Below are 56,710 nucleotides of genomic sequence, written 5' to 3'. Positions count from 1 at the left end.
CGCCTTGGCTACCCTGCTCGACCTGCCGCTGGTCTCGGAGTCCGTGACCGCCGAGGTGTTGGGCGATGGCCGCCGCAGCACCTGGTCCGCCGAGCCGCTGGGAGTTGTTCTGCGGCAATTGTTCTCGTTGCCGCCGCAGGCGGGCGAGCTGGTGCTGCATGACGACCTGAAGGTGCGCCTGCACGGCGCGGTCGAGACCACCGCCTCGGTGCCATGGTGGCGCGAGGGCACCACGGTGCATTTCCGGGTGCCGTAGTAGTCGGCGAATTCGACTGTGCCGCAGCGATAGCCGTTAAGCCGCGTACTCGGCGATCATCTGGCTGAGCAGATCGAGCTGTGAGCGCACGCTCTCGCTGTCGTTGTCCACCAGCCAGCGCAGCACTACTCCGTCGATCACATTGAGGGTGAATCGGCTCAGCGACGGCAGCGGGACCGACCACTGGTTTCCGGTCGCGTCGCGCGCGTGTTCCAAGATGTCGGCGACGGTGGAGTCATTGAAGTTGTACTGCTCGCGGGCGATCGCGAGTTTCGCCGGAGTTTGCTCACCCTCGCGCAGTGCGTAAGTCGTGGTTTCGTAAGTGAGCAGTTGACGTTCCGGAGTGGCTTCAATGTTGAGCCACATGAGTTCGAGCCCCGCGCGGATCAATTTTTGAAGTGCTTCTTTTCCACTTCCGACGTCTTGCCATACTGTTTCATTGGCATCGACAGAATCACGCAATTCCATCGACAACGCCTTGACCAGCTCGGTCATCAGCGCGTCCTTGTTTTCGAAACAGTAATGCACCACACCAAGCGAGACGCCCGCCGCTTGGGCGACATCGCGCGTGGTCACGCCCGCAACGCCCTTCTTTTCGGCAAGGCCGATAGCGGCCTCGATAAGGTGGGCCCGTCTTTCTTCGACGCTCAATCGGGAGGACACCCCAGGGAGTTAAGCGCCCGGGGAGCGTGCAGTCAATTCGCCGGTAGAAAAATCTCGACTGGACGAGTGACCAGTTGTGTGGTTTCCTGCCATCAGGATCGTAAGGAGACGCGTATGCCGCTGTCGCGCAGAACCGTTCTTGCCCGAACCGTTGTCGGTTCGGCGACGCTCGCCGCCGCGGCGGCGGTGCCCGTCATGTCCGGCGCGCTCGGCGCGACGGCGGCGGCCGCTCCTGGCTCCGGCGGCTACGAGATCGGTGTCGGACTTTCCGACATCACCGGCCCCGCCGCGGAATGCGGAATGATGGGCTATTCGCAGCTCGAACAGCAGACCGCCGGCATCCACCTGCGCCCACGGGCCAGGGCGTTCATCATCGGCGCCGCCGGGCGTCGCCTGGTGTTCGTCGTCGCCGAGAACGGCATGATTTTCCAGTCCGTGCACCGTGGCGTCATCGCCGAGCTGGCCCGCCGGTTCGGCGATCGGTACACCGAGCAGAACGTGCTGCTCACCTCGACGCACTCGCACGCGACCTGCGGCGGTTCCAGCAACGACTATGCATACAACCTGTCCATCTTGGGATTTCAGCAGCAGGTGTACGACGCGGAGGTCAACGGCATCGTCGAGGCCATCGCGGCCGCCGACGCCGATCTCGGCCCCGGCTCGCTCGCCCTTGGTCGCGGCGAACTGCACGACGCAAGCGTCAACCGGTCTCGGGTGGCCTGGGAGCTCAATCCCATTGCCGACAAACAGCACTTTCCGGAGGCGATCGACCCGGCGGTGACCGTCCTCTCGCTTGTCAAGGGTGGTCGGCAGGTCGGCGCGATCACCTGGTTCGCCACCCACTGCACCTCGATGACCAACGAGAACCGGCTGATCAGCGCGGACAACAAGGGTTACGCGTCGTTCTCCTACGAACACATCGAGCACGGCGTCCGCTACCTCGACGGCGCACCGGATTTCGTCGCCGCCTTCGCGCAGACCAACGCGGGCGATATGTCCCCGAACCTGAACCTGCGCCCCGGCTCCGGGCCCACCGAGGACGAGTTCGAGAACACCCGCATCATCGGCGAGCGCCAGTATCAGGCGTCGAAAGCCGCGCTGGCTCGAGCGCAATCGATGAGCGGACCGATCGACTCGATGCTGTGTTACATCGACCTCGCCGATATCGCCGTCGACGGCCGGTTCACCCCGGACGGGCAGGCGAGGCACACCGCGACCGCGGCGGCGGGCGTCTCGCTCGCCGCGGGCAGCGTCGAGGACGGGCCGGGCTTTCCCGGCGCGCCCATCCCGGAGGGCGTGCGCAATCCGTTCCTGGAGGCGCTCGGCGGCCCCAATGCCCCGGCGCCGGCCTGGCTCGCGGATGCGCAGGCGCCCAAGGCCATTGCCGCGCCGCTCGGCCTGATGCCGCCGGTGGCGTGGGTGCCGAATGTGCTGCCGATTCAGATCGTTCGGCTCGGCGAGCTCTACTTGGCCGCCGCCGGTGGGGAATTCACCATCACCTCGGGGCTGCGGGTGCGCCGTGCCGTCGCGGACGCGCTCGGCGTGCCGCTGGAGCAGGTGCTCATGCAGGGCTACGCGAACGCCTACCACGAATATGTCACCACCCCTGAGGAATACGATTCGCAGCAGTACGAGGGCGCCTCGACCATGTTCGGCCGCTACACACTCTGCGCATACCAGCAGGAATTCACCCGTCTGGCAACGGCATTCGCGGCAAGCCAGGTCGTCGCGCGCGGCCCGGCCCCGCGCGATGTGTCCAACCTGCAGCCGAACTTCCAGCCGGGCGCGGGCCCGGACACCACCCCGCCCGGCCGCGGCTTCGGCGACGTATTGACCCAGCCCGCCCCGGCTTACGCCGTCGGTACCCAGGCCGCCGCCGAATTCGTCTCCGCCCACCCGAAACACAACACCCGCCGCAACAGCACCTTCCTGGAAGTGCAGCGGCAGAACGCGTCAGGCGACTGGGTGCGGGTGGCCAACGAGGGCGAATGGGCGGTGAAGTACTTCTGGAGCAAGCGCGGAATGGCCGAATCCGTGGCGCGGTTCACCTGGGACATCCCCGCCGACGCCACGCCGGGCCGATATCGCTTCCAGCACTACGCCGACAGCCTGAGTCCCGACGGCACGCTGCACCCGTTCACCGGAACCACCAACGACTTCGAGGTCGGCTGACGCCGGTACGTGTCTCACAGGCCCGTCTGCGCACCCTTATCACCCCGGCGTGCTCCGCGCCGCTGGAACAGGAAGATGCCGAGCGCGAGCACGCCGACCACCATCCCCATCAGACAGACCGGCAGCACCGAAGCCCAGCGATCCCCGGTCGCCAACACCACCACGGTGGCGAGCAACCACAGCGCGCTACCGACCGCGAGCACCGGGCGCGGATCGGTCAGTCGCGGCGGGATCTGCGGAACTTTCTGAGTCACGGCACCAGCGTAGCGGCGAGAACGCGCGTCCGACGCGCACCGGTCCCGTATCGTTCACCTCTGTGACAACGCCATCCGATGTTCGAGCCCTCGCTGGTGAGCTCTCACTGGCGGTGGTTCGACTGACGCGTCATCTGCGTGGCCGCCGCGCCGACTCCCAGATTTCGCTGACCCAGCTCTCCGCCCTCGCGACCCTGGCTCGCGACGGCGAGATGACCCCAGGGGCGCTTGCCGCGAAGGAGCGCGTCCAGCCGCCGTCGATGACGCGGGTGATCGCCTCGCTAACCGACCTTGGCATGGTCGAACGCAAGCCGCACCCCACCGACGGCCGCCAGATCATCGTCTCGCTGTCCGAGGCGGGCAGCGCCCTCATCGCCGACGAAACGCACGCCCGCGAAGCCTGGATGACCGAACAACTCTCCAGCCTCACCGAGGAACAGGTCGTCGTGCTCACCCGTGCCGTCGGCATCATGAAGCAGATCGTCAACGAATCCGAGTAGTTCACCCCACCCCGTCGGCTTCGCCTCCTACCATCCCCTAGCGCGCCCCGAACGGCTGGTCGCTGTCGACGATCTCGCGCCCGAGCGGGAACAGCGACAGCGGGATGAGCTTCAAATTGGCCCAGCCGAACGGGATTCCGATGATCGAGACGAACAGCGGAATGCTGGTCAGCAGGTGGCCGAGGGCGAGCCACCAGCCGGCGACGATCACCCAGATGACGTTGCCGACCAGCGATCCCGCGCCGGCGCCCGGCTTCTCCACCGTGGTCCGGCCGAACGGCCACAGCGCGTACGCGGCGATCCGGAACGACGCGATGCCCCACGGAATGGTGACGATCAGGACGCAGCAGATGATCCCGGCCAGGATGTAGCCGAGCGCCATCCACACCCCGACGAACACGAGCCACAGGACGTTGAGGGTCAAACGAATCGGCGCCATATGCCTAGGATGCCAGCCGGACCGAGCACAGGGCATCAGGGTTTCCCCCGAACTCGAGCCACCGCGGGCCGGCCAGTCGGGACGGTAGGCCGCGAACGCCCAGCTGGCGGTCGCGGCCTAGTCGGCCTACATGCGTGCGTCGAACCGTTGACCCATGAGGTCCGTCACAAGCGGACCTCGGCAGGGCGTTCCGTCCAGCTCGTAGAACATCGCACTCGCCGAACCGAGGAACTCGTCGTCGCGCACGGTCAACTCGAACCGCACAACTCCCCGGCGTACCGATTCCGGAGTCGAGCGGTCGACGGTGAACTCGACGAACGCTCCAGACACCGCCGTGCCATCCGCATGCCAGGTACCCATGCCATTGCTGTCGCTGGTGACGCGGTTACCGTGATCCGGATTCGACTGGAGCATGGTGCCATCCGCGTGGAACGTCATGACGTGGTACGCGAACGGGGCATCGTCGGCCCGCACCTCCCACACGCCGACGATACTCATCGCGCCGCACACAGATCGGCGAGTACCGTTATGCCACGGTCGATCTCGGAGCTCGGCACGTTCGCGAAACTCAGCCGGATGCCGTTGCGCGGCGGGTCCTGCGCGGCATAGAACATGGTGCCGGGCAGGAAGGCGATGCCGGCGTCCAGTGCCGGACCGATCAACTTCTCGGCGTCGAAATCCGCCGGGCCCTCGACCCACACGAACATGCCGCCCTCGGGCTCGGTCCACGAGAATCCGGACGGCATGTGCCGGTGCAACGCCGCGGTGAGCGCGGCCAGCTTCGCCCCGTATTTCTCGATTGCTCGTGCCACATGCGCGGCACCTTCCGCGCTGCGCAGGAAGGCCGCGGCGATCGCCTGGTTGAAGGTCGAGGTCTGCATATCGATGCCCTGCTTCAACGCGAGCACATGCTCCAGCAGGTTCTCCGGAAGCACCGCGATACCGGTGCGCAACGCTGGCGCAACGGTTTTCGACAATGACGTGATGTAGACGGTGTTGTGCGGCGCGAAGGACCAGAAGGCGGGCAGCGGGTTGCCCTGATACCTGAGGTCGACGTAGACGTCGTCCTCCACCACCGTCGCACCATGGCGCACGATGATTTCGGCGATCTGCTTGCGGCGCGCGGTCGGCATGGTTCGCCCGGTCGGGTTCTGGAAGGTCGGCAGCAGATAGACCATTGCCACCTGCTGAGCTGCCAGTGCGGCATCCAGCGCCGCCGGCAGGATGCCGTCCATATCCGACTCGACGCCGCGGACGACGGCCCCGTGACTGCGGAACACCTTCACCGCGGGCCCATAGGTCGGTATCTCCACCAGAACCACCGCGCCCGGATCCAGCAGCGCCATACATACGCTGTGCAGGGCGCCGGAGCCACCCGTCGCGATATGCGTCAGACCCGCCGGGCCGGTGATCCCGCGCTCCCGCAGCAGAATCTGCGCCTGGTCGAGCAGCGGCGGAAAGCCGCGGGTCGACCCGTACTGCAGGGCCGAAGTCCCATACTGGGCAACGACATCGGCGGCCAGCGAGGCCACCAACTCGCCAGGCAGCAGGGCGGGATCCGGCGCGCCGACGGCGAACGAGATCACCTCCGGACGTCGGGCCAGCGTCGTGAAGATATCGTCGATCGGCCCGCTGCGTACCGCTGCGGCACCGCGACTGACTACCGCTGTCACAGACCCACGCCCACTGTCGTGAGATCACGGCGCAGCCGGGCGACCGCGTCCACGACAGCACTGTCGTAGTCAGGGGTCAGCACCACATCGTCATTGAACATCGGGTCGGTGCGCATCTCCACTGCAACGAGATCCTCTGTCTCGCTGAGGTTTACCCCGACATGCACCACCCCCTCGGGGATGTACACGAATTCCCCCGGTCCATGCACGTAGGGCGTCAAATTCGGGCCGACCAACGTCGCCGCGTGGCCACGCAGGCAGACGACGATGATCTCGCTGTGCGCGTGGTAGTGCGCCCGGGACACCTTCCCGGGCGGCATATTCACCATTCCGGCCGAAATCCCCTGGCTCCCAGCCGTTTCCCGGGTGATACACGGGACGAGTTGCTGGCCTTGACTGCCGATCTCCTTCGCGACATCCCCTGCGGCGACTACTCTTACGGCTCTCGGAGCGTTAAACATCAGCTACCCCATACTGTTCGGTCGGATGTAGCTGAACTTAAGGGATTGGTACCGATGGGAACTAATCAGGCGACCAAGTTCATCTGGCATTCTCCAGCGCGTATCCGCCCGTCGATCTACCCGCCACCGTTGGCCTCGGGCCGGCGCTAGAAAAACCAGCCGAGGACGGCGTCGCGGTCGGTGGCGAAGGCCTCATCGATGGCGCGCGCCTTGGCGGAATCCTTGGCCTGCAGACGATTTGCCGTCGCGAAGGCGCGCGCGGGGTAGGCGCCGAGGTACATGCTGGCGAGCACGTCGATGCCGAGTTCGATATCGGCCTGGCTGGTGGTCGGCGTGCATTCGGCGATGCCGTCGCGGATGGTGAGGGCGAAGCTGCCGCCCGCGTCGCGGAACGGATCGGTCACCGCGAGTACGACATCCAGGTCGCGCTGATAGGTGCGCGCGGTCAGCGCGGCGGGAATGTCCATGAGCCGCAACCACAGTGCGTCGTAGCGCGCGGTGGTCCGGACCAGCCGGAGGTCGGTGAGCAGGTAGGGCAGCGGGTCGTTGTCGCTGAGCACCGCGTCGACCCGCTGCACGAGTTCGAGCCCGAGCAGTGCCCGCCACAGCGCGGCATGCGCGTCGGGGGTCACCGCCCGCATCTCGACCAGCTCGGCGGTGTTGACGTTGTCGGAGCGGCGGTAGCGGTACAGCGCGTAGCCGTCCGGATGCAGCAGCGTGAAGAGATCGGTGCCGCCGCCGCGCACCTCCGCCGGCTCGGCGAACAGCAGCGCCCAGCGGGCCGCTGGACGCGCCTGTGCGCCGGGCACGATCCGGCGCCATCGGTCGTAGATCGCCCGCACCTGATCGGTCACCTCGGCGAGCGTCGCGAGCTCGACCCCGCCCGGATCCGGCGCCGACGGCCGGAATTCGGCGAACCGCCGATCGATGCTCACCGCGTTCTCCCGCACCGTCGGCCCGTAGCCGAAGCGCCCGTAGATGGTGCCCTGACTCACCGTGAAGATGGTCAGCGCCAACCCGTCCGCCTCGGTACGCCGATGCTGCTCGGTGTACATCGCCCGCAGGATGCCGCGCCGCCGATGGGTCGGCGCGACACAGACTCCCGCGATGCCGCACGCCTCGACGGCGCGTTCACCCGGCACCGTCAGCGTCATCCGCGCGGCCTTCGTCGCCCCGACGACCCGACCACCGTCGACCGCGACCAGCGCATCCTCGATGGCGAAGACCCTGGCCGCCGGTGCCTGCGTCCTGGACGGCGAGCGCATGCCGAAGGCGGTATCGGCGAGCCGGGCCATGGCGGCGTCGTCGTCCGCGGTGGCCGACCGAATGGTGATTCCGTTTGGCAGCGTCATGGCACGACAATCCCACGCGCCCGTGCGACGGCGCATTCGATTAACGGCCGGGCGACTCGACCCGAACCGGTGGCGGCGCGGCGCGGCTTCTCCGGGCAGGATGTAGCCGTGGCCGAAGTGATCGATATCGACGACCCCGCTGACCCGCGGGTCGATGACTTCCGCGACCTCAAGTCCGCCGATCGCCGACCCGATCTGCCAGGACGCAAGGGTCTGGTGATCGCCGAGGGCGTGGTGGTCGTGCAGCGGATGCTGGATTCGCGATTTGCCCCGACCGCGTTGCTCGGCGTGGAGAAGCGGCGCCAGGAACTGTCCGACGACCTGGCCGGTGCCGACGTGCCGTACTACCGCGCCTCAGCCGAGGTGATGGCGGAGGTCGTCGGGTTCCACCTCAACCGCGGCGTGCTCGCGGTGTCGCCGCGACCCGCGCCGCTCACCCTGGACGACGTGCTCGAGCAGGCGCGGACGGTGGCGGTGCTGGAGGGCGTCAACGATCACGAGAACCTCGGTTCGATGTTCCGCAACGCGGCCGGACTCGGCGCCGAGGCCATCCTGTTCGGCGATCGGTGCGCCGACCCGCTGTACCGGCGCGCGGTGCGGGTGTCCATGGGCCATGTGCTCCGGGTGCCGTTCGCTTCCGTCCCCGATTGGCCGCACGGTCTGGATATACTGCGGCGCAAGGGTTTCCAGATCATCGCTTTAACACCGAACCCGGCCGCGGTGAATCTGGCCACGGCGATGACGGGGGAGCGGGTGGCGTTGCTGCTCGGCGCCGAAGGGCCGGGGTTGAGCGAGGACGCGATGCGAGCCACCGATGTGCGGGCGCGAATTCCGATGTCACCGGGTACCGACTCACTCAACGTGGCCACCGCGGCCGCGATGGCGTTTTATGAGCGGGTGCGGACGTGAATTACCCGCGGCACCAAGGCCCGATCCCGTGGGGAACCGGGATCACCGTCGCCAGCATGGTCGCGCTGCTTGCCGCGATCGCGGTGTTCGCCTTCGGTCGCGCGCTCGTCGAGGTGCATCCGCTGCTCGCGGTGGCGGTGAACCTGATCGCGGCGGGTGGTGCCGCGCCGACCGCGTGGCGGTGGCGTTGGGCGCCGGTGACCAGGTGGGTGGTCGGCGGCGGCACGGCCGGTGTGTTGCTCGGCTGGGTGGCCCTGCTGATCAGCGGGCTGTCGGGCTGAGGGCCGACCCCCGTTACGAGACGCGGTCGTGCCCGCGCAGCCAGCCGAACAGACCGCGCTTGGGTCGCGCGGGTTCCGGTTCCCGCCGCGGCGGGATGCGGGTGGCCGGGTCGGGCGCTTGGCCTTTCGGATACAGCGTGAACCCGCACACCGCGATATCGCCGGGGACGAGCGCGCCCTCGGCGGCGGGGGCGCGATAGTGGAAGCCGAGCCATTCGTTGTTGGCGGCGTCGGCGAACTCGGGTGGGTCGAACGGCAGCGTCTGCGGGTCGGGCAGCTCGCCGGCCTGCCAGCGCACCGGATGGTCGCCAGCCCAGTACGGGCGCTCCCACACCAGCGGCAGGCCCTCGTCCTCCAGGATGTTCACCCGGCTCGAACTGAACGCTCTGCGGAATTCGCCGCGCTCCCAATGCGCGAACGCGCCCCAGCCGTGCATGCTGTCGAACGACACCAGGTAGGTGTGCTCGGAGGCCAGCGGACGGACCAGCAGTTCCGGGATCTCGGTCGGGTGGATGCGCGACGCCTGCGCCGAACACACCACCGTCACGCCGGGGTAGCAACCGATATAGACCTCGTCGAGGTCGGGGCCGGCACAGCCGGCGAGGGTGCCGACCATGATCGGCAGCACGTCCCGGTCGCCGTACAACTGTTTCGCAAGCGCCAGTGCGGCATCGGGATCCGGATCATGGTTGGCCCGCAGTACCGTCAACGGGTCGGGTGCGTCGACGTACCAGAGCGACGAAGCTTTCGATAGCATTTCCGGCACCTCCCGATGGTTGCACGAATCAGCTCCGCGAACTTCGAGCAACGCACTGTGGCGTCGAACAATTCACCGCTTTCGTGAACCGCCGGACGCTGTCGCGCGCAGTCGACAACACACCGAAAAATCTACCCTCATCCGCCGCTCCGCGTCTTCAAGCCGGACATAAGCGCGTCGCCAGTTGCGTTGGCGGCTGGCGGTACTGTGCCGGACGGGTTGAGATGAGTTACCCGTGTGCTAACGAAATCAGTTGCCGCGCTGGGTAATTCGCTTGTCAGGTCGCCTTGGCCCGACAGCAGCGCTGACACATTCGGCACGCGGCTCCGTGACGGCGTGCGGCGGCACGCTCAGTGACCGGAGCTGCGGACTCCGAGCAGGACGTCTTCCCAGGACGGCATGGGCGCCTTACCGCGCTTGGTGCGGGCGGACTTGGCGGGCGCTTTGCCGTTGGCGGCGGGCTTGGCTGGTTCCTCGACGGCGGGCTTGGCCGACGCGGCGGGTGCGGCCGGGGTTGGCTCCGCGGGCGCGCTCGGCGTGGTCGGCGCAGGGGGCGCGCTCGGTGTGGGCGCCTGGCTTGCCGCGGCGGGCGTCGCGGTGGGGGTCGCGGTCGTGCCCGCCGTGATGGCGGGCGTGTTAGCGCCACCGGCGGCGACGGCACGCTGTTCGTAGTACTCGTCCAGGGTTGGCTGGCTCTGCTGGCGTGCCGGGGTGCGCGCGGGCGGCGCGGCGGGTGCTTGGCGCGGTTCGACCACCGGCTCGGGTTGCGGCGCGGGCGCGACCGCTTCGGGCTCGGCGGGCTGGATCGTCGCCAGGCCGCGTAGCGCGCGGCCGAAGTCGGGGTCGATCAGATCGGAGGCAGGGTCGTCGAGCGGGGAGACCGAGCCGCCGTGCGCGTCCGGCTGGTAGCGCCAGTGCGCGGCGATCTCGGAACGTCCGTTCTGCCACTGCAATTGGGCGACCCAGAAGCCCTTCTCGTCCTTCCAGGCGTCCCATTCGGCGCCCTCGATGTTGTGGCCACGCTCGGTGAAGGCGGCGGTGACGACGTCGATGAGGATTTCCACGGCGGGGCCGTCGGGGCGGACGGGGTGTGCCTTCTGCGCGAGTTCGGCGGCGCGGGCGCGTTCGAGCAGCACCGGGTAGGCGAACCGCTCGACGCGGCTGGCCGGCATGCCGGATTCTTCGGTGACCTGGTCGACGGAGGCGCCGGCCCGGATACGAGCCTGAATATCGCGAGGACGCATAGTTGCTTCCATTTCGATCTCAATCTGGCCGAATCGGGCAAGGTCTCCGCGCGCTGCGGCTCGTAGCTTGTCGTCGGCGGGAAGCCGGTACTTCGCTCCGGACTCGGTGTCGATACACACGATGTGCGTGGAGTCGGGCGTCACCCCGATCACTCGAAGTTCACGCACCGTTACCTCCTTACCGCGTCGACTCGCGACACCGCCCACTTTCCGAAACAGTAGTGCACTTCTGGGATTCGTGGGGCGAGACACGCGGGGCGGAAATCTCTGAAGAGACTCCCGCACCCCGCTAATCTGCTCTGTTCGAGTTACTTCGCAATGCGGCGCGGCGTGTCATTTGTGGCGTGTCGCGCTGTGTTCAATTGGCAGCGCCTGCGGCACTGCGTGTTCGCGGCCCCCGGGTGTCTCGCGTCCGAGTGGCCGAGACTCACGCCTGCGGCGCATGCGCTTCGGCCACTCGGACGCGAGACGGGCCGCGAACGGCGCTCGTAAGACTCGCGCGTGGTGGCTGAGTTGAGGTGCGACCCTCAGCCCAGATTCTGCACGACCCAGTCGATGCTGCGCGTGAGCTGGCTGACGTCTTCGGGGTCGATGGCCGGGAACATGCCGACGCGCAGCTGGTTGCGGCCGAGCTTGCGGTACGGCTCGGTGTCGACGATTCCGTTGGCGCGCAGCACCTTCGCCACTGCGGCCGCGTCGACCGAGTCGGCGAAGTCGATGGTGCCGACCACCTGCGAGCGGTGGGCGGGGTCGGCGACGTACGGCGTGGCGAATTCGCTCGACTCGGCCCAGTTGTACAGGCGCGAGGACGAATCCAGCGTCCGCTTGACCGCCCAGTCCAGGCCGCCGTTGCCGTTGAGCCACTCGATCTGGTCGGCGAACAGCAGCAGGGTTGCCAGCGCCGGGGTGTTGTAGGTCTGGTCCTTGGTGCTGTTGTCGATCGCGATCGGCAGCGAGAGGAACTCCGGCGTCCACCGGCCCGAGGCCTTGATCTCGTCGACCCGCGCCAGCGCGGCGGGGCTCATCAGCGCGACCCACAGGCCACCGTCGGCGGCGAAGCACTTCTGCGGTGCGAAGTAGTAGACGTCGGCGTCGGTGATGTTCACCGGAAGGCCGCCGGCGCCGGAGGTGGCGTCGATGGCGATCAGCGCGTTCGCCGAGCCCGCCGGACGCTGCACCGGAATGGCGACACCGGTGGAGGTTTCGTTGTGCGCCCAGCCGATCAGGTCGACCGACGGATCCGACACCGGCTCCGGCGCGCTGCCAGGCTCGGCCGAGATGACGATCGGGTCGCCGATGAACGGGTTGCCCTTGGCCACGCTGGCGAACTTCGAGCTGAACTCACCGTTGGTCAGGTGCAGCGAACGCTCGCGGATCAGGCCGAACGCGGCGGCATCCCAGAACGCCGTCGTGCCACCGTTGCCGAGCACCACCTCGTAACCGTCGGGCAGCGCGAACAGTTCGCGTAGGCCCGAGCGCACCCGCGCGACCACATCTTTGACCGGCTTCTGCCGATGACTCGTGCCGAACACCGAGGCGCCGACGCTCACCAGGGACTGCAACTGCTCCGGTCGCACCTTGGAGGGGCCACAGCCGAATCGTCCGTCGGCGGGCTTGAGGTCGTCGGGAATCGTCGGGAACGCAGTGGTCATGCGAACAGGGTAAGGCGTCTCGGACCAGCCTGGCTCGTGCGGGTCGGCCGCTGTGCCCTCGGCCACCGAAGGCCGCGGCGACCGGCTCGGCCGGAGCCGGGCGCCGATGCCGGAATTGTTACGTTCTGCTCGGGTTGCGGTGGTATTGCTGTGTCGTCGACCACACTCCAGCTAACCTTTGCGCCCATGAACATGGCGCCGACTAACTCGGGGTGGCGATTGCGCGGTCGACGACCACGGACCTTCGGACTGCGCATCGTCGCGATTTCCGATGGCGCGCGACGAGAGTTGCTGATGCGCGGCGCCCTCGGATCGGCGACGATCCTTGGCACGCGGCCGAGTTCGAAGGCGGCGGCGGTTGAACTCGACGCGGATGGCGTCGCGCGCGGTGCGCCTGGGCATGTGTTCTGGGTTCGGGTACAGGTCGACGGGATGCCGCCCTACGAGACCAGGGTCCGGCAGCGGGTGTCCGAGGCGAATCTGGAGTGGATGCAGCCGGGCGATGTGGTTTGCTGCCGGGTCGATCCCGGTGATCGGGACCGGCTGGTGCTGTACGTTCCCGATTTCGCGGAGACCGGCCGGGCCAGCGTCGCCAAGATCCTCGCCGACGGCCGCCGCGCCGACGCGACGGTGCTCGCCGCGACCCCGGTGGCGGCCGACTACTCCGGCCGCGACGATCCGGTGCTCCGCCTCGACCTGGAGCTGCGCGCCTGGGACGAGCCGAAACCGTGGCTCGTCCGGCTCGTCCAACCGGTTCCGCTCGCCGCGATCGGCCTCGTCGATCTCGGCCAGCACCTCGAGGTCGCCTTCTTCACCGTCGACCACGGCGAATCGGTCGCCGTCGACTGGTCGGCTTCCCTCGGCGAGGACTGACCGCGGCTACAGGTGGACGAAGGTGAAGCCCATCGCGCGGATGGTCGGCAGCGCGGCGATCATGCCAGCGCCGGTGCCGCCCTGTGGCCGGTGCATGTGCGCGAGTGAAATCGCCCCTGGCGCGGCGGCATTCATCGCGGCCTGCACCTTGGCGGCGCTTGCGGTCGCGCCGTAATCGGCGTTGATGCTGTAACCGACCGGGATTTCCCCCAATTCGTTGACGATGTCGACCGCGACCTCGTCGTAGTGCGCCGTGCCGGCCCGGAAGAATCGCGGCGGCCTGCCGACCAGCCCGCTCAGCCGCTCGTGGTTGGCCCAGACCTCGTCAACGACCTCCTGCGCCGACGCGGTGCCCTTGATGCCGTAGGCGGCCCGCCCGTTCACCGAGAGCGGCCGGTGCGCAACGCCGTGATTGCCCAGCTCGAACAGCGGGTTCAAGGCCAATCGGGCGGCTCGCTCCTGGTTCGCGTCGATCCAGCGCTTGTTCAGGAACAACGTGGCCGGAATCTGCTGGGCGATCAGGAAGTTCACCAACGATTCATCCATGTCGTTGCCGCCTGGCCCGCCGCACGCGTCGAAGGTCAGCGCCATCTGCTTGCCGGTGAACGCGAAAGTGCTTGTGATACCTGGCATCGCCACGTCCCACTGCCGCGGCTGTTCGCCGGCGTGCCTGGCGACCACCGCGGCGGGGGAGTTGTCCTGCGGCGCTGGCCCGGTCTTGGCGACCACGGCGGAATCGCTGGCCACCGGCCTGGCAGCGCGACTCGTCGAACTCGGTTGTGCGGCCGCCGTGCTGCTTTGCGCCGTGCCACATCCGGTGGCGGCGAAACCGGCGGCGAGCGCGGTGCCGAACAACCGCCGCCGCGACATTCCACTTTCTGTCATCCGTAGCCCTTCTGTCCGAAGTCGGCCGGATGCTACGCGAGCCGAACGTCTGGCCAGTGGCAGGACATTCGGCTCGCGGCCATGCTTTTTCCCTATTGTTACGCGTGCGAGATGGCTGCCCAGCCCGCGACGTCCTCCGGGCGGCGCGGCGCCGGTCCGGTGTAGATGGCCGCCGGGCGAACCAGCTTGCCGAGCTGCTTCTGCTCGAGGATGTGCGCACACCAACCTGCGGTACGGCCACAGGTGAACATGGCCGGCATCATATGCGCGGGCACCTCGGCGAAGTCGAGGATCACCGCGGCCCAGAACTCCACGTTGGTCTCGATCGCCCGGTCCGGGCGACGCTCGCGCAGCTCGGCGAGTGCGGCCTGCTCCAGCGCGGCGGCCACCTCGTAGCGCGGTGCGGCCAGGCGCTTGGCGGTGGCGCGCAACACGCGGGCGCGCGGGTCCTCGGCCCGGTACACCCGGTGCCCGAAGCCCATCAGCTTTTCCTTGCGGTCGAGGATGCCCTTGACCAGAGCGCGTGCGTCGCCGGTCTTTTCGACCTCTTCGATCATCGGCAGCACCCGGGCGGGCGCGCCACCGTGCAGCGGGCCGGACATCGCGCCGATCGCGCCGGACAGCGAGGCCGCGACGTCGGCGCCGGTGGAGGCGATCACCCGCGCGGTAAAGGTGGAGGCGTTCATGCCGTGCTCGGCCGCGGACACCCAGTAGGCGTCGATCGCCTCGGTGTGCTTCGGGTCGGGGTCGCCTTTCCAGCGGGTCATGAACCGCTCGGTGACCGTGTTGCACTCGTCGATCTTCTTCTGCGGGACCGCGGGCTGGTAGATACCGCGCGCGGATTGCGCGACGTAGGACAGCGCCATCACCGAGGCGCGGGCCAGGTTGTCGCGGGCGGTCTCGTCGTCGATGTCGAGCAGCGGCTGGTAACCCCAGATCGGGGCGAGCATGGCAAGGCCCGCCTGCACGTCGACGCGCACGTCACCGGTGTGCACCGGCAGCGGGAAGGGCTCGGCGGGCGGCAGGCCTCGGCCGAACTCGCCGTCGACCAGCAGGGCCCACACGTCACCGAAGGTCACCTGGCCCTCGACCAGGTCCTCGATGTCGACGCCGCGGTAGCGCAGCGCCCCGCCGTCCTTGTCCGGTTCGGCGATATCGGTGGTGAAAGCCACCACGCCCTCCAGGCCACTGACGAAATCGCTGGGTACGGCGGTCTGCCCGGTGGGCACCGCGGGGCTGGTAGTCATGTTGTGACTTCTCCTTGCACTTCGGGACGCGCCTCGTAGCGACTGCTCGCAGGTCGCTCGAATGGGCTTGCCCTCGGCGATGAGGGATAACGTGCGGCTCGCCGAGCACATGCCGATCACCATCACCTTAGATCCTTGCTACCCCGGAGTAACGTCTGGCCCATGCGTGACCTGGACAATTCACCCGGCGGCCACGAGACGGCCGATATCCTGCCGAGCACCGATCTCGCCGGCATGCGCGCCGAGTACGGTGGCGCCCCATTCGGTAGCGGAGAAGACGTCGATCTGGACGAAACCTGGCTGGCAGGCGGCTGGGAGCCGTTGCTGCGCCACTGGATCGAGCAAGCGACCGCAGTGGGTGTCGCGGAGCCGAACGCCATGGTGCTCGCCACCGTGTCACTGGCCGACGGCACGCCGCGACCGGTCGCCAGGACGGTGCTGTGTAAAGGCCTCTCACCCGAGGGTGTGACTTTTTACACGAACTACGACTCGGCCAAGGGCAGCCAGCTCACGGCCGTCCCGTTCGCGGCGGTGACCTTCGTCTGGCCCGCGCTCGGCCGCCAGGTGCATGTGCGCGGCGCGATCGAGCGGACCGCCGCCGAGACCACCGCGGTCTACTGGCGCTCCCGCCCGCGCGACTCCCAGCTCGGCGCGTGGGCCTCGCAGCAGTCAGCGCCGATCGGCTCGCGCGCCGAGCTGGACCGCACCATGGCCGAGACGATCGCGCGCTTCGACGCCGTCGACGAGATTCCGGTGCCGCCGCACTGGGGTGGGTTCCTGCTTCGCCCGGACGAGGTGGAGTTCTGGCAGGGCCGACGCGGCAGGCTGCACAACCGGATTCGAGTACTCATCGCCGATGGCGCGATGACGGTGCAGCGACTACAGCCCTGACGTATTCCCGACCGGCCGGTGAGAAATGTCGTAACTAACCGGTCGGTCTCGACTCGTTATGCTGCGGCCGGTGAGACTGCTGGCCGACACGGCACCACTGCGACATACCGACTTCCGGCGCCTGTGGACCTCGGGCATCGTCACCATGATCGGTGCGCAGCTGTCCATCGTCGCGGTACCGCAGCAGATCTTCCAGATCACCGGCAGTTCCGGATACGTCGGCCTGGCCGGGCTTTTCGGCCTGGTACCGCTGGTCGTGTTCGGGCTGTGGGGTGGCGCGCTCGCCGATGTGATGGACCGGCGCAAGCTGATGCTCATCACCAATGCGGGCACCGGGCTCACCGCGGTGGCGTTCTGGGCGCAGGCCGCGTCGGGCATCGACAACGTGTGGGTGGTGCTCGGCCTGTTCTCGACGCAGCAGGCGTTCTACGCGGTGAACCAGCCGACGCGTAGCGCGACCATTCCGCGCCTGCTGCCGGAAGACCAACTGGCCGCGGCCAATTCGCTCAGCATGACGGTGATGCAGTTCGGTGCCATCGCCGGACCGGTACTCGCGGGTGCGCTGATCCCGGTGGTCGGGCTGTCCACCCTCTATCTGATCGACTCCATCGCGCTGCTCGCCACGGTGTGGGCGGTCTGGCGGCTGCCAGCGCTGCCGCCGACCGGTACCGCGCGCCGGGCCGGATTCCGCACGGTGCTCGATGGTTTCAGCTATCTGGCGACCCAGCGGATCCTGCTCGCCTCGTTCGCGGTGGACGTGATCGCCATGGTGTTCGGCATGCCGCGCGCGCTGTTCCCGCAGATCGCGCACGAGACCTTCGGCGATCCGACCACCGGCGGGGTCGCGCTCGGCCTGCTGTTCGCGTCCATGTCGGCGGGCGCGGTACTGGGCGGGGTGTTCTCCGGCTGGATACCGCGGATCCGGCGCCAGGGCCTTGCCGTGCTCGTCTGCATCGCGCTGTGGGGCGTCGCCATGGTCGGCTTCGGCGTCGCCGTCGGATTCACCGGGCACGGCCTCGGCCTCGGCCTCGGGCTGTGGCTCGCGCTGATCTGCTCGGCCTTCGGCGGCGCGGTGGACATGATCTCGGCCGCGCTGCGGGTGACCATGCTGCAGCAGGTCGCCACCGACGAGATGCGCGGCAGGCTGCAGGGCGTGTTCATCGTGGTTGTCGCAGGTGGGCCGCGAATCGGTGATGTTGCCCACGGTTTTGCGGCGGCCGGCCTGGGTACCGCTGTCGCCGCGGCGGGCGGCGGTGCACTGGTGGTGATCGGCGTGATGATCGCCGCCGTGGCGTTCCCGGCATTCGTGCGATACCGAGTAGGCCGCGCACATGCGGAAATAGTGGCACCATGAGGCCTGCGAATATCCGGCAACCGCTGTTTGGTGGGCTTTTCGGACCTCACTCGCCCACGAGGTGTTTCGTGAGCGAGCGTAGCGAGCGAACCATCGACACAGCGCCTCCCGGCGGACAAGTCGGCCGAGCGCCAGCGAGGCTGACTTGTCCGCGGTGCAGGACTACCCTCCTGGTTGTCCGTGTCGGTGAACGTCTAGCGTTGAGACAAGTGCATCGTGCGCCGACCGCGACGATGCCTACGGTTCTAGCCTGAGAGGGATCCTTCCGTGCCCGCTGAGAACATCATCAACGTCGACGAAGACGCCAAGCCGGTCCTTTCCTATCCCGGCGGGGAGTTCCCGATGACGGTCACCAAAGCCGCCGAGGGCAACGACGGAATCGAGCTGGGAAAGCTGCTGGCCAGCACCGGGTACGTCACCTACGACCCGGGCTTCATGAACACCGCCCCGACCAAGTCGGCGATCACCTACATCGACGGTGAGGCGGGCATCCTGCGTTACCGCGGTTACCCGATCGACCAGCTGGCAGGGACGTCGACCTTCATCGAGGTCAGCTATCTGCTGATCTACGGCGAGCTGCCGACGCAGACCCAGCTCGACGACTTCACCGACCGGATCCGCCGGCACACGCTGCTGCACGAGGATCTGAAGCGATTCTTCGACGGCTTCCCGCGCAACGCGCACCCGATGCCGGTGCTGTCGTCCGCGGTGAACGCGCTTTCGGCCTACTACCAGGACTCGCTCGACCCGCGCGACCCCGAACAGGTCGAGCTGTCCACCATTCGGCTGCTCGCCAAGCTGCCGACGATCGCGGCCTACTCGTACAAGAAGTCGGTCGGCCAGCCGTTCCTCTACCCGGACAACTCGCTGAGCCTGGTGGAGAACTTCCTGCGGATGACCTTCGGGTTCCCGGCCGAGCCGTACGAGGTCGACCCCGAGGTCGCCGCGGCGCTCGACATGCTGCTGATCCTGCACGCCGACCACGAGCAGAACTGCTCCACCTCGACGGTCCGGCTGGTCGGCTCCTCCGACGCCAACCTGTTCACCTCGGTGTCCGGCGGCATCAACGCCCTGTGGGGCCCGCTGCACGGCGGCGCGAACCAGGCCGTGCTCGAGATGCTCGACGGCATCAAGGCCGACGGCGGCGACGTCAAGGAATTCATCCGCAAGGTCAAGAACAAGGAAGACGGCGTGAAGCTCATGGGCTTCGGGCACCGCGTCTACCGCAACTACGACCCGCGCGCCGCGATCGCCAAGAAGCACGCCGACGCGATTCTCAACAAGCTCGGCAACGACGAGCTGTTCGACATCGCCCAGGCGCTGGAAGAGGCCGCGCTGACCGACGAGTACTTCGTCGAGCGCCGCCTGTACCCGAACGTCGACTTCTACACCGGCGTCATCTACAAGGCCATGGGCTTCCCGACCCGCATGTTCACCGTGCTGTTCGCGATGGGCCGACTGCCGGGCTGGATCGCGCACTGGCGCGAAATGCACAGCGAGCCACTGAAGATCGGCCGTCCGCGCCAGATCTACACCGGCTACGGCGCCCGCGACTACCGCGAGATCACCAACCGTTAGTTTCACCATCACCAACCATCACCTATCGAAGGGGATAACCCGAATGACCAAGCCGGAGATCGAGTTCCAGGGCGGCCCCGCGCCGGCCGAGCTGGTGATCAAGGACATCATCGAAGGCGAAGGCAAAGAAGCCGTGCCAGGCGGCAACGTCGAGGTGCACTACGTCGGCGTGGAATTCGATTCCGGCGAAGAATTCGACTCCTCCTGGAACCGAGGCGAATCCCTCAACTTCCCGCTGCGTGGCCTGATCCAGGGCTGGCAGGACGGCATCCCAGGCATGAAGGTCGGCGGCCGCCGTCAGCTCACCATCCCGCCGGATCTGGCCTACGGCCCGGCCGGTGCCGGACACCCCCTCGCGGGTAAGACGCTGGTCTTCGTGATCGACCTGCTGGACGCTAAGTAATTTGCCGCGTGGCCGCGGCGTGTTCGCGGCCCCCTGGTGTCTCATGTCCCAGCTGTCGAGACTCGCGCCTGCGGCGCATGCGCTTCGACAGCTGGGACACGAGACGGGCCGCGAACGGGTCGCTCGTAAGACTCGCTCCGTAGTGGTTGGGTTGTGTGGTCCGTGTGCCGGCTCTCTGGGATACGGGCCATCGCCGTTTCTACTGCCGGACGACCTCGACTGGATCGGTGAGTGCGAGGGCGAGGGCGGACTGCTGAGTCGAGCTGCGCTGGGGGAGCGCTTGGACGGCCTTGTCGGTCTGCGTGTTCAGGTTGCCGACGATGGTCTGCAGCTGGGTGACGCCGCCGGTGAGTTGGCTGATGGCGCTGACCAATTGGGCGCCGCCCTCGTCGGCGAGTTTGGGCAGGCCCTCGGCCAGCTTCGCGCCCTCGTTCAATTGCGCACTGGCACTGGTCAATCGGTCGACCACGGTGCGAAGCAGGGTGCCGAGATCGGTGTTCGGGTCGACCGCGCCGCCGACCAGCGAGCCGAGACCGGTCAGCTGGGCGCCGGCCTGACCCGAAATGCCCTGTAGGCCTTCGAGTTTCTTGATGATGTCGGCCAGCGCCGGATCGTTGGCGAAGGGGAGCGCGCGCAGCGGCGGCAGGATCTGGTCGAGACCGGTGTTGACCGTGTTGGCGGTCTGCTCCACCTGTGCGATCGTGATGCCGGTCGAATCCAGTGCCGAGGCAAGCTCATTGGCCTGCTTGGCCGCGCCGGCCACGGTCGAGTTGAGCAGGGTGATGGCCGAAGTCAGTTGCGCGGAACCCTCTTTGGCGAAATTCAGGAAGCCGAGCAGCTGGTCGGCGCCCGAACTGAACTGGTCGGTGCCCGCGGCGGCCGCGCCGACCCCGGCCTTGAGTAACTGCGCGGTGAACTGCACCTGCGACATCTGGCTGCGCGCCTGCCCGACCGCGGACAGCGCGGCGTCGACACCCGCCGCGCCGACCCGGTGTGTCACCTCGGTGACCGCGCCGTTCACCAGCTCGGTGTCCGCGCCCTTGTGGGTGGCGACGGTGACCTTGGCCCGGCGCGGCTGGACACCGGCCAGGGTGCCCATGGAGTCGGTGAGGTCGGCGGGCAGGGTGATCACCGCCGCATAGTCGTCGGTGCTCGCCTCGCCCGGCTTGGCCGCGGTCCATTCGTATCCGCCCGCGTCCTGCAACGCCTTGACGACCCGCGCGCCCGTCGGCCCGGTATCGGCGTTGACCAGCGCGATCCCGGTGGGGCCTGCCGATCGGCCGCACGCGGTGATACCGGCGCCGAGCGCGCCAGCGCTGACAAGAGCAACGGCGAGAAGAGCCAAGCGGGCGTGTTTTCCGATCACAGCCTGACCATAGAACCCGCACATGACCCGCCCGCTGGCGTTTCCATGAGAGTTCGCTAAGGACCCAGGCGATCAGGGGGCGGGGAGGTCGAGGACCAGGCGGATGCCGCCCAGCGTGCCATCGTCGAAATAGGCTTGGCCGCCGTGTAATTGGGCCTGCTGGGCGACCAGGGCCAGACCGAGACCGGAGCCGCCCTTGCTGGCCTGGCTGCCGCGGAAGAAGCGGTCGAAGACGGCGCGTCGCTCGTCCGGCGGGATGCCGCGGCCGTTGTCGTCGACACTGATGACGATGTGGCCATTCGGTGCTCGGTGCGCCGAGACGAGCGCTTCGGTGGCGCGGCCGTGCTTGACCGAGTTGGCCAGCGCGTTGTCCACCGCGAGCCGCAGACCAGCGGGCAGACCGCGGGTGACCAGCTCGGTATCGCTGTCGATGCGGACCTTCAACCCGGGGAAATGCCGCATCGCGTCGTGCGCGGCCTGGTCACACAGGTCGCCGACATCGGTGGCGACGTGGTCGCGTTCGTTGGTGAGATCGCCGGTGGCGAGCCGCTCCAGCGCGGCGAGCGTTGTTTCCACGCGGCCCTGGCTGCGTTGCAGGTCGGCCAGGATTTCCGCGCGCTGCGCCTCGTCCAGGTCGAGGGTGCGCAACACCTCGAGATCGGTGCGCATGGCGGTGAGCGGTGTGCGCAGCTCGTGCGCGGACACGGCGGCGAAATCGCGCGCGGTCTCCAGCGCGGCCGCCGTCTCCGACTGCGCCTGATCCACCCGCTGCAGCATCGTATTCACCGCATCCGCGAGCTTTTCCGCCTCGCGGACGCCCGACCCGTCCACCGGCGTCTGCGGGTTGCGCGGATCGGGCAGGCCGCTGCGCGCGTCGACCTGACGGGTCAGCCGCACGATCGGACGCACCGCGCGCCCGGCGAGCAGCCAGCCGAGTGCCGCGGCGGCGGCGATGGCGAACAACGCGCCGCCGAGCACCCAGCGCTGCTGCTCGGCGGTCGCCGCGGCCGAGGAGGCGGCGGGCAGGCCCATCGAAACCACCCGGCCGGCAGGCTGATGCTCGGTCGTCGAGCGGATCCGATAGGGGGTGCCGCCGACCGGGACCGTCCGCGAACCCGGTGCCAGATCGGGCAATTGGGTCGGGGTGCTCGCGATGACGTTGCCGTCGTCGCGAACGGTGACGGCGATATCGTTGGTCAGCCCGGGCACCAGGCTGATGAACCGGACCACGATGACCGGCTCGATCAGCACGATGCGCGCGGCGACCGCGAGCTGCTGATCGGATTGCCGCACATTGTTGCGCTCGATCGCGTGGATGCTGACCACGCTGATCACCGAGACGATCACGATCGCGCCGGCGGCCGCCGCGGCCGCGACCCTGGTGCGTAGCGAAAAAGCCTGGCGCCGACGTTTTTTCGGCTCGCCAGCCGCTGTCATTTGGGGGCTCGCAGCACGAACCCGACCCCGCGGATCGTGTGCAACAACCTGGGCGCGCCAGCCACCTCCAGCTTGCGCCGCAGATAGCCGACGAAGACGTCGACCACATTGGTGTCGGCCGCGAAGTCGTAGCCCCACACCAGTTCCAGCAGCCGTTCCCGGCTCAGCACCACGCCGACATTGCGCGCCAGCGTGGACAGCAGCTCGAATTCCCGCTTGGTGAGCTCGATTTCGTTGCCGTGCAGCATCGCGCGATAGCCGGCGATATCGACCTCGAGCGGGCCGACGGTGATCGCGCCCGGCGTTGTCGGCGACTGGGTATCGGTTCGCCTGCGCAGCAGCGCTTTGATCCGCGCGACGAGTTCGGCGAGCACGAACGGCTTGACCAGATAGTCGTCGGCCCCGGATTCCAGCCCGGAGATGCGGTCGTCCACCGAGGCCCGCGCGCTGAGCACGCAGATCGGCACCTCGTTGCCCATCGCGCGCAACGCGGTCACCACGCCCGCGCCGTCGAGCACCGGCATGTTCATATCGAGCACGATCGCGTCCGGCGCGTGCTCGTTCACGCTGCGCAGCGCCTGCGCCCCGTCCCTGGCGACCAGCACGTGGAAGCCGGACAGCCGCAGCCCACGCTCGACCGAGGCGAGCACGTCCTCGTCGTCATCGACGACGAGGACGGTCGGGGTCGTTGGTGTCACGTCAGTCATTGTGCCGTCACGGAACGGTCCAGCCGGTCAGGCAGGGCACCCGCGCCCGTCAGTAGTTGTGGCAAGTGTCGGCGACGGTTTGGATGGTGCCGCGCAGTTGGGCGAAGCGCGGGTCGTTCTGGGCCTGCTGGACCGCGTCCGGGTTCTGGTCGATGGCCCGCTGGAGTTCGGCGCGGCGCTGCTCGACCGGCTGATCGAACTTGCGCTGCAGCTCGGCCTTCTGCGTCGGGTTCGCGTCGAGCATCTTGGCCAGCTGCGGCGCCTTGTCGTGCAGCGCGGCGTCGACCTGGGCGAACGAACAGTCCGAGTTCAGCAGCGGACCGGCCAGTTCCATCGGACCCGCGGACGCGATCGCCGGGCTGAGCAGCACGGCAACGGTGGCCAGCCCGCCCGCGGCGAGTGCGGCGACGGCGGGACGGCCAACGGAACGCTTCATGGTGTGACTCCAGTTCGTCGAGGGTTACTGCCTAGCGCCCTCGACGCTATGCGGCCGCACTGGCACCCGTGTGAACGTTCCCTAAGGAATCTCTGAGCACGTACCAATCCCTAAGCGGGAAGAACGATTTCGCGCGGAAGGTTACGCGGGCGAGCCCACGTCGGGTGTCACAACAGGCTCGTCCCGCGCAGGCCGGGCGGCATGGATCTGTTCTTCTAGTGCCTCGAGCACCGCGGGATCCTCGATGGTGGACGGCACCTCGTACGGCTCACCGGAGGTGATCTGCCGAATGGTCTTCCGCAGGATCTTGCCGGACCTGGTCTTCGGTAGCGCGGTCACGATGACGGCGTCGTGCAGCGTGGCGATCGCGCCGATCTGCGCGCGCACCCGCTCGATCAGCTCGTCGCGCAGCTGCCCTGGATCGACCTCGACCCCCGACTTGAGCACCACATACGCCAGCGGCCGGTGCCCCTTGAGCTCGTCGGGCAGTCCGATCACCGCGCACTCGGCGACCGCCTCGTGGCCCGCGATGGCCGCCTCGATACTGCCCGCCGACAGCCGGTGCCCGGCCATATTGATCACATCGTCGCTGCGGCCGAGCACGTACAGGTAGCCGTCCTCGTCGAAATAGCCGGAGTCGCCGGTGAGGTAGTGGCCGGGGTAGGCGGACAGGTACGAACGCTTGTAGCGCTCGTCGTCGTTCCACAGTCCGGTGAGCGTGCCGGGCGGCAGCGGCAGCCCGATCACGATGTTGCCCTCGATATTCGGCGCCACCGGGTTGCCCTCGGAATCGAGCACGCGCAGCCGGAAGCCGGGCACCGGCACCGACGACGAACCCGCCTTGATCGGAAGCTGTTGCAGGCCAAGTAGATTCGCGCAGATCGGCCAGCCGGTCTCGGTCTGCCACCAGTGGTCGACGACGGGGCAGTCCGTTCGATCGGCGAGCAGGACTTCGTCGGCCCAGGCGTAGGTCGCGGGATCTAGTCGTTCGCCCGCGCAGAACAACGCGCGCAGCGACGACAGGTCGTGGCCGTGTGCAAGCTCCGCCTCCGGATCGGCCTTGCGGATGGCGCGCAGCGCGGTCGGCGCGGTGAACAGCACGCGAACATTGTGTTCGGCGACCACCCGCCAGTAGGCGCCCGCGTCCGGCGTGCCGATCGGCTTGCCCTCGTACAGCAGCGTGGTCGCGCCGACCAGCAGCGGCGCGTAGACGATGTAGGAGTGTCCGACGACCCAGCCGACATCGGAGGCCGTCCACATCACCTGGCCGGGGCCGATGTCGTAGATGTTGCGCATGGACCAGGCGAGGGCAACCGCGTGTCCGCCGTTGTCCCGTACTACCCCTTTGGGTTTCCCGGTGGTGCCCGAGGTGTAGAGGATGTAGAGCGGATCGGTCGCGGCGACCGGTACCGGCTCGGCAAGTGGCGCATCTCGGACAGCGACGTCCCAATCGAGCCATTGTGCCGCGATCGTCTGCGCGGAACTCGGCAGCGATTCGGTCGCGGCCTGCGGCGCGGGAAAGTGGATCGTCGGGAACTGCGGCCGCTGCTTCACGATCACCGTGCGCGGCGCGGTGGTCTCGGCGAGGTCCAAGGCTTGCAACACAATCGGCGGATATTCGAGCTGTTTGCCCGGTTCCAGGCCGCCCGATGCTGTGATGATCAACACCGGCTCGGCATCGTCGATGCGGGCCGCGAGCTCCGGTGCGGCGAAGCCGCCGAACACCACCGAGTGCACCGCGCCGATGCGCGCGCAGGCCAGCATGGCGATTACGGCTTCGGGGATCATCGGCAGGTAGATGATGACGCGGTCGCCGGCGACGACCCCGAGCCGACTCATCGCGCCGGCGAACCTGGCTACCTTTTCCAGCAGCTCGGCGTAGGTGAAAACGCCTCTGGTGCCGGTCATAGCGGAGTCGTATATTAAGGCGGGCTGGTCAGCTAAGCCCCCCTCCGCCGCAGAGCCACCGTGCACATGCCGGTCGAGGGCGTTGAAGGAGGTGTTGAGGCGAGCGTCGGTGAACCACCTGGCCACCGGACGTGCTGCCGTGTCGATGATTTGGGTTGGTGGCACCACCCAGTCGATCGCTTCAGCCGCCCCGGCCCAGAACTCGGCGGGGTCGACCAAGCTGGTCTGATAGACCGGTCGGTACTCGTGCCGCACGTTCAAACCCGTGACTCCCTAGCCTCGCCTCGATGCCCGCCTCGATAGATCTGGTTGATTGTGGCAGACTTCACGCGACGCCCGGGTGGGTGTTGTGACCTTTGGTTTTGCCTGGAACGGCCAGGTCAAGGATCGCATGCTTACTCGGAGTCACCCAAGAAGTTATTGATCCGTTAGAATCTGATGTCACTTATTTGGGCCGTCGTAGACGCAATTTCTCGGCCAGCCGCAGTTCTCGGCCAGCTCCGCCTGTCGAGCCAGTATGCGTGTGGAGGTTCGCTGATGGCGCGTGGTTGGGGCCAGTTTGGAAAGTGAGTGGGAGATGCGTGAGGCCGCTAGGTCCGGCAGAAGGCGCTGGGCGCTCGGCAACTGGGACCTGCGCTGGAAGGTGACGGCCGTGCTGGCCGTCCCGCTGGCCGTCGCGGTAGGCCTTGGCGTGTCCAGGATTTCATCGGAGTTCACCAATTCGGGTCGGCTCGCCGACGTCGCGGAGAACGTCCAGGCCATCCCCGCCGTCACCGCGCTCAGCGCGCAGACGGCGACGGTGGTCGGCTCGCAGATGATCGCTGTCGCGGACAACGTGTCCGTGGTGACCGATCAGAACCTCGCCGATCTCGACAAGGCGATTGCCAACGCGGAGAAGGCCGCCGACAAGCTCAGTGGTGTGTCCGGCGCCCGTGCGTCGCTGGACAGCATGCTCACCCAGGCAAAAGCCGTTCGCCAGCAAGGCAAGGCGGTGAGCACCGGATCGACCGCCGACGCCATCGGCCTGATCGACCGGGTGCGCAACGACAGCGTGCGGATCGTCGAGACGACGGTCGGCCAGGTCAGCGACTCCGCCGTCGACACGGCCAAGCTGCGCCTCGTCGACTCGCTCAACACCCGTGCCACGTTGGTCGGCGAGGTCGCCGCCTTCCCCGCCGTGTTGAAGGATCCCAAGGCCGGTACGCCGGGCTTCCTCACCGCGGCCAACACCGAGCGCTCGCTGCTCGGCGTGCTCGCACACCGGTTCTCCGACGGCGATACCTCTATCGCCGATCTGCGCGCTGGCATCGATACCCGAGTCGCGCTGCTCAGCAGCACCCAGGCGCAGGCCGGTCAGATTCCGGTCGGTGACCTGAAGAAGTCGTTGACCGACAGCCTCGCGGTGTACGAGCTCGTGGTGAGCAAGGCGACCAAGGACATCGACGGCGCGATGAACTCGCTGGTGTCCACCGCCCAGCGCGACGCGTGGACCTACACCGCGGTCGTCGTCGCCACCATCCTCGCCGCGCTGCTGCTCGCCGTGTTCGTCGCGCGCTCGATGATCGTGCCGCTGCACCGGCTGCGCCTCGCGGCGCTGCGGGTCGCGGAAAGCGATCTGCCACACGAGGTCTCCCAGCTCCGCAACGGCGCCTCGCCGGAAGAGGTTCCGCTGGAGCCGATGCCGGTACGCAGCACCGAGGAGATCGGCCAGCTGGCCCGTGCCGTCGACGACATTCACGGCCAGGCGCTGCGCCTGGCGAGCGACCAGGCGCAGATGCGTTCGCAGGTCAACGACATGTTCGAGACGCTGGCCAGGCGATCCAAGTCGCTGGTCGACCATCAACTCAGCCTGATCGAGGCGATGGAGTACGACGAGAAGGATCCACGCCTGCTGGAAAACCTTTTCCGGCTGGACCATCTCGCCGCCCGTATGCGCCGAAACGGCGACAACCTGCTCATCCTCGCCGGTACCAGGCAGCGCCGCGCCAAGTCCGCCCCGGTCGAGATCGCCGACGTGCTGCGCGCCGCGATCTCCGAGGTCGAGGACTACGAGCGAGTGAAACTGGGTGCCACGCCGCGTGGTTCGCTGGTCGAGCCCGCCGCCTCCGATATGGCGCACCTGTTCGCCGAGCTGTTGGACAACGCGCTGCGTGCCTCCCCACCGGAGACCGACGTGAAGTTCACCTTCGCGCAGGCACACGACCAGGGCATGCTCATCGAGGTGGCCGACCGCGGCATCGGTATGCCGCCGTCGGAGATGGCCGATATCAACCGGCGGTTGGAACAGACCGCCGAGCCGGGGCCCGATACCGCCCGGCACATGGGTCTTTTCGTGGTCGGCAGGCTGGCCGAGCGGCACGGTCTCACCGTGCGGCTGCGCCCGACCTTCGACACCGCGCGTGATCCGGGTGTCACGGTGACCGTGCACGTTCCCGGCGCGCTGATCGTCGCGGGCAAGCCGATCACGGCGCAGCCCGTCACCCCGTCCCCGCAGACGCCTGAGCGGCCGCGGCCGTCCGGCCCGTCGTCGATGCAGATGCGGGCGATCACCAGGACCCCCGGCGGCAACGTCATGGTCACCGTCGATCCAGGGGTGAGCGGACCGATCCCGGTCAGCAATCCGAATGCCTCGCCGAGCGGCCCGATTCCGGCCGGTGGCGGGCTGCCGCAGCGGCAGCCTGGCAATTCGATGGCGTCCGGGCTGCAATCGAACGCGTCGGGTCCGACGCTGCGACCCGCACCTGGTCAGCAGTCGAGCGGACCGCAGCGCGGCAAGCTCGCTGCGGCGAACCTACCCAAGCGCAACCTCGCCCCCGGCGGTCCGCCGCCGCGTCAGCCCGGTGGTCCGGCCGAGCCGACCGTGACGGGTCTGCCGCCACGGGACGCGAATTCGGGCGAGCTGCCCAAGCGTCAGCCCGGCAGCAACGGGGTACCCCAGCCGAGCATCAGCGGGCTCGCTCAGCCGCCGAGCGGCCTGCCGCAGCGTCAGCGTGGCGAGAACGGTCTGCCGCAACGGGATTCCGCTGCGCCGGGTGGTCTGCCGCAGCGTGATCCGAGCGCGGGTGGACTGCCGCAGCGCGACAGCGGCTCGGGTGGGCTGCCGCCGCGACAGACCGGGCCCAATGGTCTGCCGCAGCGCGAGGGCTTGCCGCAGCGTGATCCGAACGCGGGTGGCCTGCCGCAGCGTGATCCGAACGCGGGTGGCCTGCCGCAGCGTGATCCGAACGCGGGTGGCCTGCCGCAGCGTGATCCGAACGCGGGTGGCCTGCCGCAGCGTGACCCGAGTGCCAGTGGTCTGCCGCAGCGCGATCCCAGTGCGGGTGATCTGCCGCAACGAGATCCGAGTGCCGGTGGCTTGCCGCAGCGTGACCCCAGCGCGGGCGGTCTGCCGCAACGAGACGCGACCGCGGGTGGCCTGCCACGGCGTCACCGTGGCGAGAACGGTCTGCCGCAACGGGATTCCGCGTCCGGTGGTCTGCCGCAACGAGATCCGAGTGCCGGTGGTCTGCCGCAGCGCGATCCCAACGTGGGTGGCTTGCCGCAGCGTGACCCGAGTGCCGGTGGTCTGCCGCAGCGCGATCCCAGCGTGGGCGGCTTGCCGCAGCGTGACCCGAGTGCTGGTGGTCTACCGCAGCGAGATTCGAGCTCGACCGGCCTGCCGCAGCGGGATTCCGCGTCCGGCGGCCTGCCCCAGCGTGATCCCAGCGTGGGTGGTCTGCCGCAGCGGGATTCGAGTCTGCCGCAGCGTGATCCGAGCGCGGGTGGTCTGCCGCAGCGGCACGCCGCCGCGAGCGCGCCGCCGCGTGAGGCGACACCGACCGGACTGCCGCAGCGCCAGCCAGGCACCCAGGTGCCGCCGAATCTGCCGCAACGCGAGCCGGGCGACTCGCCGGGACTTGGTCTGTCGCAACGAGGTCGGGGTACGCTGCCCGGCATCGACGAGCAGCCGCAGGACGCGGAAGCCGCAGGAGGCGACCCAGGCAGGCACAGTTACCGGGCCAACCCGAGCAGGACGGCCTCGTTCTTCCAGACCAGACTCCAGCCCGCGGTCGAAACCGGCGACTCGGTAATGGGCGGGACACCGATTTTCGCGGAAATGATGTCGGCGTGGCTGTCAGACCCGAATATGGACAGGTCCACCGTGGCCGCCTCCTTCGAATCACCCGGTGATGAAGGTTGGCAGGCGGCCCGCGCGGCCAGCGAGGCGCAATCCGAAACAAGGACGGCGGCCGGGTTGCCGCAACGCAATCCGGGCGGAAGGCTGGTCCCGGGCGCCGTCAACGGTGCGGTGGATCGGGCACCGAGCCGTGATCCAGAAACGATCAGGTCCAGCCTGAGTCGCCATCAGCAGGGCGTCCGGGATGGCCGCGCAATGAGAGCAATGAACTTAACCGGAGATAAAGGAGACCGATGAACCCCGATCTAGGTGGTACGAATCGTCAGCTGGATTGGCTGGTTTCGAACTTCGCCAACGAGGTTCCTGGCGTAGCCCATGCCGTCCTGGTCTCGGCTGACGGCCTACTCATGGCCGCGAGCGCTCAGCTGCCCGTCGACCGCGCCGAGCAGCTCTCGGCCGTCACCGCCGGACTGGCCAGCCTCTCGGTCGGCGTCTCGAACCTGTTCGAGGGCGGCACCGTGCTGCAGTCCGTCGTCGAGATGGAGCACGGCTACCTGCTACTCATGGCCGTCGGCGACGGCTCGTACCTTGCCGTGTTGACCAATACGTCGTGCGACATCGGTCAGGTCGGTTACGAGATGGCGTTGTTGGTCGAGCGGGTTGGCCAGACAGTTCAGGCCACGCCACGCGTCACGATGGGTTCCTGATGGTGGGATGGACATAGAAGATCACCGCTTGGGGAGCGCCGAGCCCAGTCTCGTTCGCCCATACTCGTTGACCGCAGGCCGAACGAGGCCCGCGGTCGAGTTGGCGTTGGAGGCGCTCGTCGCATCGCATCCGGTCGCCCTGGAGCGGCAGTTCGAACTGACCAACATCGAGACGTCAATCGTGGAGTTGTGCAGAGAATCGCCGTCCGTTGCCGAGGTAGCAGCTCGATTGGGTATCCCCATCGGGGTGGCTCGCGTGCTGGTTGCCGACCTGATCGAGGCCGGGCATGTACGCGTTTCGGCGACTTTGAAAGACGATTCCAGCGACGATGAACGTCGCGAGCTGATCGAAAGGGTTCTCAGTGGACTCCGGCGTATTTGATTCGACGGCGCAGGTCGACACCCGCACCAGCAAGCCAACGTCGGCGAAGATCGTTGTCGCGGGTGGCTTCGGTGTCGGTAAGACCACGATGGTGGGTGCTGTCTCGGAGATCGTTCCGCTGCGCACCGAGGCATTGGTGACCAATGCCAGTACCGGAATCGACAATTTGACGGGCATTCCGATGAAGTCGACCACCACGGTGGCGATGGACTTCGGCCGGATCAGCCTCGCCGACGATCTGGTGCTGTACCTCTTCGGTACGCCGGGCCAGTACCGATTCTGGTTCATGTGGGACGACCTGATCCGCGGTGCCATCGGCGCCGTGGTGCTCGTCGACACCCGCAGGCTGGAGGACAGCTTCGCGGCCGTCGACTACTTCGAAGCGCGCGGCCTACCATTCCTGGTGGCGCTCAACGAATTCGACGACGCGCCGCGGTACCCGATCGAGGACATCCGGCAGGCCCTCGCGGTGCCAGCGGACGTGCCGATCATGTCCATCGACGCGCGGCGTCGCGAGCCGGCCAAGCAGGCCTTGGTCGCGCTCACCGAGTACGCGCTGCGCAAGGTGATGCAGGGCTACTGAGTGCTCGCGCGGCGTCCCATCCGCCGGATACCGAGCGGATAGTCTGCCTCTGTGAGGATTTCGGCGCGCGAGCTGCTCGGTGAACTGCTCGACACCGGCTCGTATATCAGCTGGGACCGGCCACCGATCACGGTGGCCGCGACCCCGCGGTATCGCGAGGCGTTGCGTAAGGCTGCGGTCGCGGCGGGCACCGATGAGTCGGTGCTCACCGGCGAGGGGCTGCTGCGTGGCCGTCGGGTGGCCGTAATCGCCTGTGAGTTCGGGTTTTTGGCTGGCTCGGTCGGCGTCGCCGCGGCGGAACGGATCGTCTCGGCGGTCGAGCGCGCCACCGATCTCGGGCTGCCCCTTGTCGTCTCGCCGACCTCCGGTGGCACTCGCATGCAGGAGGGCACCGTCGCCTTCGTGCAGATGGTGAAGATCGCCGGTGCCGTCGCCGCGCACAAGGCCGAGAGTCATCCCTATCTCGTTTACCTGCGCAACCCCACCATGGGTGGTGTCTTCGCGTCGTGGGGTTCCTTGGGGCACATGACATTTGCCGAACCCGGCGCGCTGATCGGATTCCTCGGGCCCCGCGTTTACCAGGCCCTGTACGGACAGCCCTTCCCGGAGGGCGTGCAGACCGCCGAAAACCTTTATCGCCGCGGCGTTATCGACGGCGTCGTCACCATCTCCCTCTTCCGCCGCATCGCCCATCGCGCGCTCAGCGTGTTCAGCGGCGTTCCTACGCCGGGATCGACTGTGCGCGAACAGGTTCCGCTCAGTGACCAGGAGCCGTCGGCGGAGGCCGTCTCGGCGTGGGAATCCGTCGTGATCTCGCGGCGGCCGGACCGGCCCGGCATTCGCGACCTGCTACGTCATGTGACGCAACGGGTTCCGCTGAGCGGCACCGGACAGGGCGAGTCCGACCGGACCGTGGTGCACGCGCTCGCGCGCTTGCGCGGCCAGCCGTGCGTGGTGTTCGGACATGACCGATTCGGGCAGCAGGACGGGTACTCCATGGGGCCCGCCGCGCTACGGGAAGCACGGCGCAGCATGGCGCTTGCTGAAGAGTTGCGGCTGCCCCTCGTCCTGGTCATCGACACGGCGGGCGCTGCCCTGTCGAAGGAGGCCGAGGAGCGCGGATTGGCCCCCGAAATCGCCCGCTGCATCGCGGATTTGGTGACATTGGACACGCCGACCATCTCGGTGCTGCTCGGCCAGGGCACCGGCGGCGGCGCGCTGGCCCTGCTGCCCGCCGACCGCGTGCTGGCCGCCACCCATGGCTGGCTGGCCCCGCTGCCGCCCGAAGGCGCGAGTGCCATCGTCTACCGCGACACCGAGCATGCCCCGGAACTGGCTCAGTCCCAACGCATTCGCGCCGCCGACTTACTCGTCGACGGCGTGGTCGACCGCATCGTGCCCGAATACCCCGACGCCGCCGCCGAACCGGTTGACTTCGCCCGCCGCATGGTCGCCACCATCGCCGACGAACTCGCCCGGCTACGCCAGCGCCCCGACGCCGAACTGCGTGCGCTGCGCACGCAGCGCTACCGCAGGCTCGGCCTGTCAGACGGCTAAGGATCGTGCCGAACGGCGCTACGTCGCGATCGACTCGCGATACCGCCCGAACGCACGCTTCGGCGTGTACTCCGAACGCAGCAGGCCGAATTCAGATCTCTGCCGGAGATGAGGTCTACCGGTCAGTGCTCGGTGCCGGTGGACGGATCGAATACGCGCACACCACGTCCGGCGAAATCTTTCACGTTCTGCGTCACCAGCACGGCGTCATGAGCCAGGGCGATGGCGGCTATCTGTGCGTCGGTCAATTCACCAGCGGTTGGTTTCGGCCGTTTCACCATCAGATGGGCGTAGCAGAACGCGGCCGAGTAGTCGAAGGTGAGGATGCGATCGGCCTGAACCAGCGGCGCGAACACAGCGTCAGCCGCAGCCATCAGCGCGTCACGTTTGCGTCCCTCCGTCATTGGATAGACGCCCTTCGCCACTTCCATGACTGTGATGGATGTCGTGTAGAAGTCGGTGACAGTGGCCAGCCATGCGGCGACGACCGGATTTTTCTCCGGAACCATCGCTGCCGAAATAACATTTGTGTCGAGTATCAGCACTACTTCGCCGAATCCTCGTGCCGCGAAACGATTTCCGGCACATCCCCGTCGAGTGCTTCTCGTAATTGTGCCAGTCGTCCCAGCAGAGCCGCGCCCGAGAGCGGGTTGACCACTGATGCCGGATTGGCGTCATCCTCGGCAGCGTGGGTGAGGATGGCGCGAACCTCCGCTTCCATGGACCGGCCGTTACGGTTGGCGCGGCGCTGAATGGACGCTTTGGTCGCCGGGTCCAGGTTGCGCACGTTGAGGTTTGTTGGGACGGCCTTGCGGACCACCTTGGTGGCCTTCGCCTTGGTCTTGGGGGTCTTGGTAGTCGCCATGCCCTCAATGATAGCGTGATGCCCTCAGTTTGCACCCATAGCAGTGTTCCCGGTGTCACCGCCGGTGGCTCGGTGAGCCGCGACATCGGCGCGGCCGCGGGCGCTTTCGACTTGGTGGCCGATCTCGGTGTTCAGTGCGGCTTGCCGAGTCGCTTAGCAAGCCTTAACGAGTCACGACCGTCACGGTCGGTCGGCGAGAAAGTGCAGGTCGGGCGGTAAACCGGGGGCCAACACGCCAAGGGTCAGCGTTGACGGCTCGCCGCCACACTTCTACCGTCGCATGGTGACCTTCAGAAGCGAGACCTCCGCCATCCCCTCGATCGTGCTGAACGACGGCAACCTGATCCCGCAACTGGGCTTCGGTGTTTTCCAGGTGCCCGATGACGATGTGTACTCGGTCGTCACCGCCGCGCTCGAGGTCGGCTACCGCAGCATCGACACCGCCGCGGTCTACGGCAACGAGGAAGGCACCGGCCGCGCGATCCGCGAATTCGGCCTGCCGCGCGACGAAATCTATGTCACCACCAAGCTGTGGAACTCCGAGCAGGGCTTCGATTCGACGCTGCGCGCGTTCGACACCAGCATGAAGAAGCTCGGCCTGGATTACCTCGACCTGTACCTGATCCACTGGCCGGTGGCCGCGGCCGATCGGTACGTCGACACCTTCCGCGCCTTCCAGGCGCTGAAGTCACAGGGCCGGATCAAGTCGATCGGCGTATCGAACTTCACCACCGCCCACCTCGAGCGCCTCATCGGCGAGACCGGCGAAACCCCGGTGGTGAACCAGATCGAGCTACATCCGCGGCTGGCCCAGCGCGAACTGCGCGACTTCCACGCCGGTCACGCCATCGCCACCGAGGCGTGGAGCCCGCTCGGCCAGGGCACTCTGCTCGACGATCAGACCATCGCCTCGATCGCCGCCGCGGTCGGGCGCACCCCGGCCCAGGTGATCATCCGCTGGCATCTGCAGCTCGGCAATATCGTCATCCCGAAGTCGGTCACCCCGTCGCGCATCGCGGAGAACTTCGACGTCTTCAGCTTCGAACTCACCCACGATCAGATGGACGCGATCAACGCGCTGGACAGCGGCGCCCGCATCGGCTTCGACCCCGACACGATGACCTCGGGCCTGAACTAACCGAGGCCGAGGTATTCGGTCAGCTCGACGGCCGCCGCCCGCCCGGCGCGGTTCGCGCCGATCGTGCTCGCGGACGGTCCGTAACCGATCAGATGAACGCGCGGATCGGCCGCCACCTGGGTGGCGAGCCGTCCGGTCATGGTGATGCCGCCGCCGGGCCCGCGTAGTCGCAGCGGCGCCAAATGGTCGAGCGCGCTGCGGAATCCGGTGGCCCACAGGATCACCTCCGCGTGCTGGAACGCGCCGTCCGCCCAGCGCACCCCGTCCGGTTCGATGTGGTCGAACATCGGCAGCCGGTGCAGTGCGCCGCGTGCTTTGGCGGCGCGGAGGCGGTCGTCGAGCCGCAACCCGGTCACCGAGACCACCGACCCGGGCGGCAGCCCACGGCGCACCCGGTCCTCCACCTTGGCGACCGCCGCGCGGCCGTCCTCCTGGCCGAACGACGCGTCGCGGAAGATCGGTTCGGTCCGTGTCACCCAGGTGGTCGAGGTGACCTGGGAGATCTCGTCGAGCAACTGCACCGCCGAGATACCGCCGCCGACCACCACCACGTGCTTACCGGCGAACTCGGCCGCAGTGCGGTAGTCGTGGGTGTGCAGCTGCCGTCCGGCGAAGGTCTCCGCGCCGCGATAGCGCGGGATGAAGGGGTGTTCCCAGGTGCCGGTCCCGTTGATCAGGCCGCGCACCCGGATGGTGCCCGCCGAATCGGTCTCGGCATTGAGGATCGGCCCGTGTTCGGCCGGGCTACCATCCTCGGTCCGGTCGCACACCACGGTGACCGACACCTGCCGGTGCACCCGCAGGTCGAAGCGCTTTTCGTAGAGCTCGTAGTAGTGCGGCACCGCGGTCGCCGCCGGTGCGGACTCGGATCCGGACGGCAATGTCTCCGCGAACGACATGCCCGGGAGGTCATGCACCCGGTTGACCGTGCTCAGGGTCAGCGACGGCCAGCGGAACTGCCAGGCACCGCCCGGTCCCGGTGCATGGTCCACGATGAGAAAGTCCTGCTCGGGGCGCAGCCCGAGGCGCTGCAGGTGATAACCGGCTGACAGCCCTGCCTGACCAGCGCCGATCACCAGGAGGTCGAAGTCTGTCGGCACAGCCGATGATCGTATCGGCTTCAACGGTCTGTGCCCTCGGCTGTGGCAAAGTGAATGTAACTAGACGGATCGTTCAGTTGTGGAGGTCGCATGCTCGGAGTTAGCCGAGACGGTGACGTAGTGACCATCGAACTTCAGCGTGAGGAACGGCGCAACGCGCTCAACCTCGAACTCATCACGCTGCTGCGCGAAGCCGTCCTCGCCGCCGTCGCCGATGACGCGCGGGTGATCGTGATCACCGGGCGCGGCCCGATCTTCAGCGCGGGCGCGGATCTGTCCGGCGTCTATTCCGACGAGTTCCTCGGCGGCCTGCTGGAGATGCTGCACACCGTGGAGTCCGTCCCGGTGCCGGTGATCTCGGCCATCAACGGTGGCGCGCTCGGCGCGGGCGTGCAGCTTGCCCTCGCCTCCGATCTGCGGGTCATCGGGCAGGACGCCTACATCGCGATTCCCGCGGCCAAGCTCGGCATCTCGGTCGACCGGTGGACGATGCGCAGGCTGGTCTCGCTGATCGGCGGCGGCCCGGCCAGGACCATCCTGCTCGGTGCGGAGTCGGTGACCGCGGCCGACGCCTACACCTTCGGCTTCGCCAACCGGATCGGTTCGCTGGCCGACGCGCAGTCATGGGCCAAGCAGATCGCCCAGCTCGCGCCGCTGTCGCTGCGGCACATGAAGCTGGTGCTCAACGACGACGGCACCCGCGAGCCGGACAGCGCGCAGCAGCGCGCCGCCCTCGAGGCGGCGTGGGCCAGCGCCGACGCGCAGGAGGGCCGACAGGCCAGACTCGAGAAGCGCGCCGCGAAGTTTGTGGGGCGATGATGAACATTCGAAGCATCGCCGGTACCGCGGCGGGCGCGCTCGGGCTCACCTGGGTGGTCCGCGCGGCGTGGGGCATCCCGTCCGCGATGGGCGCCTCGATCTCCGCCATCCAGCCGTACGCGGCCGGTGCGACCACCTACCGCGACCGGCAGTTCCACAACACCGAGCCGAGCAGTCAGCTCGCGGCGGGATCGGCGCCTTCCCTGCTGATCTCGGCGCTGACCAAACGCAACGTCGGACGCCCGACCGGGGTGATCCCGCTGCAGACTCCGCAGCTGCCCGAGGTCGCGGCCGAGCTGGCCGTCACCTGGTTCGGACACGCCACCGCGCTGATCGAGATCGACGGATATCGAGTGCTCACCGATCCGGTCTGGAGCGAACGGGTTTCGCCGTCCGCGCTGGTCGGCCCGAGCCGGATGCATCCGGTGCCGACGCCGCTGGCCGAGCTGCCCGCGCTGGACGCGGTGATCATCTCGCACGACCACTACGACCATCTGGACAAGGACACCGTCCGCGAGCTGGTGCTGCGCCAGACCGCGCCGTTCCTTGTCCCGGTCGGCATCGGCGCGCACCTGCGGCACTGGGGTGTGCCCGAGTATCGGATCATCGAATTGGATTGGGGCGGTTCGGTTTCGCTGTCCTCGCTTGGCCGGGCGCACGACGGCTCCGATCTGGTGCTCACCTGTACCGAGGCGCGGCACTTCTCCGGCCGTGGCCTGGTCCGCAACACCACGCTGTGGGCGTCCTGGTCGATCGTCGGCCCGACCAAGCGGGCGTACTTCGGCGGCGACACCGGATACACCAAGGCGTTCGCGGAAGCCGGTGCGGCCGTTGGCCCGTTCGATCTGACGCTGCTGCCGATCGGCGCCTACGACGAGCGCTGGCGCGACGTGCACATGAACCCGGAGGAGGCGGTCCGCGCGCACGCCGATCTGTGCGCGGGCGACCCAGGCCACGGCCTGCTGGTGCCGATCCACTGGGCGACTTTCAATCTGGCCTTCCACGGTTGGTCGGAGCCGGTGCGGCGGATGGTGACGGCGGCCGAGGCGGCGGGCACGGCGATCGCGGTGCCGATGCCCGGCCAGCGGGTCGACCCAGGTAGTGCACCACCACGGGATTCGTGGTGGGAAGATGTGGGTTGACGACATCGTGCTAGTGGGCTAGAGGAAGGAACGAACGCTATGAGCTTCGCGGATACTCTGAAAGGCCTCGTCGGCAAGGGCAAGGACGCGGCGGCCAAGAACGCCGACAAGATCAACGACGCCATCGACAAGGGCGGCGACTTCATCGACCAGAAGACCCAGGGCAAGTACTCGGACCAGATCGCCAAGGGCAAGGAAGCCGCCAAGAAGGCGATCCCGCCGGAGGATGACCTCGGCACGCCGGGCCAGCCCGGCGGACCCGGTGCGCCGGAAGCGATGCCGGACGACGCGTCGAGCTCCTCGGATCAGTCGGGTATGGACTCCTCGGGTTCGCAGATCTGACGAGCGGCGGGGACCCGGCGACTTGTCGGTCCCCGCCTCTAAAATCGTTCCCATGGCATCCCGCCGGAGCTTCGGTGGCATCGAGGTTGAACTCAGCAACCTCGATAAAGTGCTGTATCCGGCCAGTGGCACCACCAAAGGCGAAGTCATCGCCTATTACTCGGCGATCGCGCCCGCCATGCTCCCGCACATCGCAGGCCGCCCGGTCACCAGGAAGCGCTGGCCCAACGGGGTCGACGAGCCTTCCTTCTTCGAAAAGAACCTGCCAGCGCACGCGCCGTCGTGGCTCGAGCGGCACACCATCCAGCATTCCGACCGCAAGGTCACCTATCCGGTGATCGACTCCGAGGCCGGGCTCGCCTGGCTCGGGCAGCAGGCGGCGCTGGAAGCTCATGTGCAGCAATGGCGTTTCGACGGTGACGCGGTGGGCCCGGCGACCAGGCTGGTGTTCGATCTCGACCCTGGGCAAGGCGCGGAACTGGCCGACTGCGCGCGGGTCGCGCTCGCGGTGCGCGACATGATCGAGGACATCGGCCTGCGCGCGTTCCCGGTGACAAGTGGTAGCAAAGGAATCCACATCTACGTGCCGCTGGATCGCGAGGTGAGCTCGAGCGGCGCGTCCACCGTCGCCAAGCAGGTGGCCACGAATCTCGAACGGCTGCACCCGGATCTGGTGACCGCGACGATGGCGAAATCGGTGCGCGGCGGAAAGATCTTCCTCGACTGGAGCCAGAACAACGCGGCCAAGACGACCATCGCGCCGTACTCGCTGCGCGGGCGCGCCGAACCCAACGCGGCCGCGCCACGCAGCTGGAAGGAGATCGAGAACCGGAAGAAGCTGCGGCACTTGCGGTTCGACGAGGTCCTCGCCCGCTGGCACGACGACGGCGACCTGCTCGCCGAGCTCGATCCGCCACTGCCGAAGGGCAATACCGCGTCGGCCGAATCGGGTGCCGACGCGCTGGCGAAGTATCGATCGATGCGCGATCCGGCGCGCACGCCCGAGCCCGTTCCCGCCGACCGGCCCGCGCCGGGGGAGGGCAATCGCTACGTCGTACAGGAACATCATGCGCGGCGATTGCATTGGGATGTGCGGCTGGAACGCGGCGGCGTGCTGGTGTCCTGGGCGGTGCCGAAGGGCCCACCAACCAGCACGAACCAGAATCGGCTCGCCGTGCACACCGAGGACCACCCGCTGGAGTACCTTGACTTCCACGGCGCCATCCCCAAGGGGCAGTACGGCGCGGGGGAGATGACGATCTGGGACTCCGGCACCTACGACACCGAGAAGTGGCGCGACGACGAGGTGATCGTCGAATTCCACGGGCAGCGGCTCAACGGGCGCTACGCGCTGATCCAGACCAACGGCAACCAGTGGCTGATGCATCTGATGCGCGAGCAGCACGGTGCCGAGCGCAACGGCTCGGACGACAAGGCGAAAAGCCTTGGCGCAGAGCCGGAAACACCGTCCGGCCGGATAATCCGGGTGCCGAGCGGGCCGTCGCCGTTCCCGCGCGGACTCGCGCCCATGCTCGCCACCCCCGGCGATGTCACCGATCAGGATGCCGACGAGTGGTGCTTCGAGACGAAGTGGGACGGGTTCCGCCTGATCGCCGAAATAGATTCCGGCACACTGACTTTGCGCAGCCGGGTGGGCAATGTGGTGACCGGTAGATATCCGGGTATCGCGGCGCTCGGCGACGAATTGTCCGAGCACAGCGTGGTATTGGACGGCGAGGCGGTGGTCTTCGACGACCACGGCGTCGCCAATCTCGGCCTGCTGCAGGCGGATGCGGCGCGGGCCGTCTTCGTCGCCTTCGACGTGCTGTACCTGGACGGCACTTCGCTTGTCCGCAAACGGTATTCGGATCGGCGCCGGGTGCTCGAGGCGCTCGCCGGTACCGCGCCCTCGATGATCGTGCCGCCCCGGCTGGACGGTTCCGGTGCCGACGCGGTGCGCTACAGCCAGGACAACGGCATGGAGGGCGTGGTCGCCAAGCGTAAGGATTCGGTGTATCTGCCGGGCAAGCGCGGTCATTCGTGGGTGAAGCAGCGCAACTGGCGCACCCAGGAGGTGGTCATCGGCGGCTGGCGGCGCAGCGAGGCGCGCAACTTCAAATCGCTGCTCGTCGGCATCCCGTACGAGGGCAGGCTGATCTACGTCGGCCGGGTCGGCACCGGATTCAACGAGGCCGATATGAAGGTACTGGCCAAGCGCTTGAGCAAGACCGAGCGCAAGTCCAGCCCGTTCGACAACGACCTGACCGCCGAGGAACGCAAGGAGGCGGTCTGGGTGACGCCGAAAATCCATGGCACGGTGCGGTTCATGAACTGGACCGAGACCGGCCGCCTATGGCATCCGGCGTGGCTGGGTGCCTCGGATTGATCGCGGCCGATCTCGCGCTCGACTCCGCCCAGGAGGCCGCGAAGAAGGCCCTGTACCAGCAGAAGTGACGCCGAAAGGACAACAGCGGCGGTGGGTCTGACCATCGATTGACCGCTGTCGGGGCCCCTGATCTGCCAGTACTGTGAATGCCCCGAGGCCGGAGTGCGGCGGCGCAGAGTTGCATCCGGCATATTCCGTTACGCCTCGCCGGACAGGGGAGGCCGCCATGCGCACCAGCCACGGAGCGACCGGGATCGGCATACCCGCGCTATCGGCGGCGGTCGGCCGAATGTGTCGTTCCGGCAACAAACTAGAGGGGTCGGCGAAACGTCGAGCGAGTGCCGACCTGTTCGGCCACCGGCAAGGTAGGTTGCCTGCCATGGCGACTCCGGACGGAATCGGTAGGGGGACATCGCTCCTCGGTAGCACGGCAACATCCGAAGCGCCGGTCCGGCGCATCGGCGCGGCGCTAGCCCGAGCCGGATCAGCGGCGGCCATGGTTCTAGCTTCGACGCTGATGCTGGCGCCGGGCGCGCACGCTCAGGTGCCGCCGCCCGACGCGGATCCGTTCTATGCGGCGCCCGCGAACCTCGCCACCTATCCCGAGGGCGCGATCGTGGATTCGCGGGAGAGCGCGTTGTTCGGTCTGCCGCTTCCGGTTTCGACGTGGCAGGTCAAGTACCGCAGCACCGACGCGAGCGGCGCGGCGGTGGCCGACGTGGCAACGGTCATGGTGCCGATGGTGGCGTGGACCGGACCCGGTCCTCGGCCATTGCTGTCGTATCAGATCGCCGAGGACAGCCTCGGCTCGCGCTGCGCGCCGTCGTACGCGTTGCGCGGCGGTGGCGACCCTGGCGGTACCCAGGCGTTGATCGACGCCCCGTTCATGGCCGACGCGCTGCGCCGCGGCTTCGCCGTGGTGGCCAGCGATCATGAGGGCCCTCGGTCCCGGTTCCTCGACGGCGTCAATTCCGGGCGCGGCGTGCTCGACGGCATCCGGGCCGCCCGCGACCTGCCTGCCGCTGGGCTCGGCCCGGCGACTCCCATTGTCGGGTGGGGCTATTCGGGCGGCGCCTTCGCCACCCTCTGGGCCGCGCAGATGCAGCCGCAGTACGCGCCGGACATTCACTTCGCCGGCATCGCCGCGGGCGGTGTTCCGTCGAACTGGCCCGCCATCGCCCAGCACGTGGACGGCACCATGCAGGCGGGTCTGGCCATGCTGATCGTCATCGCGGCCACGCGCGACAATCCGGGTGCGGGCGTCATCAACCTGCTCAACGATCGCGGCCGTGCGATGATCGCCGCCGACAGCGCCGCGTGCGGCCCCGATCTGGTGACGAAATACGTCAACGCCCGCGTCGACGACTACGCCGCGGTCCCGAACCTGTTGGCGCAACCCGGTTTCCGCGCGGCGACCGAACCGCATGAGCTCGGCGCTCCGGCACCGCGCATCCCGATGTACCTGTACAACAGCACCAGCGACGACGTGGTCCCCGTTGCCGGGTTCACCGACCTGCTCGGCCACTACTGCGCCCAGGGCGCCGATATCACCTCGGTGCATTCCATCCTGCCCGGCCACAACCCGACCGCCGTCGGTGAGGCGTTCGGTGCGATGTCCTATCTCGCGGACCGGGTGGCCGGTGTGCCGGTCGCGCCGGGCTGTCACGAGCGGTAACCCGAGCTGGACCGCCAAATGCCTTGGCGCACAACAATGAAGCGGCCTGCACCGAATCGATTCGGTGCAGGCCGCTTCAGTAGACGTCGGTCAGTTCTTGGGACGGCCGGTGTCGTCCATCCACCTGGTCGTTCCCGGCGCCGCGGTGAGCGTGTTGATCAGGTCGATGCCGGCGACGATCAGCGTCGGGCCACCCGCGACGATGGTGCCGATGATCCCGCCCACCGCCGCGCCCGCCAGCACGCTGGCGATCACGGTCGGCCCGCCGAGGATGCCGGTCAGCCCGACCGCGGCACCGATCACGGTGCCGATGAAGCCGCCGACCGCGGTGGCGATGCCGAACTGCGACAGGAACGCGTCCTGTGCGCGCTGGTTCTCATACGGCGAGGCGATCGGGGTCGCCTGGACCGGACGCGCCTGAGCGGCGTCCTTGACCACCGTCAATTCCAGCGCGTGGCCCGCATCGCTGACCGCGTGCGGTAGCGGGTACTCCAGCCCGTCCTGCCGGAACGCCAGTGGCATCGAGACCACCGTGTTCCCTGCTTCGTCCTTGACGTCGACGATATCGCCGACCACTTCGAACGATCCACCGGTCAGTGTGGTGATGATCTTGTCTCCCACCAGCTTTGCCGTGTAGCCGATCTCGGGAGCCTGCGCCACGGCAGGCTGAGCATGGGCGGTGCCAGCGCCGACCGCGACCGCGGCGACGAGGGGCACGGCGGCCGCGGTGATTTTGCGGAGAATCATTCGGTTGTTCCATTCTTCATCAGGATTCCAGCATTGGAGAAACGCCGCGCGCGTCGAAATCCCTTCCCCCACTGCGTCGCGCGGCATGTGATCTAGCGAATAGCTACTCCGCAGATAACTCTACCGCTCAAATAGAGGTTCAGCCCCTGAAATAGGGGGCGGTGGCCCGCTATAGAAACCGCGAATCTAGTTATAGCGCTCAGCTATACGGGTTGGTCAATGCAGTACGTTGATCGCGCGTGCGATGACAAGCGCGGCCAGAATCAGCGAGATCGCCGACTGCACCATCATCAGCGTCTTGGCCCACCGCGACATCGGCATGACATCTGTCGGACTGAACGCCGTCGCGTTGGTGAACGACAGATACAGATAGTCGACGAACTGCGGTTCCCACTCCTGGCTCGCCAGTTCGGGGTTCTGCATCTGGACGAACATGAAGTCCGGCAATGGCTTTCGGGCATGCGCCCGAGCCGCGGGCCCGCCCCGATCGAACTCCCAGTAGCCGAGCCCGAAGACAACGACGTTGGTAAGCCAGACCGCGCCGCCTGACCCGAGCAGCCGGGCCGGGTCGTCGCTGAGCGTCCCGTCGATCAACCCGACGACCAGTCGATCCGCCGAGTACGCCGTCGCCACCCCGAGTAGCCCGACCAACCCGAGGCCGACCCACCGCAGCCACGTCTCCTCCCGGTCGATCCGGACGGGATTGGCGACGAGCACGACCACCAAAAGCAGCGACTCCAACCCCGGCAGCAACCATCCAGGCTCGGGCAGGAAATGATCCGGCAACACCACTTGCAATCCGATGATCGCCATGACCGCGGCCGTCGCCGCCAACCGCGATTCCCCAGCGGTCCGCCGCTGCCAAGCCGGTACCTCGTCGCCGTCACCCACGCCGCCAAGTATCGCCCGCCGCGGTCGGCCCGCGCGTTAGGCGGCCTCGGACATTCGTCCTCGCAAGCGCTCCCTGCGGCCTCGGACATTCGTCCTCGCAAGCGCTCCCTGCGGCCTCGGACATTCGTCCTCGCAAGCGCTCCTTGCGGCCTCGGACATTCGTCCTCGCAAGCGCTTCCTGCGGCGACTACAGCAGGACGAAGCCGAGCACGAAGGCACCCGCGCACACCGCGACGACGACGGTGAGCGCGATCGCGTCGTTGCGACCCGGGGAACTGGGATAGGCGGCGAGTTCGCCGGTGCCGCCGCGCGCGGTGATCGCCTCGCCGAGTTCACCTGCGCGGCGGGTGGATACGGCCATGGCGGCGGTGAGGATGTCGATGAGCGGGTTCTCGGTGGCCAGGTAGAGCATGTTGTCCTTGGGGCGGAGCTTGCGGGCCGCGCGCAGCACCCGGATCTCCTCCATCAGCAGCGGCAAGCCGCGCAGGGTGAGCGCGACGACGACGGCCCATTCGTCCACCGGCACCCGGAGTTTGCGCAGCGGCGCGCCGAGTTTGGCCAGCGCGGGAGCGATATCGCTCATCGGTGTCGTCCAGGCGACGACGAACGACGCGGCCACCATGACCAGGCCGAACACCACCGTCTGCGCGTAGCGCACGATGGCTTGGGCGCCGACCGGCGCGTTGATCAGCGCGCCGAGGGCGAGCAACCCCCAGAACCACCAGGGCAGGCGGGGCAGGGTGCCGAGCGGTAGCCGGGCCACCACCCCGATGACCACAAGGAACACGATCATCACGCCGAGCACCGGCCAGGTCGGCAGGAACATCAGCAGGAAGCTGATCAGGAACGCGCTGATCATCTTGGTGCCCGCCCACAGGTTGTGCACCGGGCTCGCCACCGGGACTCGGCGAAACAGCACCAGACTCATGATCGGCCTCCGCGCTCGAGCCGCCAGGCGGCGTCTCCCTGCTGCCGCAGCGGTGCGGCAGGACGTGAATCATGCTCGTGCGCCGCGTCATTGGCGACGACGACGGCGTCGGTCACCGCGTCGGTCGCCGGTATTCGCCCGGCGCGCAGGTGCACCGTCCGATCGCACACCGCGGACATGTCTTCCACGTCGTGCGAGATGACGATCAGCGTCAGTCCGGAATCTCGCAGCCGCGCAAGCAGTTCCACGATGTCCGCGCGTCCTTCCGGGTCGAGCCCGGCCAGCGGCTCGTCGAGCACGACCACCTGCGGGTGGCTGGCGACGATCGCGGCGAGCACCACCCGTTTGGCCTGTCCACCACTGAGTTCCTCGATCGACCGCGCGGCAATCGACCGATCGAGGCCGACGGCGTCCAGGGCCCGCCCGACCGCGCCGGATCCGGTGGCCCGGCCGCCCCAGTCCGCGATCTCCGCGCCGACGGTCTGCTTCTGCAGTTGCAGCCGCGAGTGCTGGAACGCCAACTCGACGCCGCCGATCTGCTTGGTGACCGCCTTGCCCGCGAGTTCGCAACGGCCGGAACTCGGTTCGATCAATCCGGCCATGATCCAGGCGAGGGTGGACTTGCCCGACCCGTTGCCGCCGACGATGAGCAGCGCCTCACCGCGCCGCACCGAGAGGTCGACCGAGTGCAGAGCCGCTGCCTCCCAAGGGGTTCCGCGATTGTAGGTGTATTTGACGTCGCGCAGTTCGAGCAGCGGTTCGCCCATCGGCCTGCGTCGCACGTCGCGCACCGGCCGCGGCCAGGCGGCCAGCCGGTCGACCGCGCGCCCCTGCGCCAGGTGCACCACCCGGCCCGCCGCGGCCGCGTCGGCCTCGTGGTGGGTGACGAGCACCACCGCCATCGCATGGCGGTTCGGCAGTGCCGCAAGCAGTTCGACGAGTTCGCGCCGGCCCACCGGGTCGATCATCGAGGTGGCCTCGTCGGCGATGAGCAGCGCGGGCTTCCTGGCGAGCGCCGCGGCGACCGCGAGCCGCTGCTGCTGCCCACCGGACAGGGTGGCGGTTTCCTTGTCGCCCATGCCGTCGAGGCCGACCTCGCCGAGCAGCCCGGCGACATCGACCTCGGCGGCGAGTTCGGTCGGCAGCCCCCACACCACGTCGTCGGCGACGAGCACGCCGAGGGTCTGGCTCTCCGGCCGCTGCAACACCAGCGCGGTCCCGCCGAGATGCCCGAGCCCGGCCGAACCCGGGCGTTCCACCGTTCCCGAGGTGGGAGGGAGTCCGGCGAGCAGCCTGGTCAGCGTTGATTTACCCGATCCGTTGTGCCCGACGACCGCGACGAACTCGCCGACCTCAACGGTCAGGTCGATGTCACGCAGTGCGTCGCGTGTCGTACCCGGGTAGCGAAATGCCGCCCCGCGCAAGGTGACCGGCAGCGGCGCGATCGGGCGATCGTCCGGCGGCGCGTCGAGCCGGTCGCTGCCGGGCAGCCAGGCCAGCCGATCGAGCACCGAGCCGAGCACGAACCAGGAGAAGATCGCGGTCGCCACCATGCCCGAGGCGACCCCGCCGCCGACCAAGGCCCACCACCAGCGCAGTGCGGCATCGGTGAGGTCCGCGGCCGCGCGGCCGAGCGGCTCGAGCTGCTGCTGGCGGGCCGCGAGGTCCTGGATGCCCCGTGCGGTGTTGCGGAGCGTGTCGAACAGCAGATTACGTCCCGCGGAGAACAGCTGGAGCACGCCGACCGCGAAACCGGCCCACACCAGGCCGGCCACGGTGGAGAGGCCGAGCACCGAGGCGACCCCGCCGCCGCGCCGTTTCGTGGTGCCGATGATGCCCGCGATCGTCGCCGTCGCCATCAAACCCATAGTGGTGGGTAAACCGGTCGCGACAAAGGTGACCACCGTGGCCGCGACAGCCGCGGTGACCAGCGCGCGCAGTCGATAGCGCTGTGCGATCAGGCCCATGGGCACCGCGGCGACCAGGTTCAGTGCGGCCGCGAACGGAATCACCGTGCCGACGGTGACCAAACCGACGGTCGCACCGCCGAGCACCGCGCCGAAGGCAAGCTCGATCGGTCGTAGCGGCCCGTGTTCGGCCGTTCCGTCAGCTATCGGGCGTCCAGTCACGGCACAAGTCTGCCAGTGCGGGCGCGCGGCGAGTCCACGCGCTGTTCGGCCGGATCGCCGCGCGCACCCGCTCGAACCTCGGTTCGCCCGGCCAGCGCTACCTTCACCGCACAATTGTCTCCGGAATGTGGCGCGCTCGGTAGCGCCTCAGGCGGCCGGGGTGAGGGTGTAGTCGGCGGGGTCGAGCTTGCGCAGGTGGCGGCGGTAGCTGAGTTGCGAGCCCGGCCAGTTGTTGGTGATACGGCCCGCAGCATTGCGGTACCAGCTGGAGCAGAAGTTCCACGGGGTGCGGGCGAGGCGTTGCTGCAGGGCCGTGTTGAATCGCGCTTCCTGATCCGCGCGGACCTCGAGACAGTGCCCGGGGCTGCGGCCGAGCAGCTCGACGGCCTGCCGGATGTAGCGGGCCTGCGATTCGATCATGTAGATGATCGAGCCGACGCCGAGATTGGTGTTCGGCCCGTAGACCAGGAACAGATTCGGGAAGTCCGGCACCGCGATGCCGTAGTAGGCGTGCGCGCCGTCGGCCCAGGCGTCGGACAGCTTGCGGCCCGCGCGGCCGTAAATGTCCATCGGCCAGAGGAATTCGGTGCCCTTGAACCCGGTGCCGTAGATGATCACGTCCACCTCGTGCACGGTGCCGTCGGCGGTGCGCACGCCCTCGGGCACCACCTCGGTGATCGCGGTGGTCTCCACCCGCACGTTCGGCTGCGTCAACGCGGGGTAGTAGTCGTTGGAGAACAGTGCGCGCTTGCAGCCGATCGGATAGTCGGGGGTGAGCTTGGCCCGCAACGCCGGATCATCGACCTGCTTGCGCAGATGTCGCGCGGCGAGCTTTGCCACCAGCCCCGCGATGGCCGGGAATTCGACAAGGCCGAGGGAGATGAACTCGGCGACCGACCACCAGCCGAAGCGCTCGACCAGCAGCGCGCCGGGCAGCCTGGCGAACAGTGTGTGCTGAATCGGCGAGTAGTCGGTGTCGAACTTGGGGATAACCCAGGCCGGTGTGCGCTGGAACAGGGTGAGGTGCGCGACCTTCGGCTGGATCCGCGGGATGTATTGGATGGCGCTGGCGCCGGTCCCGATGCAGGCGACGCGTTTGCCGCTCAGCTCCACCCCGTGGTCCCACTCGGCGGAATGGAACGCCGCGCCCGCGAAGGTGTCGATGCCGGGGATGTTCGGCAGCGCGGGCCGCGAGAGCTGGCCGACCGCCGAGATCAACACGTCAACGGTGCGAGCCGTCCCGTCCGCGGTGCGGATGGTCCAGCGCCCGGACGTGTCGTCGAATTCGGTATCGGTCACCTCGGCGCCGAACCGGATCGCGTCGAATACGCCGTTGCGCTCGGCGACGCCGCGCAGATAGCCGTGGATGGCGTCGCGGTCGGAGTAGCGCTGCGGCCAGTCCGGTTTCGGCTCGAACGAGAAGGAGTACAGCGGGGACGGCACGTCGCAGGCGGCGCCGGGATAGGTGTTCTCCCGCCACACCCCGCCGAGGCCGGCGGCCCGCTCCAGGATGGTGATGTCGTGGAAACCGTTGCGGCGCAGCTCGATCGCCATGCCGATGCCGCCGAAGCCCGCGCCGATGATGAGGACCGATGGCCGGTTGCCCGCTGTCATGTGACACTCCTCACAAGACTGAAGATGATTCCACTCTAGGGGGCGTCCGGGTAACCGATCGAGATATTCGGCCATACTGTGTGGCGTGGAGCGGGTGCAGGATCCGGGAATCCGCGACTGGAACTTTCCGCGCGGGATAGCCAGCGTGGCGCTGATGGTCGGCTACGCGGCCGAGCACGGCGTGCCCGCCGGGCGCATGCTCGCCGGCACGGGGCTGTCCGAGCCGCGGCTGCGCGACCCGGACGCGCAGATCGACGCGCATATCGAACTCGCGGTGGTCCGCAATCTGGTGCGCGAACTCGCCGACTGGCCCGCGCTGGGCGTTGAGATCGGCCGCCGCTATCGGATCACCACCTTCGGCATCTTCGGGTTCGCGTGCGTCAGCAGTCCGACGCTCGGCGAGGCGATCTCGTTCGCGCTGCGCTATCTGGAGCTGAGTTTCACCTTCTGCCTGCCCGTCGCCGAATGGCGGGAAGGTGAGTTCGTCGCCTGGGTGCACGACGAGCTGATTCCGGCCGATGTGCGCCAGTTCCTGGTCGAACGCGACGTCACCGCGATGCATCAGGTGATGAGCGATCTCCTCGGCAGGCATCTGCCGCTGGCCAGGGCCGAGTTCCGTTTCGCGGCACCGGATTACGCCGATCGGATCGAGGCGGTCACCGTGGTGCGGCCCCGGTTCGGGCAGCCGCGCAACCTGTTCGCGATCGAGCCCTCGGTGCTGGATCAGCCGCTGCCGCAGGCGAACGAGCAGACCTGGGCCATGTGCCTGGCCCAGTGCCGAGATCTGGTGCACCGCCGCCGCGCCCGCACCGGCATCGCCGCCGAGGTACGCGAACTCCTGGTTCCCGGCGGCATCGAAGGATTCACCGCGCCGCCCGGAATCGACTCCGTCGCACGCGATCTCAACATGAGCACGCGCACCCTGCGCCGCCACCTCGACGCGGCGGGCACCAGTTATCGGGCGCTGCTCGACGAGGTGCGCCGCGCGCTGGCCGAGGAAATGCTCTCCGCAACACCGCTTTCGGTGAGTGACGTCGCCATCCGGCTCGGCTACGCGGAATCCTCGACCTTCATCTACGCGTTCAAACGCTGGACCGGCGCGACACCCGCCGCCTATCGCCGCGAACGAGTCGTCCGCCGCTGACGCGAAGCGACCGGGTCAGTTCGGTGCGACGCCAAGCCAGCCGCCCATCGGGACGCTGCGGAAATGTGTTGTCAGGCTGTGTTTTTCATCGATGAGATGCAGTGCGATGGCGGGGTCGGGCGCGTAGTCCATCACGTGGTCGGGCAGGTCGAGTTCCCACAGGCCGCCGAGGACCGACGCGGTGCTCGGCGCGACCAGCAGCGGACGGCCCGCGAATGTCGTTGTCGCCGAGGAATGCGCGTGCCCGGTGAGTACCGCGACGATGCGCTTGTCGCTGGCGACCAGTTCGGCGAACTTCTCCGGCTCCTCCAGGGAGATCTCGTCGATGACCGGGCTGAACAGGTTGGCGGGCGGGTGATGCAGCGCGAGCAGCACCGGCTTGTCGGCCGGCGCAGTGGCGAGCACGTCGTGCAGCCAGGTGTAGGTCTCGTCGGCGATCCGGCCGCTCGGCTCGCCGGGAATGCTCGAATCCAGCAGTGCGACGGTCAGATCCCCGATCCGGTGGGCGTGGTTGATCGGCGCGGTCGAGGCGGATTCGCCGAGCAGTGTGCTGCGGAACGCGGCGCGATCGTCGTGGTTGCCCGGAATGGCGTACACCGGAATGTCGATGTCGAACGCGAGCCTGGCCTCGGCGTATTGCTCGGACTTGCCGGAATCGGTGACGTCACCGGTCACCAGGATCGCGTCCGGCCTGCGGCGCAGGCCAGTGAGGAAGGTCATGACCCGCTCGACCCGTTCGGCGTTGCGGGCGCCGAGATCGAAATGGGTGTCGCTGACCTGAGCCACCAGGATCATCGGCGTTCGCTTTCTCTGGGGGATCGCTCCGTTGCGTCAGAGTGTGCCCGCCTCCCGTGCGCGGCACCTATTAAGGCTAGTTGACCTGCGTATTACGCGTCGCCATGAGGCTCGCCACCAGCGGAAACCTGCGTGGCGGTCTGTGTGCGCGCTCACTGAGCCTGCTCGGCGGCGGCCGTGGACAGCGCTTGCAGCGACCGAAGGAAGGCCCGCCGATCCGCCGCTGGCAGCTGGGAAAGCAGGCGGTTCTCCTGCTCCTGGATGTCGGCCTGCACCCGGTCGCGCAGGCTGCGTCCGGCCGCGGTGATCGACACCAGATTGACCCGCCGATCCGCCGGATCGGGCGCGCGGTCGATCAGCCCGCCCTGTTGCAGCTCATCGAGCACCCCGATGATGCGGGTCTTGTCGGCATTGATCGCCTTGGCCAGCGCGGCCTGCGTGTACACGGGTTCCTTGCCGAGCCCGAGCAGCACCGAGTATCCCCACATCGACAGCCCATGTCGTTCGAGCACAGGCATTTCCGTCGCGATGAGCGCCCGGATGAGCGGGGCCATCATCGCGGCGAGATCGGGGCGATGTGCTTCGGACATGGCTAGAAAGTACCGCTTGATAGATGATAAGCGAGAGCATACGATAGGCGCATACTTATTATTTGCCGAGCAGAGAGAAGCAATTGATGACGACCGAATCGGATCCCCGCGCGGAACTGCGCACCATCGACGCGGTGATGAGCACCGTCGACCTCATCGCGTTCAACGCGCAGGCGGTGCGCACGAGCATCGGCCTGGTCGAGCAGCTGACCACCGCGGACCTGGGCAAGCCGACGCCATGTGCGGATTGGACGCTGCACGGCCTGCTGACGCATATGATCGCCCAGCACCACGGATTCGCCGCGGCATCCCATGGCAATGGCGACCCGGCGCAGTGGAAGTCGCGCCCGCTCGGCGCGGATCCGGTGCGGAGCTATCGGGAGGCCGCCGAGCAGGTCATCGAGGCGTTCGCGGAGCCCGGCGTGCTCGACCGGAAGTTTCCGTTGGCGGAGTTCAGCGCCGACTACGAGTTCTCCGGCACGCAGGCGGTGAGCTTCCACTTCATCGACTACGTCGTCCATTCCTGGGATGTGGCAAAGACTTTGGGCCTGACCGTGCGATTCGACGACGAACTGATCGAGGCCGCGTTCCCGGTGGCGCAGGCCGTTCCCGGCGGTGATTTCCGGCTGCTCCCCGGTTCCGCGTTCGCACCGGAGCTCGCGTGGTCGAGCGTTGATCGGCTCGATCAGATCGTCGCGCTGCTCGGCCGGTCGCCGGAGTGGCCGCGCTAGTCGAGACCGCGAAGCAATTCGCCTGCGCGGTGCGGTAATTCGCCGGTTTCGGTCGGCTCGGCCTTGATCGGACGCCAGAAGTCCGCGTCCGGTGTCGCCTCCAGAGCGAGTTCCGGCGGGGTGCGCCAGTCCGCCGTCAGGCCGAGCCGCCACGAATGCAGGTACGTCCGCTCGTGCGCGCCCGACTTGTCGAAGAGCGGGTCGCCGACGATGGGGTGGCCGATCCACGCCAGCTGCACTCGAATCTGGTGGCGGCGACCGGTGATCGGGCGCAGCGCGAGCACCGCGTAGTCGTCGCGGCGCAGCACCGTCGCGAAGTCGGTGCGGGACGGGTAGTTCTTGGTGTCGAGCAGATCGGCTTCGTCGACGAACCAGCGGTCCGCGTCGCGGCGAATGCGCTCCCTCGGCGCCGCGATGCGGACGCGATTCTTGCGCCCGACGCTGAGCGGCAGGTCGATCACCCCGGCGTCGGGCAGCTCGCCGGACGCGACGATGGCGAGGTAGGCCTTCTCGGCGGTCTGCTTGTTGAACTGCCTGGTCAACTGGCCGTGCGCGCCGAGTTCCTTGGCGAGCAGCACCAGCCCGGAGGTCACCTTGTCGATCCGGTGCACGGGGTAGAGCGTTTCGCCCGCCGCGGCCGCGAGTTCGACGAGGTCGGTGTCGTGCCGCTCCCCGGTGACGGAGATACCGGCGGGCTTGTGCAACGCCAGGATCGCGTCGTCCTCTTCGACAAGGAATCGCGCGCGCAGCTCGGACCAGTCCATTTCCACTGGGACGAGCTTAGGTCGAGGCGCAGACCGGGCTCGAGCGTGCCCTACTGATTCTTCTCATTGCGCCGCAGGATGTGCGGGCGCAGGCGATTGAAGCCGCGCACGCGGACGCTGCGCAGGTTCTTGATGATGAACTCCTGCTCACCCTCGAGTGCCGTCGCGGCCTCGTCATCGATGAGCACCGTGCCGGGCCTGGCGACGCCGGTGAGGCGGGAGGCGATGTTCACGACCGAGCCGTACAGGTCGCCGAACCGCTGCAGTACCTCGCCGTAGGCCACGGCGACGCGCAGTTCGGGGGTGCCGCCGACCATCATCGTCGACTCCTGGATGGCCAGCGCGATACGGGCCGCGTTGGCGGCGCTGTTCGCGGCGAACATGACCTCGTCGCCGACATTCTTGACCACCCAGCCGCTGTTCTCGGTGATCGCGGCGGTGGTGGTGGATTCGAACGACTCGAGCAGCAGCGAGAGCTCGTCGGGGTGCAGGTGCCTGGTCAGCCGCGTGTAGCCGACCATGTCCGCGAAGCCGACCGCAAGTTCGCGCACGGTTTCCCCGGCCGAGGTGCCCGGGTCGAGGGAGCGCGAAAGGGCGGCCGCGAGGTGGCGCCGCCAGGCGTAGGTGTTGAGCTGTTCGAGCGTCGCGATGGTGCCCTCGGTGGCGGTGCGAATCGTTTCCTCGGGATCGGCGCCGGGGTCGGCCGCCGCGATGCGTTCGCCGATCTCGGCGAGCACCATGTCGACCTGCCATTCCGCCAGCCGGGCCATGCCCTGGCCGAGGGTGCGTGCGGTCGCCGCCTGCTGCCTGGCATCGGCGGAGGACAGGATGTTCAGCTCGCGGAAGTTACGCAGGGCCGCGATGTCGGCGTCGGTGTAGTCGACCGCGTCGTCGTCGAGCCCGGCCGGGAAGCCGAGGGCGGTCCACAGGCGTTTGGTCAGCGCGGTGGTCGTCCCCGCCCGCGTTGCCACATCGGTGCGGCTGTACTGCCGGTTGCCGTCCAGCAGATACGACTCGACAATCGACTGCACCAACTCGGACTTCTCGGTGGGCACCATGCCCGTACCTTACGACGACCACCCCGCTACCCGCCGCAAACACCGCCACCGTTGGGTGACCGCACAGCGCCGTTGGGTTACACACAGCGCCGTTGGGTTACGCAGAGCGCCGTTGGGCTACTTGACGCGGGCCAGGAAAGCGTCGATGGCCGACCACATCTGCGGGTTGAGCTGGGTATGCGTGCCGGTGCCCGTGACGGTCGTGAAGTCGACGCCATTGGCGGCGAACTCCGCGGCGAGCGCGCCGTGCAGCGGGGAAGGGACCGTCGTATCGGTGACGTTGAGCAGCAACAGGATCGGGGCATCGTAGCCGCTGGTCGGCACCGTCAGGTAGGACTCGTACGCGGTACGGACACGGCTGTCCGACAACGGCTTCGACAGCAGTTCGCCGATGCCCATACCTGCCACCCGCGCCTCGATCTCCGGCTTGCACATGGTGTCGATTTCATCGAGCAATGTGCGGCCCACCGGGCTCAGATACTGGTTGAAATCGATGTCGGGGCGCGCGGCCCGGACTCCGGCGAAGATGGTCGAGAGGAAGCCGAGCGTTTCCGCCGTGCCGGGAATCGTCGGAATGACGGGTCCGGCGATGGGAAGCGCCTTTTCGACATCCGAGGCAGGGTCGATCGCGATGGTGCCTCGATAATCGAGGTCGGCCGCGTAACTCGACTGAAGATGGCCGGTGCCGAGTGCGGCGTGCCCGCCCTGCGAGGGGCCCATCGCGACCCAGGTTCGCGACAGTTCGGGGTGCGCCGAGCGCGCGGCACGCAGCAGATCGATCGTCGCCGTCGCCTCGGTCTTCAGCTCCAGGTACGGGTGCGGCCCGGTATCGAACAGGCCGAGACCGAGGTAGTCGGGAGCCGCCACCGCGAATCCCCGCGCGATCAGGCGCTGCATGATGTCGTCTTCTTCGGCGTGCCAATGCGAGTTCGGCGCCGTGCTCGGATCGGATTCACCACCGCAGCCACGCCCGAGTCCGGTCGTGCCGTGGTCGAACGTGATGACCGGCCACCCACCCGAGGGCGGCGTGCCGTTCGGGATGAACAGCGCGCCGCTGGCCCGCTGCGGCGTACCATCCGACCCGGTCATCCAGTAGGTGATCACCGACCCGTTCGGCATCGGCCGCCAGCCGTCGGCCTGCGGAGTCTCGGAGATCAGCATCCCGGGGGTTTCCGCGGCCGCCGGAGCGGCCTGCAACCCGAGCAACACGCTTGCCGAGACCGTGGCCATCGCCACCGAACTCTTCCAACCACGAATAACGCGCATCAAAGACTTCTCCTTGGTGCTGGACGGTCGTCCAGTTGAAGAGCAGCTTAGGGCGGGTTGTGTAGCTACCACATCGGCTAGTGGCAAATTGTAAGCAAACCCACGCTACCGCAAACTGTCGCGATTACTGGGGTCCATCCAGCTCTATCGCGGCGGCGCGGAGTGCTTCGGCGGTCCTGGCCGCCGCCTCGGTGAGCGGGGACGGGAGGCGGGCGAGTAGGAGGCGGCGTTGTTCCTGCGGGCCGCCGCGGACCGGTAGGACGCGCACGCCGGGCAGCGCGGCGGGGGCGAGGACGGCGGGGATGGTCGTCAAACCGCAACCGGCGGCGACCAATTGGAGTTTGGCGAGCCAATCGCGGGCGGTGTGCACGATCTCGGGGCGTTCGTCCAAGCCGGGCCAGACGCCCATCAATCGGTCGTCGCTGGTGTTCGGCCCGGCGATCCACTGCTGGCCGTGCAGGTCGGCGACGTCGATGTAGTCGCCGCGCGCGAGCGGATGCCCGGTTGGCACGGCAACGCGCAGGCTGCGCTCGGTGAGGGTCTGCAGCAGCAGCGCCGGTGATTCGGTATCCGGCGGCCGGAACGGCGGCGCGGAGGCGATCAGGGCGAGGTCGACGCTGCCCGCGCGCAATGCGCGAACCAGCGCGGGTGTGCTGCCCTCCCGGCTCAGGACGGTGATGCCGGGATGGGTCTGGCGCAGCGCCGTGATGGCCCTCGGTAGCAGGGAGCCGCCCGCGCTCGGGAACCAGCCGACCCGCACCGTCGCCGCCTGGCCGGGCAGCCCCGACAGCTCGCGCGCGGTCGCCTCGATCTGATCGAGCACGGCGGTGGCCCGGCGCAAAACGAGATGCCCTGCCGCCGTGAGCTTTACGCCCTCGCGGTGGCGCTCGAGCAGTTCGGTGCCCGCCATCCGCTCGAGCGAGGCGATCTGCCGCGACACCGCGGACTGGGTGTAGCCGAGCGTGCCCGCCGCGGCGGTGAAGGTGCCCTGCTCGGCGACGGTGCGGAACACCCGAAGCGCGGTCAGCGAGACATCGGTGAAGTCCATGACTCCTACGCATACCACATGTGTCCAAATTTCGCTGGACTCATGGATAACGGCTTCCTAATGTATGAGTCATGAACAACGCACGCATTGCCCTCGTGACCGGGGCGAATCAAGGACTTGGCCGGGCACTCGCCGAGGGGCTCGCCGCCAGGATGGACTCGGCGGACCTGGTCCTTCTCACCGGCCGCAACCCGCAGCGAGTCGCGGACGCCGCCGCCGAGATCGCCGCCGCGCCCGGCACCAAGAGCCAGGTCCAGGGCCGGGTCCTCGACGTCACCGACGCCGACGCCATCGCCGCACTCGCCGCCGACCTGCGCGAAAGCCATGGCGGAGTAGATATTCTCGTTTCCAACGCCACCACCCGGGTGCTGCCGGATCACTCCCAGTCCGCGATGGCCGACGAGTACATCGACGTCGCCAACACCGCGACCCACACGATCCTGCGCGCCTTCGCGCCGATCCTGCGCCCCGGCGGCCGCCTGTTCGTCGTCGCC

General features: G+C 68.0%; 55 protein-coding genes (2 of these 55 running past the window's edge). 24 read left to right on the top strand and 31 right to left on the bottom strand.

From position 1 onward, the window contains the following. On the top strand, positions 1–256 hold the final stretch of the coding sequence (locus OG203_RS21475) for a sacsin N-terminal ATP-binding-like domain-containing protein (protein WP_405167405.1). The gene continues 2,612 nt to the left of window position 1, outside the view; the window shows 256 of its 2,868 coding nt (coding positions 2,613–2,868); its start codon lies off the left edge, out of view; the stop codon is at positions 254–256. A 36-nt stretch (positions 257–292) separates the two neighbouring features. On the opposite strand, the gene OG203_RS21470 is transcribed toward OG203_RS21475, so the two are convergent. After that, positions 293–907: a TetR/AcrR family transcriptional regulator gene (locus tag OG203_RS21470; protein WP_405167404.1), complete on the bottom strand. Its 615-nt coding sequence runs from the start codon at positions 905–907 to the stop codon at positions 293–295. 126 nt (positions 908–1,033) lie between these two features. Between OG203_RS21470 and OG203_RS21465 the strand changes: the two genes are divergently transcribed. Beyond that, on the top strand, positions 1,034–3,091 hold the full coding sequence (locus OG203_RS21465) for a neutral/alkaline ceramidase (protein WP_405167403.1): 2,058 nt from the start codon (positions 1,034–1,036) through the stop codon (positions 3,089–3,091). 14 nt (positions 3,092–3,105) lie between these two features. Here OG203_RS21465 and OG203_RS21460 read toward each other — a convergent pair whose 3' ends face one another. After that, complete coding sequence (locus OG203_RS21460) at positions 3,106–3,345, bottom strand: DUF2530 domain-containing protein (RefSeq protein WP_405167402.1); 240 nt, start codon at positions 3,343–3,345, stop codon at positions 3,106–3,108. 62 nt (positions 3,346–3,407) lie between these two features. Here OG203_RS21460 and OG203_RS21455 point away from each other — a divergent pair, with 62 nt between their 5' ends. Then, positions 3,408–3,845 carry a MarR family winged helix-turn-helix transcriptional regulator gene (locus OG203_RS21455; protein ID WP_405167401.1) on the top strand — a complete coding sequence of 146 codons (438 nt, stop codon included), beginning with the start codon at positions 3,408–3,410 and terminating at the stop codon, positions 3,843–3,845. 37 nt (positions 3,846–3,882) lie between these two features. Here OG203_RS21455 and OG203_RS21450 read toward each other — a convergent pair whose 3' ends face one another. The 5 genes from OG203_RS21450 to OG203_RS21430 form a co-directional block, all read right to left on the bottom strand. Next, positions 3,883–4,275, bottom strand: coding sequence for a YccF domain-containing protein (locus OG203_RS21450; protein WP_405167938.1), 393 nt, complete (start codon positions 4,273–4,275; stop codon positions 3,883–3,885). A gap of 135 nt (positions 4,276–4,410) precedes the next feature. Then, positions 4,411–4,782 (bottom strand): hypothetical protein, encoded by a 372-nt coding sequence (locus tag OG203_RS21445; RefSeq protein WP_405167400.1) that lies wholly within the window; start codon positions 4,780–4,782, stop codon positions 4,411–4,413. Continuing rightward, the gene (locus OG203_RS21440; protein WP_405167399.1) at positions 4,779–5,957 is read right to left on the bottom strand and encodes a PLP-dependent aminotransferase family protein; all 1,179 of its coding nucleotides are present in this window, start codon (positions 5,955–5,957) and stop codon (positions 4,779–4,781) included. Before OG203_RS21440 ends, OG203_RS21445 begins: the two co-directional genes overlap by 4 nt. After that, on the bottom strand, positions 5,954–6,418 hold the full coding sequence (locus OG203_RS21435) for a cupin domain-containing protein (RefSeq protein WP_405167398.1): 465 nt from the start codon (positions 6,416–6,418) through the stop codon (positions 5,954–5,956). The genes OG203_RS21440 and OG203_RS21435 overlap by 4 nt, the downstream gene beginning before the upstream one ends. A 146-nt stretch (positions 6,419–6,564) precedes the next feature. After that, positions 6,565–7,770 (bottom strand): GNAT family N-acetyltransferase, encoded by a 1,206-nt coding sequence (locus OG203_RS21430; RefSeq protein WP_405167397.1) that lies wholly within the window; start codon positions 7,768–7,770, stop codon positions 6,565–6,567. A 108-nt stretch (positions 7,771–7,878) separates the two neighbouring features. Here OG203_RS21430 and OG203_RS21425 point away from each other — a divergent pair, with 108 nt between their 5' ends. Together OG203_RS21425 and OG203_RS21420 are read left to right on the top strand one after the other, a co-directional pair. Continuing rightward, entirely contained in the window at positions 7,879–8,679 is an 801-nt protein-coding gene (locus tag OG203_RS21425; protein WP_405167396.1) for a TrmH family RNA methyltransferase, read from the top strand. Beyond that, positions 8,676–8,960 (top strand): DUF2537 domain-containing protein, encoded by a 285-nt coding sequence (locus OG203_RS21420; RefSeq protein ID WP_405167395.1) that lies wholly within the window; start codon positions 8,676–8,678, stop codon positions 8,958–8,960. Before OG203_RS21425 ends, OG203_RS21420 begins: the two co-directional genes overlap by 4 nt. A gap of 13 nt (positions 8,961–8,973) precedes the next feature. Here the strand turns inward: OG203_RS21420 and OG203_RS21415 are convergent, their stop codons facing one another. From OG203_RS21415 to serC, 3 genes are all read right to left on the bottom strand, one after another. After that, positions 8,974–9,717: a DUF6928 family protein gene (locus OG203_RS21415; protein ID WP_405167394.1), complete on the bottom strand. Its 744-nt coding sequence runs from the start codon at positions 9,715–9,717 to the stop codon at positions 8,974–8,976. Between the two features lie 350 nt (positions 9,718–10,067). Further along, positions 10,068–11,129 carry a septation protein SepH gene (sepH, locus tag OG203_RS21410; protein ID WP_405167393.1) on the bottom strand — a complete coding sequence of 354 codons (1,062 nt, stop codon included), beginning with the start codon at positions 11,127–11,129 and terminating at the stop codon, positions 10,068–10,070. 359 nt (positions 11,130–11,488) lie between these two features. After that, complete coding sequence (serC, locus tag OG203_RS21405; RefSeq protein WP_405167392.1) at positions 11,489–12,613, bottom strand: phosphoserine transaminase; 1,125 nt, start codon at positions 12,611–12,613, stop codon at positions 11,489–11,491. Between the two features lie 192 nt (positions 12,614–12,805). Here serC and OG203_RS21400 point away from each other — a divergent pair, with 192 nt between their 5' ends. Further along, entirely contained in the window at positions 12,806–13,486 is a 681-nt protein-coding gene (locus OG203_RS21400; RefSeq protein WP_405167391.1) for a hypothetical protein, read from the top strand. 6 nt (positions 13,487–13,492) lie between these two features. On the opposite strand, the gene OG203_RS21395 is transcribed toward OG203_RS21400, so the two are convergent. Further along, the gene (locus OG203_RS21395) at positions 13,493–14,371 is read right to left on the bottom strand and encodes a polysaccharide deacetylase family protein (RefSeq protein WP_405167390.1); all 879 of its coding nucleotides are present in this window, start codon (positions 14,369–14,371) and stop codon (positions 13,493–13,495) included. 98 nt (positions 14,372–14,469) lie between these two features. Then, the gene (locus OG203_RS21390) at positions 14,470–15,618 is read right to left on the bottom strand and encodes a citrate synthase 2 (RefSeq protein WP_405167389.1); all 1,149 of its coding nucleotides are present in this window, start codon (positions 15,616–15,618) and stop codon (positions 14,470–14,472) included. Positions 15,619–15,780: 162 nt separating this feature from the next. Here OG203_RS21390 and pdxH point away from each other — a divergent pair, with 162 nt between their 5' ends. The 4 genes from pdxH (at position 15,781) to OG203_RS21370 (ending at position 19,844) form a co-directional block, all read left to right on the top strand. Beyond that, positions 15,781–16,509, top strand: coding sequence for a pyridoxamine 5'-phosphate oxidase (pdxH, locus tag OG203_RS21385; RefSeq protein WP_405167388.1), 729 nt, complete (start codon positions 15,781–15,783; stop codon positions 16,507–16,509). 58 nt (positions 16,510–16,567) lie between these two features. Beyond that, a complete protein-coding gene (locus OG203_RS21380; RefSeq protein ID WP_405167387.1) occupies positions 16,568–17,863 on the top strand; it encodes an MFS transporter in 1,296 nt (431 codons plus the stop codon). A gap of 267 nt (positions 17,864–18,130) precedes the next feature. Beyond that, positions 18,131–19,441: a citrate synthase gene (locus OG203_RS21375; protein ID WP_405167386.1), complete on the top strand. Its 1,311-nt coding sequence runs from the start codon at positions 18,131–18,133 to the stop codon at positions 19,439–19,441. A gap of 43 nt (positions 19,442–19,484) precedes the next feature. Continuing rightward, positions 19,485–19,844: an FKBP-type peptidyl-prolyl cis-trans isomerase gene (locus OG203_RS21370; protein ID WP_405167385.1), complete on the top strand. Its 360-nt coding sequence runs from the start codon at positions 19,485–19,487 to the stop codon at positions 19,842–19,844. 199 nt (positions 19,845–20,043) lie between these two features. On the opposite strand, the gene OG203_RS21365 is transcribed toward OG203_RS21370, so the two are convergent. The 5 genes from OG203_RS21365 to OG203_RS21345 all read right to left on the bottom strand — a co-directional run bounded on the left by OG203_RS21365 (position 20,044) and on the right by OG203_RS21345 (position 25,959). Beyond that, a complete protein-coding gene (locus OG203_RS21365) occupies positions 20,044–21,210 on the bottom strand; it encodes a hypothetical protein (protein ID WP_405167384.1) in 1,167 nt (388 codons plus the stop codon). A gap of 72 nt (positions 21,211–21,282) precedes the next feature. After that, on the bottom strand, positions 21,283–22,647 hold the full coding sequence (locus tag OG203_RS21360) for a sensor histidine kinase (RefSeq protein ID WP_405167383.1): 1,365 nt from the start codon (positions 22,645–22,647) through the stop codon (positions 21,283–21,285). Continuing rightward, positions 22,644–23,354 (bottom strand): response regulator transcription factor, encoded by a 711-nt coding sequence (locus tag OG203_RS21355; RefSeq protein ID WP_405167382.1) that lies wholly within the window; start codon positions 23,352–23,354, stop codon positions 22,644–22,646. Before OG203_RS21355 ends, OG203_RS21360 begins: the two co-directional genes overlap by 4 nt. A gap of 49 nt (positions 23,355–23,403) precedes the next feature. Then, complete coding sequence (locus tag OG203_RS21350) at positions 23,404–23,790, bottom strand: hemophore-related protein (RefSeq protein ID WP_405167381.1); 387 nt, start codon at positions 23,788–23,790, stop codon at positions 23,404–23,406. 141 nt (positions 23,791–23,931) lie between these two features. Beyond that, positions 23,932–25,959 carry an AMP-binding protein gene (locus OG203_RS21345; RefSeq protein WP_405167380.1) on the bottom strand — a complete coding sequence of 676 codons (2,028 nt, stop codon included), beginning with the start codon at positions 25,957–25,959 and terminating at the stop codon, positions 23,932–23,934. Positions 25,960–26,275: 316 nt separating this feature from the next. On the opposite strand from OG203_RS21345, the gene OG203_RS21340 reads away from it, so the two are divergent. The 5 genes from OG203_RS21340 to OG203_RS21320 are packed head-to-tail and all read left to right on the top strand — an operon-like array spanning position 26,276 to position 33,044. Continuing rightward, entirely contained in the window at positions 26,276–30,112 is a 3,837-nt protein-coding gene (locus OG203_RS21340) for an ATP-binding protein (protein ID WP_405167379.1), read from the top strand. Continuing rightward, the gene (locus OG203_RS21335; RefSeq protein WP_011207200.1) at positions 30,109–30,522 is read left to right on the top strand and encodes a roadblock/LC7 domain-containing protein; all 414 of its coding nucleotides are present in this window, start codon (positions 30,109–30,111) and stop codon (positions 30,520–30,522) included. The genes OG203_RS21340 and OG203_RS21335 overlap by 4 nt, the downstream gene beginning before the upstream one ends. Positions 30,523–30,529: 7 nt before the next feature. After that, entirely contained in the window at positions 30,530–30,904 is a 375-nt protein-coding gene (locus OG203_RS21330) for a DUF742 domain-containing protein (protein ID WP_040731099.1), read from the top strand. Further along, a complete protein-coding gene (locus OG203_RS21325; protein ID WP_405167378.1) occupies positions 30,885–31,487 on the top strand; it encodes a GTP-binding protein in 603 nt (200 codons plus the stop codon). The genes OG203_RS21330 and OG203_RS21325 overlap by 20 nt, the downstream gene beginning before the upstream one ends. 51 nt (positions 31,488–31,538) lie before the next feature. Continuing rightward, positions 31,539–33,044: a carboxyl transferase domain-containing protein gene (locus OG203_RS21320; RefSeq protein WP_405167377.1), complete on the top strand. Its 1,506-nt coding sequence runs from the start codon at positions 31,539–31,541 to the stop codon at positions 33,042–33,044. Positions 33,045–33,166: 122 nt separating this feature from the next. Here the strand turns inward: OG203_RS21320 and OG203_RS21315 are convergent, their stop codons facing one another. Next, positions 33,167–33,589, bottom strand: a complete 423-nt coding sequence (locus tag OG203_RS21315) for a type II toxin-antitoxin system VapC family toxin (RefSeq protein ID WP_405167376.1) — start codon at positions 33,587–33,589, stop codon at positions 33,167–33,169. Beyond that, a complete protein-coding gene (locus OG203_RS21310) occupies positions 33,589–33,909 on the bottom strand; it encodes a FitA-like ribbon-helix-helix domain-containing protein (RefSeq protein WP_405167375.1) in 321 nt (106 codons plus the stop codon). Before OG203_RS21310 ends, OG203_RS21315 begins: the two co-directional genes overlap by 1 nt. Before the next feature lie 280 nt (positions 33,910–34,189). Here OG203_RS21310 and OG203_RS21305 point away from each other — a divergent pair, with 280 nt between their 5' ends. After that, the gene (locus OG203_RS21305; RefSeq protein WP_405167374.1) at positions 34,190–35,047 is read left to right on the top strand and encodes an aldo/keto reductase; all 858 of its coding nucleotides are present in this window, start codon (positions 34,190–34,192) and stop codon (positions 35,045–35,047) included. Here the strand turns inward: OG203_RS21305 and OG203_RS21300 are convergent. After that, positions 35,044–36,147, bottom strand: coding sequence for an NAD(P)-binding domain-containing protein (locus tag OG203_RS21300; protein WP_405167373.1), 1,104 nt, complete (start codon positions 36,145–36,147; stop codon positions 35,044–35,046). The two genes, OG203_RS21305 and OG203_RS21300, sit on opposite strands and share 4 nt — an antisense overlap. 90 nt (positions 36,148–36,237) lie before the next feature. Here OG203_RS21300 and OG203_RS21295 point away from each other — a divergent pair, with 90 nt between their 5' ends. From OG203_RS21295 to OG203_RS21275, 5 genes are all read left to right on the top strand, one after another. Next, positions 36,238–36,966: an enoyl-CoA hydratase gene (locus OG203_RS21295; protein ID WP_405167372.1), complete on the top strand. Its 729-nt coding sequence runs from the start codon at positions 36,238–36,240 to the stop codon at positions 36,964–36,966. Continuing rightward, complete coding sequence (locus OG203_RS21290; RefSeq protein WP_405167371.1) at positions 36,966–38,108, top strand: MBL fold metallo-hydrolase; 1,143 nt, start codon at positions 36,966–36,968, stop codon at positions 38,106–38,108. Before OG203_RS21295 ends, OG203_RS21290 begins: the two co-directional genes overlap by 1 nt. Before the next feature lie 39 nt (positions 38,109–38,147). Next, positions 38,148–38,450 (top strand): antitoxin, encoded by a 303-nt coding sequence (locus OG203_RS21285; protein ID WP_405167370.1) that lies wholly within the window; start codon positions 38,148–38,150, stop codon positions 38,448–38,450. A gap of 52 nt (positions 38,451–38,502) precedes the next feature. Next, positions 38,503–40,836, top strand: coding sequence for an ATP-dependent DNA ligase (locus OG203_RS21280; protein ID WP_405167369.1), 2,334 nt, complete (start codon positions 38,503–38,505; stop codon positions 40,834–40,836). Positions 40,837–41,332: 496 nt separating this feature from the next. Further along, positions 41,333–42,511, top strand: coding sequence for a lipase family protein (locus tag OG203_RS21275; RefSeq protein ID WP_405167368.1), 1,179 nt, complete (start codon positions 41,333–41,335; stop codon positions 42,509–42,511). A gap of 90 nt (positions 42,512–42,601) precedes the next feature. On the opposite strand, the gene OG203_RS21270 is transcribed toward OG203_RS21275, so the two are convergent. From OG203_RS21270 to OG203_RS21250, 5 genes are all read right to left on the bottom strand, one after another. After that, positions 42,602–43,258 (bottom strand): ammonium transporter, encoded by a 657-nt coding sequence (locus OG203_RS21270; protein WP_405167367.1) that lies wholly within the window; start codon positions 43,256–43,258, stop codon positions 42,602–42,604. 216 nt (positions 43,259–43,474) lie between these two features. Then, positions 43,475–44,149, bottom strand: a complete 675-nt coding sequence (locus tag OG203_RS21265; protein WP_405167366.1) for a hypothetical protein — start codon at positions 44,147–44,149, stop codon at positions 43,475–43,477. Positions 44,150–44,336: 187 nt separating this feature from the next. Beyond that, on the bottom strand, positions 44,337–45,077 hold the full coding sequence (locus OG203_RS21260) for an energy-coupling factor transporter transmembrane component T family protein (protein WP_405167365.1): 741 nt from the start codon (positions 45,075–45,077) through the stop codon (positions 44,337–44,339). Next, positions 45,074–47,206, bottom strand: coding sequence for an ABC transporter ATP-binding protein (locus tag OG203_RS21255; protein WP_405167364.1), 2,133 nt, complete (start codon positions 47,204–47,206; stop codon positions 45,074–45,076). Before OG203_RS21255 ends, OG203_RS21260 begins: the two co-directional genes overlap by 4 nt. Before the next feature lie 147 nt (positions 47,207–47,353). Beyond that, the gene (locus OG203_RS21250) at positions 47,354–48,820 is read right to left on the bottom strand and encodes a flavin-containing monooxygenase (RefSeq protein ID WP_405167363.1); all 1,467 of its coding nucleotides are present in this window, start codon (positions 48,818–48,820) and stop codon (positions 47,354–47,356) included. Positions 48,821–48,905: 85 nt separating this feature from the next. Here OG203_RS21250 and OG203_RS21245 point away from each other — a divergent pair, with 85 nt between their 5' ends. Next, positions 48,906–49,964: an AraC family transcriptional regulator gene (locus OG203_RS21245; RefSeq protein ID WP_405167362.1), complete on the top strand. Its 1,059-nt coding sequence runs from the start codon at positions 48,906–48,908 to the stop codon at positions 49,962–49,964. Between the two features lie 15 nt (positions 49,965–49,979). On the opposite strand, the gene OG203_RS21240 is transcribed toward OG203_RS21245, so the two are convergent. Both OG203_RS21240 and OG203_RS21235 read right to left on the bottom strand, forming a co-directional pair. Further along, positions 49,980–50,759 (bottom strand): metallophosphoesterase, encoded by a 780-nt coding sequence (locus tag OG203_RS21240; RefSeq protein WP_405167361.1) that lies wholly within the window; start codon positions 50,757–50,759, stop codon positions 49,980–49,982. A 152-nt stretch (positions 50,760–50,911) separates the two neighbouring features. After that, the gene (locus OG203_RS21235) at positions 50,912–51,349 is read right to left on the bottom strand and encodes a MarR family winged helix-turn-helix transcriptional regulator (RefSeq protein WP_405167360.1); all 438 of its coding nucleotides are present in this window, start codon (positions 51,347–51,349) and stop codon (positions 50,912–50,914) included. 86 nt (positions 51,350–51,435) lie between these two features. Here OG203_RS21235 and OG203_RS21230 point away from each other — a divergent pair, with 86 nt between their 5' ends. Beyond that, the gene (locus OG203_RS21230) at positions 51,436–52,080 is read left to right on the top strand and encodes a TIGR03086 family metal-binding protein (RefSeq protein WP_405167359.1); all 645 of its coding nucleotides are present in this window, start codon (positions 51,436–51,438) and stop codon (positions 52,078–52,080) included. Here the strand turns inward: OG203_RS21230 and OG203_RS21225 are convergent. From OG203_RS21225 to OG203_RS21210, 4 genes are all read right to left on the bottom strand, one after another. Then, entirely contained in the window at positions 52,077–52,844 is a 768-nt protein-coding gene (locus OG203_RS21225) for an RluA family pseudouridine synthase (RefSeq protein WP_405167937.1), read from the bottom strand. The two genes, OG203_RS21230 and OG203_RS21225, sit on opposite strands and share 4 nt — an antisense overlap. Before the next feature lie 50 nt (positions 52,845–52,894). Further along, complete coding sequence (locus OG203_RS21220) at positions 52,895–53,902, bottom strand: adenylate/guanylate cyclase domain-containing protein (RefSeq protein WP_405167358.1); 1,008 nt, start codon at positions 53,900–53,902, stop codon at positions 52,895–52,897. A gap of 117 nt (positions 53,903–54,019) precedes the next feature. Continuing rightward, positions 54,020–55,168 (bottom strand): lipase family protein, encoded by a 1,149-nt coding sequence (locus OG203_RS21215; RefSeq protein ID WP_405167357.1) that lies wholly within the window; start codon positions 55,166–55,168, stop codon positions 54,020–54,022. 124 nt (positions 55,169–55,292) lie between these two features. Next, positions 55,293–56,216, bottom strand: a complete 924-nt coding sequence (locus OG203_RS21210) for a LysR family transcriptional regulator (protein ID WP_405167356.1) — start codon at positions 56,214–56,216, stop codon at positions 55,293–55,295. 71 nt (positions 56,217–56,287) lie between these two features. On the opposite strand from OG203_RS21210, the gene OG203_RS21205 reads away from it, so the two are divergent. Next, positions 56,288–56,710 carry the 5' portion of an SDR family NAD(P)-dependent oxidoreductase gene (locus tag OG203_RS21205; protein ID WP_405167355.1) on the top strand. Its footprint extends 465 nt past the window's final position, so 423 of the gene's 888 nt are visible here — the first part of the coding sequence; the start codon lies at positions 56,288–56,290; its stop codon lies beyond the right edge, outside the window.

It is taken from the genome of Nocardia sp. NBC_01499 (assembly GCF_045040275.1).
Lineage (GTDB): Bacteria > Actinomycetota > Actinomycetes > Mycobacteriales > Mycobacteriaceae > Nocardia.
The sequence above is the reverse complement of the archived record's forward strand: the minus strand, read 5'-3'. Positions and strand labels throughout refer to the sequence as shown.

Bases quoted from the DNA above. Each gene is read 5' to 3' on its own strand.
- OG203_RS21225 (WP_405167937.1), bottom strand. From the start codon at position 52,844: ATGGACTGGTCCGAGCTGCGCGCGCGATTCCTTGTCGAAGAGGACGAC.
- OG203_RS21430 (WP_405167397.1), bottom strand. From the start codon at position 7,770: ATGACGCTGCCAAACGGAATCACCATTCGGTCGGCCACCGCGGACGAC.
- OG203_RS21250 (WP_405167363.1), bottom strand. From the start codon at position 48,820: ATGACAGCGGGCAACCGGCCATCGGTCCTCATCATCGGCGCGGGCTTC.
- OG203_RS21395 (WP_405167390.1), bottom strand. From the start codon at position 14,371: ATGACAGAAAGTGGAATGTCGCGGCGGCGGTTGTTCGGCACCGCGCTC.
- OG203_RS21355 (WP_405167382.1), bottom strand. From the start codon at position 23,354: ATGACTGACGTGACACCAACGACCCCGACCGTCCTCGTCGTCGATGAC.
- OG203_RS21285 (WP_405167370.1), top strand. From the start codon at position 38,148: ATGAGCTTCGCGGATACTCTGAAAGGCCTCGTCGGCAAGGGCAAGGAC.
- OG203_RS21310 (WP_405167375.1), bottom strand. From the start codon at position 33,909: ATGGCGACTACCAAGACCCCCAAGACCAAGGCGAAGGCCACCAAGGTG.
- OG203_RS21260 (WP_405167365.1), bottom strand. From the start codon at position 45,077: ATGAGTCTGGTGCTGTTTCGCCGAGTCCCGGTGGCGAGCCCGGTGCAC.
- pdxH (WP_405167388.1), top strand. From the start codon at position 15,781: ATGCGTGACCTGGACAATTCACCCGGCGGCCACGAGACGGCCGATATC.
- OG203_RS21295 (WP_405167372.1), top strand. From the start codon at position 36,238: ATGCTCGGAGTTAGCCGAGACGGTGACGTAGTGACCATCGAACTTCAG.
- OG203_RS21230 (WP_405167359.1), top strand. From the start codon at position 51,436: ATGACGACCGAATCGGATCCCCGCGCGGAACTGCGCACCATCGACGCG.
- OG203_RS21400 (WP_405167391.1), top strand. From the start codon at position 12,806: ATGGCGCCGACTAACTCGGGGTGGCGATTGCGCGGTCGACGACCACGG.
- OG203_RS21350 (WP_405167381.1), bottom strand. From the start codon at position 23,790: ATGAAGCGTTCCGTTGGCCGTCCCGCCGTCGCCGCACTCGCCGCGGGC.
- OG203_RS21270 (WP_405167367.1), bottom strand. From the start codon at position 43,258: ATGATTCTCCGCAAAATCACCGCGGCCGCCGTGCCCCTCGTCGCCGCG.
- OG203_RS21280 (WP_405167369.1), top strand. From the start codon at position 38,503: ATGGCATCCCGCCGGAGCTTCGGTGGCATCGAGGTTGAACTCAGCAAC.
- OG203_RS21415 (WP_405167394.1), bottom strand. From the start codon at position 9,717: ATGCTATCGAAAGCTTCGTCGCTCTGGTACGTCGACGCACCCGACCCG.
- OG203_RS21370 (WP_405167385.1), top strand. From the start codon at position 19,485: ATGACCAAGCCGGAGATCGAGTTCCAGGGCGGCCCCGCGCCGGCCGAG.
- OG203_RS21275 (WP_405167368.1), top strand. From the start codon at position 41,333: ATGGTTCTAGCTTCGACGCTGATGCTGGCGCCGGGCGCGCACGCTCAG.
- OG203_RS21240 (WP_405167361.1), bottom strand. From the start codon at position 50,759: ATGATCCTGGTGGCTCAGGTCAGCGACACCCATTTCGATCTCGGCGCC.
- OG203_RS21210 (WP_405167356.1), bottom strand. From the start codon at position 56,216: ATGGACTTCACCGATGTCTCGCTGACCGCGCTTCGGGTGTTCCGCACC.
- OG203_RS21290 (WP_405167371.1), top strand. From the start codon at position 36,966: ATGAACATTCGAAGCATCGCCGGTACCGCGGCGGGCGCGCTCGGGCTC.
- OG203_RS21435 (WP_405167398.1), bottom strand. From the start codon at position 6,418: ATGTTTAACGCTCCGAGAGCCGTAAGAGTAGTCGCCGCAGGGGATGTC.
- OG203_RS21360 (WP_405167383.1), bottom strand. From the start codon at position 22,647: ATGACAGCGGCTGGCGAGCCGAAAAAACGTCGGCGCCAGGCTTTTTCG.
- OG203_RS21335 (WP_011207200.1), top strand. From the start codon at position 30,109: ATGAACCCCGATCTAGGTGGTACGAATCGTCAGCTGGATTGGCTGGTT.
- OG203_RS21235 (WP_405167360.1), bottom strand. From the start codon at position 51,349: ATGTCCGAAGCACATCGCCCCGATCTCGCCGCGATGATGGCCCCGCTC.
- OG203_RS21445 (WP_405167400.1), bottom strand. From the start codon at position 4,782: ATGAGTATCGTCGGCGTGTGGGAGGTGCGGGCCGACGATGCCCCGTTC.
- serC (WP_405167392.1), bottom strand. From the start codon at position 12,613: ATGACCACTGCGTTCCCGACGATTCCCGACGACCTCAAGCCCGCCGAC.
- OG203_RS21390 (WP_405167389.1), bottom strand. From the start codon at position 15,618: ATGACTACCAGCCCCGCGGTGCCCACCGGGCAGACCGCCGTACCCAGC.
- OG203_RS21215 (WP_405167357.1), bottom strand. From the start codon at position 55,168: ATGCGCGTTATTCGTGGTTGGAAGAGTTCGGTGGCGATGGCCACGGTC.
- OG203_RS21220 (WP_405167358.1), bottom strand. From the start codon at position 53,902: ATGGTGCCCACCGAGAAGTCCGAGTTGGTGCAGTCGATTGTCGAGTCG.
- OG203_RS21465 (WP_405167403.1), top strand. From the start codon at position 1,034: ATGCCGCTGTCGCGCAGAACCGTTCTTGCCCGAACCGTTGTCGGTTCG.
- OG203_RS21380 (WP_405167387.1), top strand. From the start codon at position 16,568: ATGCTGCGGCCGGTGAGACTGCTGGCCGACACGGCACCACTGCGACAT.
- OG203_RS21330 (WP_040731099.1), top strand. From the start codon at position 30,530: ATGGACATAGAAGATCACCGCTTGGGGAGCGCCGAGCCCAGTCTCGTT.
- OG203_RS21340 (WP_405167379.1), top strand. From the start codon at position 26,276: ATGCGTGAGGCCGCTAGGTCCGGCAGAAGGCGCTGGGCGCTCGGCAAC.
- OG203_RS21305 (WP_405167374.1), top strand. From the start codon at position 34,190: ATGGTGACCTTCAGAAGCGAGACCTCCGCCATCCCCTCGATCGTGCTG.